We start from the raw sequence: 56,407 nt of genomic DNA on the forward strand, positions 1-56,407 counted from the left end.
CGAGGGCGCCGGTGGCGGACTCCGCAGCCAGCGCGATGGCGGCGGCGACATCCTCGGCTTGGCGCGTCAGGTGCTCGATCGTGCTGCGCAGGGTCGCGTCGAGGGACTGGGCGCGGGTCGCCACAGCGTGGCCGGCCTCCTCGGCGGCGCGGGCGAAGGCGGCAGCCGCCTCCTCGGTGTGCTCGCCGACATGGCCGGTGGCCGCCTCCGCAGCGGCGCGGAACCTGTCGGCCAGGGCGGCGGCGCGGGCGTCGAGATCGGCCCCGATCTCGTCCGCGGTGCGGCGCAGGCCCTCGCCGGCGTCGGCGGTGCGGGCCTCGAAGCCGCCCTGCAGGGCATCGGCCGCGAGGGCCAGTGCGGCTTGCGTCTCCTGCGTGCGCCGGTCGAAGCCCTCGGCGAGGTCGCGGCTCCGGATCTCGAAGGCGGTGGCCAGCCCATCGAGGGCCTGGCCGATCCGGCCCTCGGCCTCCCCCGTGCGCTCGGCCACCAGGGCGGCGACGCGCTCTCCGGTCTGGTCCAGGCTGCGCTCCAGGCTGCCGCCATGGCCGACCAGCACCTCCTCGACGCGCCCGATCGTCTCCTCGAGACGGGCGGCAAGGTCGGCCCCGCGCACGCCGAGGGCCTGGGCGGCGTCCTCGACCAGGGTCGAGAGATCGTCGCGCACCCGCGTGGCGCGGTCGCCGAAGGCGGTGATGACGCCGTCGCTGGCGCGGGCGAGCCCGGCCTCGGCCGCCGCCGCCCGGGCCTCGATCGCCGCCGCGACGCCGTCGCCGGCCTGCTCGATCTCCTCGCGCAGCGCGATGCCGCGGTCCGAGATATGGGCCGCGATGGCGCTTCCGGAGGCGGCGAAGCGCTCGGTGATGGACGCGCCTGTCTCGGCGAACCGCTCGGTGAGGTCGCCGCCGCGGGCGAGGAAGCGCTCCTCCAGCCCCTGCGCCGAGCGCTCGAAGGTGTCGCGGACCTGGGCGCCCTCGCGGTTGAGGGCCTCGATCACCTCGGCGCCGGTCTCCGCCAGGGTGCGGGCGACGGTGCCGGCATTCTCGGCGAGCGTGCGGGTGAGGAGGCCGCCGGTGCGCTCGAACGCCTCCGTGACCTCGACCGCCCGGCTCTCGAGCGCGCGGCTCAACGAGTCGCCGACGGTGCCGAGATCGGACTTCACCCCCTCGCTGGTGGCGACGAGGCGCTGCACCAGGTCGTCGCCGCGGCCCGCCACCGCCTCGACCACCCGGTCGCCGGTGGCTGCCAAGGCGGCCGTAACCGCCTCGCCGCGATCGCCGATCGCCGCCGTGATCGCCTCGCCGCGGGCGCCGAGCGCGGCGGTGACCCGCTCGCCGGCACCGTCGACGGCCGTGACGATGCGCTCGGCGGCGGTGTCGAGCTCCTGGGTCAGGTTCTGGTGCGAGCCCTGGATCGCGCCGCGCACCCGCTCGGCATTGGCGACGATCGACTCGCGCTGCGCCACCAGCTCCTCGACGAGGGAGCGGATGCGGATCTCGTTGTCCGAATAGGCGCGCTCCAGGGTCGAGATCTCGCCGCGCACCAGGGTCTCGAGCTCGCCGGCGCGGGCGAGCGCCCGCTCGACGCCGTCGCCGACCGCCGCGACCTCGCGGCGGACCGCCTGCGACATGGTCAGGACCGCGTCGGTGGAGAACCCCTCGGGCTCGGCGAGCCGGATCGCCACCTCGCCGACCGCGCGAGCGACGTGACGCATCTCCTGGGCGCGCACCGCCAGCATGGCGGCGATGAAGAACAGCATAACCGGGGCGAGCACCGCCGCCGCGCCGATCGCACCCTGGAGGCCGCTGAGCCCTGAGGCGAAGCCGCGCAGGTCGCCGCCGGACTGGCTCCAGGCGAGGGCCGCGAAGCCGGCGAGCCAGACGAGGGCGGCGAGGCTCGCGACGACGTAGGGCGCGCGCGAAGGCTCGATCCGCAGGGTCTGCTGCAGGGCCCCGACGCTGCGGCGGTCGTCGTTGGCGACGAGGGAGCGGTCGGGCGGCAGGAGCCCACCCTCGCGGCGGCCGTCGCGGGACGCGGGAAGGGAACTGCCGTCGAAGCCGGGCTCGCGGACGGCGCCGGGATTCGAAAGGGGATCGGACAAGGGGTCGGAATCGTGCACGTCGGGCAGGCGGGGCTCGACCCGGCTGCCGTCGGCAACGTCCGTCGATCGGGCGTCGGGCGATCGGGCGTCGGGCCCCGCCGGATGGTCCAGGTTCAGGGCCTGCTCAATCGCCGACAGCGCCGCTTCCGCCGGATCCTTGAGCTTCTTTTCCGTCGCCATCGAACGCCTCGTTACGCCGTGAACGCCGCCGGGCGGCCCGTGAGGGTCGCCGCGCCGCATCATCCCGAGATCCCGCGAAACCCGCGCCGTGCCGCCAGCCGGCGCGATCTCAGCGGTTTACCACGAGAACCTTAGACGCAAGGAGTACCAGCCGGATACCCGGACCGCGCCAACCCTCCCAAAAAGCTTAACGGAATGGTTACCATGTGTCCGGCGCGCCGCGCCCGATCCCGCTATCCTGCCGCAGAGTCTCGGCTTTGCCGGCCGGAGGACGGGACCGGGCGAGCCGCGATCGCGCTGTGGACAGACTTCCACCGGATCCGCCGGAACCTCTCCGCCCACAGCCGCGCGTGCTTCGGGACCTTGCATCCGGCCAAGGCCTGCGGGATCTGGCCTGGTCCCTCCCGACGATCCCCTCCGACAGGCTCACGCGAGAGGCCCCGATGGAACCGCTCCTCGACCGCGCGCATCTCGACCGGCAGACCTTCGGCGACGCCGACCTCGCCCGCGAGGTGCTGGCGCTGTTCGCAGGCCAGTGCGACCGGCTGGTGCCCGGGCTGTCCGATCTGGACCTGGCGCCCGACGCCCGGGCGGACCTCGCCCATACCCTGAAAGGGTCCGCCCTCGGCATCGGTGCCGCCCGCGTGGCGGCACTGGCCGGGCGGCTCGAAGCAGCCCTGCGGGCCGGCGACGGAGAGACGGCGCGCGCCCTCGCGCCGGCCCTGGCCGGGACGGTGCAGGAGACGCTGGCGCTTCTCTGAGCCCTCAGGCTCCAGGCCTCGCGCTCCACGCCGCGAGCCATGCTGCGACGCGTATGCCGCGCGACGCACGGCGCGCTTGCATTCCGGGGCGGCAGCCGCCAATCAGACCCCGCCGCGTCCTTACGTCCGACCCGCGGCCGCGCTCGAGGCTTCCGGAGTCCCAGATGGTCCAGATCACCTACGTCGATGCCGCCGGCACGCCCCGCACCGTGAAGGGCGAGGTCGGCTCGACCGTGATGGAGACCGCGATCCGCAACAACGTTCCGGGCATCGATGCGGAATGCGGCGGCGCCTGCGCCTGCGCGACCTGCCACGTCTATGTCGGCGAGGACTGGGCGGAGGCGGTCGGCCCGGCCGAGCCGATGGAGCAGGACATGCTCGACTTCGCCTCGGACGTGCGGCCGAGTTCCCGCCTGTCGTGCCAGATCCGGCTCAAGCCCGAGCTCGACGGCCTCACCGTTACCACCCCGGCCCGCCAGGGCTGAGGCGGGCCCGGACTGGTTCTCAGCATTCCGTAGAGGAATGGCGATGCCTCAGCTACGGTTGGGCCGGTTGCGAGCCGCGCGTAGTCCCGCCCTCAGGGCCATACCCCGCGACGGGACTGAACAGGCCAGCGGCCTCGACCGCCTCGGCCACGCAATTCCTTAAGCATCGGCGTTCGAGGATCACGGCCGACATCCGGGGACGACCCGGAGGAGGAGGGGCGCCGTGATGAACCAGGCCCGAAGGGTGGGCGACGATCGTGCCGGGGAGGGGTGCGCCCTGTCGGACATCGCGGCCGCGGCGACGACCCTGCGCCAGGCCGCGCACGACAAGACGCAGCGCATCCGCCAGATCACCAGCCAGGTGAAGATGCTGGCCCTCAACGCCCGCATCGAGAGCAGCCGGGTCGGCGAACACGGGCGCGGCTTCACGGTGGTGGCCAACGAGGTCGGTGCCGTCGGCGAGGCGATCGCCGGTCTCGCCCAGGAGCTGGAAGCCGACGTCGATGGGCGCATCGTCGGGCTGCAGGAGCAGGTCTCCTGGCTGGTGACCCGGGCGCAGGGCGAGCGCCTGGTCGACCTCGCCCTCAACGCGGTGGAGCTGATCGACCGCAATCTCTACGAGCGGACCTGCGACGTGCGCTGGTGGGCGACCGACGCCGCGGTCGTGGCCTGCGCGGCGGAGCCGAGCACGGCGGCGGCGGCCTTCGCCGAGAAGCGGCTCGGCGTGATCCTGTCCGCCTACACGGTCTATCTCGATCTCTGGCTGTGCGACCTCGACGGCCGCATCCTCGCCACCGGTCGGCCCGACCGTTTCCCCGGCCTGCGCGGCCAGAGCGTGGCGCAGGAGCCCTGGTTCCGGCAGGCCGCCACGCTCGCCTCGGGCGACGAGTACACGGCGGCCGACATCCGGACGGAGCCGCGCCTCGGCAGCGCCCAGGTGGCGACCTACTGCGCCAGCGTGCGCCAGGACGGCGAGGCCGCGGGTCGCCCCGTCGGCGTGCTGGCGATCCATTTCGACTGGGAGCCGCAGGCGCAGGCGATCGTCCAGGGCGTGCGTGTGGTGCCGGAGGACCGCTCCCGCACGCGCGTGCTGCTCGTCGATGCGGCGCACCGCGTGATCGCCGCGAGCGACGGCACCGGACTCCTGAGCGAGCGGCTGCGGCTCGAACTCGACGATCCGGTCAGCGGCGCCCGGCCGACGAAAGACCGCAAGGGCCTCGTCGCCTATCACCGCACGCCCGGCTACGAGACCTACCGGGGTCTCGGCTGGTACGGGGTGATCGTGCAGGGGGCGGGGTGAAGCCTCAACGGAGCAGGGCCCGCGTGGCCTGGTCGATGCCGTCGAGGGTCAGCGGGTACATCCGGTCGGAGACGATCTGGCGGATCATCGCGTTCGACTGCGAGTAGCCCCACTGCGCCTGCGGCACGGGGTTGAGCCAGGCCACTTTCGGGAAATGGGCCAGCACCCGCTCGAGCCACACCCGGCCGGACTCCTCGTTCCAGTGCTCGACCGAGCCGCCCGCCATCGCGATCTCGTAGGGCGACATCGCCGCGTCGCCGACGAAAACCACCCGGTAGTCGGACGGGTAGGTGCGGATCACGTCGAGGAGCGGCGTCGCCTCGGTATGGCGCCTGCGGTTGTCCTTCCAGACTTTCTCGTAGAGGCAGTTGTGGAAGTAGAAGTGCTCGAAGTGCTTGAACTCGGAGCGGGCGGCGGAGAAGAGCTGCTCGGCCAGCTCGACGTGCCAGTCCATCGATCCGCCGACATCGAGGAACAGCAGCACCTTGACGGCGTTGCGCCGCTCCGGCCGCAGGCGGAGATCGAGCATGCCGTGGCGGGCAGTCTCGCGGATTGTGCCGTCGAGGTCGAGCTCGTCCGCCGCGCCGGTGCGGGCGAAGCGGCGCAGGCGCCGCAGGGCCAGCCGGATGGTGCGCGAGCCGAGTTCCGCCGAATCATCCAGGTCCTTGAAGGTACGCTGGTCCCAGACCTTCACGGCCCGGAAGTTGCGATTGCCGTCCTGGCCGATGCGGATGCCTTCCGGGTTGTAGCCGTAGGCGCCGAAGGGCGAGGTGCCCCCGGTCCCGATCCATTTCGAGCCGCCCTGGTGGCGCCCCTTCTGCTCGGCCAGCCGCTCCTTCAGGGTCTCGAACAGCCTGTCCCAGCCCAGCGCCTGGATCTGCGCCCGCTCCTCCTCGGTGAGGTATTTCTCGGCCAGCTTGCGCAGCCATTCCTCTGGAATGGCTTGCGGCTCCACCGCCTCCCCGACCGTGACCACACCCTTGAAGACGCGGCCGAACACCCGATCGAACTTGTCGAGGTTGCGCTCGTCCTTCACCAGGGCGGTGCGGGAGAGATAGTAGAAGTCCTCGACCCGCTGGTCGGCGAGGTCGCGATCGAGGGCCTCGAGCAGGGTCAGGTACTCGCGCAGCGAGACCGGGACCTTGGCGGCGCGCAGCTCGGTGAAGAAGGTCAGCAGCATGGCACCGATCAACGCGCCGCGGCGCGTGTCGGTCAAGCCCTCTTGCGGGTCTCCCCGGGCAGAGGCACCGGGTCCCGTCGCCGCGCCTCCGCCGCGAGGTTCCAGACGATGCCGCCGACGATCAGCCCGGCGCCGAGGAATAGCCATGGGTCGAGGGGTTCGCCGTAGAGGCGCCATCCGAGCACCGCGATGAGCGGGATTCGCAGGAAATCGAGCGGCATGACCAGGATGGCGTCGCCGCGCCGGTAGGCGCTGGTCAGGCACCAGTGCGAGGTGAGCCCGGCGATGCAGAGAAGCGCCAGCGCCAGCCCGTGACGGCCCTCGAAGGCCTGGACCGGCACGGCCGGGAAGAGCCGGCCGGCCGCGAGGTTGAGGGGCAGCTGGATCAGGTTCATCCAGAACAGGATCGACAGCACGCTCTCGGTCCGGGTCAGCGCCTTGGTGGCGACCGCGGTCAGGGCGAACATCACCGCCGCGCCCAGCACGACCAGGCTCGCCGGCTGCAATGCAGCCAGACCTGGCCGCAGCACCACCAGCACGCCGAGGAAGCCGAGGGCCACCGCCGCGACCCGGCTCGCGGTCAGCCGCTCGCGCAGGATCAGCACCGCCAGCAGCGTGACCCAGGCCGGCGTGGTGAACTCCAGGGCGAACACCACCGCGAGAGGCAGCAGCGTGACACCGAGAGACCAGGCGTAGTTGCCGCCCCAATGGACGAGGTTGCGGGCAAGGTGCAGCGGCATCCGTCGCGCCGGGAGCGGCCGGCGGCGCAACAGCGCGACCGCGCCGACGATCGCCACCCCGGCCCCCGCCCGGGCCGCCAGGATGTCGAACAGGCCGAGCGCCGGCGCCAGCTCGCGCACGGCGATCGCGGTCGCCGAGAACGACAGCAGGGCGCCGGCCATCCAGAGGACGACGGCGGCGAGGTCGGGGAGGGGTTTCACCGCGGGTCGTTTACGGCCAGCGCACCGTCGGCGGCATTGAGGACAGGATCGACGCGACGTTGCCGCCGGTCTTCAGGCCGAAGATCGTGCCGCGGTCGTAGAGCAGGTTGAACTCGACGTAGCGGCCGCGGCGCACCTGCTGCTCGTGGCGGTCGGCCTCGGTCCAGGGGGTGGCGAGGTTGCGCCGCACGATCTCGGGATAGATCCGCAGGAAGGCCTCGCCCACCTCGCGGGTGAAGGCGAGGTCCGCCGCCGGTTCGCCGGTCCAGTGATAGTCGTAGAAGATGCCGCCGATGCCGCGCGGCTCGTTGCGGTGCTTGAGGTGGAAGTACTCGTCGCACCAGGCCTTGTAGCGGGCGTAATCCGCGGCCGGGTGCTTGCCGCAGGCCTCCTCGAACGCGGCATGGAACGCGACCGTGTCCGGATCCTCCTGGTTTCGGCGCCGGTCGAGGACCGGGGTCAGGTCCGCCCCGCCGCCGAACCACGGCTTCGTCGTCACCACGAAGCGGGTGTTCATGTGCACGGTCGGCACGTGCGGGTTCCACGGATGGGCGATCAGCGAGAGGCCGGTGGCGAAGAAGCGCGGATCCTCCGCGGCGCCCGGGATCTGCCCGCGGAACTCGGGGGCGAACTCGCCGTGCACCGCCGAGACGTGCACGCCGCACTTCTCGAACACCCGGCCGCGCAGCATCGCCATGGTGCCGCCGCCGCCCGGCGCGCCGGAATGGTCCTGGCGCTCCCAGGGCGTGCGCTCGAACCGCCCCGGCCTGCCGGCTTCGGGGGCGAACGGCCCCGTCGCCTCCTCCTCCAGGCGCTCGAAGGCGGTGCAGATCCGGTCGCGCAGGGTGGAGAACCAGGTGGTCGCCTCGGTCTTGAGCGCGGCGATGTCGGGAGCGGCTTCGGTCATGGATGTCTCATCCCATACCGGCGGGCGCGGGCCAAGGCGTCTGACGGCCGAGGCATCAGACGGCGCCGAGCTGGCGCAGGCCCTCGCCCAGGATCATCCCGGCCGCCACCGCCACGTTGAGCGAGCGCATCCCGGCCTGCATCGGGATCGCCACCCGGGCCTCGGCATCGGCGTGGACCGCCTCCGGCACCCCGGCCGATTCGCGCCCGACCATCAGGCAGTCGCCGTCCCGGAAGGCGTGCGCCGTGTAGGGCACCGAGCCGGTGGTGGTGGCGAGCACCAGGCGAGTCCCGGCCTCCCGGCGCCAGGCATCGAAGGCGGCGTAGGAGCGGTGACGGGTGATCGCGACGTGGTCGAGGTAGTCGAGGCCGGAGCGGCGCAGGTGGCGGTCCGAGACGTCGAACCCCGCCGGCTCGATGATCTCGACGGCGACGCCGAGGCAGGCGGCGAGGCGCAGCATCGTGCCGGTGTTCTGCGGGATGTCGGGCTGGTAGAGGGCGAGGCGCAGCATGGTTCCGGGAATGTCAGGTCCGATGCCCCGTCATATGCCGGTCAGCGGCCTGCGGCATCACCCCCCGGTTGGCGTCGGGCCGCCGCCGCATAGCTGAGACACCCGTCACCCTGGGTACCCCGCATGTTCCTCGACTGGCTCGAGCGCCGCATCGATCCCTTCGCCCCCTTCGATGAGGCGCGCCGCCCGCCTGACACGGTGGCGGGCTTCGCCTGGTTCTACCTGCGGCCGGTGCGCGAACCCCTGGCGGTGCTGTTCGTGGCGGCGCTCGCCGCCGGCAGCGTCGAGGCCTCGCTCTACCTGCTGATGGGCTGGTTCGTCGACATCCTGGCCCGGTCCGGCCCGGAAAACCTGTGGCGCGACCACGGCACCGGGTTGATGCTGGCCGCCGGCCTGATCCTGGTAGTGCGGCCGCTCCTCGCCTGGCTGCACGAGGTGCTGTCGAACCAGCTCGTGGTGCCGCAGACCACCGGCCTGATCCGGTGGCGCACCCATCTCTACACCCTCGGCCATGCCCTGTCGTACTTCCAGGCCGATTTCGCCGGGCGGCTCGCCAACCGGGTGACGCAGGTCGGGGTGGCGGTGCGCGAGCTCGCCATCGTGGTCATCGACACCCTGCTCTACGTCGCGATCTTCGCGGTCACGGCGGTCAGCCTGTTCGGGTCGATCAGCCCGTGGCTGATGCTGCCGGTCGTCGTCTGGATCCTGGCCTATGCGGGGCTGACCACCTACTTCGTGCCCCGCGCCCGGGCGCGCTCGCTCACGGTCGCCGATACCCGCTCGGTCCTCATCGGGCGCATCGTCGACAGCTACACCAACATCCTGACCGTCAAGCTGTTCGCCCGCGATCGCGAGGAGCGCTCGGCGGTGCGCGCGGCCACGATCGAGCACACCGACGCCTACCTGCATTCCTTCCGTCTCGTCACGGCGGTGACCGGCACGCTCTCGCTCCTCAACAGCGGCCTGATCGTCGCGACCGCCGGGGTGGTGCTGGCCCTGTGGTCGCGCGGGCAGATGACGACCGGGGAGGGCGCGGCGGGCCTCGCCCTGGTGCTGCGGCTGATCGCGATGTCGGGCTGGGTGATGCAGACCGTGCGCGGGCTGTTCGAGCATATCGGCGTGGTGCAGGAGAGCATGCAGACCATCGCCCGCCCGCACGCGCTCACCGACCGGCCGGATGCCCGCGACCTCGCGGTGACGGGCGGCGAGGTGCGCTTCGAGGGCGTCAGCTTCCATTACGGCCGGGAGGAGGCCGGGATCATCAAGGATCTGACCTTGCGGATCGCTGCCGGCGAGAAGGTCGGCCTCGTCGGCCCGAGCGGGGCGGGCAAGACCACGCTGACCTCGCTGCTTCTGCGCCTGCACGACCTCGAGGGCGGCCGCATCCTGATCGACGGGCAGGACATCGCGGAGGTGACGCAAGCCTCGCTGCGCCGGCAGATCGCCGTGGTGACGCAGGACACCTCGCTGCTCCACCGCTCGATCCGCGACAACATCGCGTATGGCCGCGAGGACGCGACCGAGGCGGGGATCACCGAGGCGGCCAAGGCGGCGCATGCCGACGCCTTCATCCGCGATCTCACCGACCACAAGGGCCGCGGCGGCTACGACGCCCAGGTCGGCGAGCGCGGCGTCAAGCTGTCGGGCGGCCAGCGCCAGCGCATCGCCATCGCCCGGGTGATCCTGAAGGACGCGCCGATCCTGATCCTCGACGAGGCGACCTCGGCCCTCGATTCGGAGGTCGAGGCGGCGATCCAGAGCTCCCTCGATCGGCTGATGCAGGGCAAGACCGTGCTCGCCATCGCGCACCGCCTCTCGACCATCGCGGCCCTCGACCGGCTGGTGGTGCTGGATCGCGGCCGGATCGTCGAGGAGGGGCGGCACGCCGACCTGGTCAAGGCCGGTGGGCTCTACGCGCGCTTGTGGGCGCGGCAATCCGGCGGGTTCCTGGGAGAGGACGAGGAGCGGGCGGCAGCGGAGTAGGCGGGGCGACGTTCGCGCCTTGAGACCGGAATCGGAGAAGATCTCACTGCCAGATATCAGTGAGATCTTCTTCGACCACGCGGCAGGATTTTCACTCTCCGCGTCATCCCGAGGCCGCGCAGCGGAACCGATGACGATGTAGCAGTGGTAAGCAACTCGTAAGATAAAACCAAGGATGGTTTGACTTAATTTGTCGACGTCATCTCACCCGCGATCTCATCCTGAGATCGTGGTGAGATGACGTCGACGCTTGCGACGCTGCTTACATCAAGCAAACAGAGTCCCGGCGCGATCACTGCTGCGCAAAAAACTTCGGATCGAGCGCCGACAGTGCGATCAGCGGCGCCGGCATCACCACCCCGGCCCGTCGGATCGACTGCGCCGCCGCCCGGCAGGCCTGGATGTCGTTGGCCGCGGCCGCCGCGTCGGCCTGCGCGACCTGCTCCGGGGTCGGCTTCTTCTGCGCCGGAGCCCCGGCCGGGGCGGGGGCGGCCTGGGATTGGGCCTGAGCCTGGCCCTGCGGGCCGGAAGCGCCGGGCCCGGTCTGGGCCACCGGCCCGCTCAGGCCCGATTTCTGCTGCGTCTCGCCGGCGCCGCTGCTCGGCTGCTGCGCCTCGCCGCGGTCGGGCGCCTGCACGGCCGCCGCCGCGGGCTGCGCGGCGCTCGCGGGAGGCGTATCCGGCGCCTTCGGATGAACGAAGGCGAGGAGCTCCTGGCACAGATTCGCCGGCGGCCCGGCGGCCTGGGCGGCGCTCAGGCTGGCGGCGAGGCCGGCAGCGGCGAGGATGATGCTGATGCGGCTCACGAGCCCGCCTCCGCCTTGTGGCCGGCCGGCTTGTGGCCTGCTCCGCCCGGATCCTTGATGTCGCCGGTCCAACGCGGACCGACGAGGTTGGTGCCAGGGTCCGAGACCCGGGCGCCGGAGGTGGCGAAGGCCTGGTAGGCGAAGCGCTGGTTCTCGGCGAGCAGGAAGCTCGCTGCGGTCGCCAGCACCACCGCCATCGCCACCGCGACCAGGAAGGCTTTCATCGCTCTCTCCGCACCCGCTTGTTCGGCCGGGACATCATTCGGCAGGAACCTGGCCGCGGCCGAGCTGCGGCCCGCTCGCGGTCTTGGCCTGCTGTTCCTTGACCCAGAGGTCGTGGTGCACCTTGGCCCAGGCCAGGTCCACCTCGCCGCTGCCCATGGCGTCGTAGGCGCCCTCCATGCCCAGCGACCCGATATAGATGTGGGCCAGGATGCCGGCGATGAACACAACGCCGATCAGCGAGTGGATCACCTGCATGATCTGCATCCCGTTGATGTCGGTCGCCGCGAACGGGAAGATCATCATGATGCCGGTGGCGCCCATGGCCAGCCCGAAGCCGACCACCATCCAGAACACCATCTTCTGGCCGGCATTGAAGCGGCCGGCGCTCGGATGCGCGTCGCCCAGAAGGCCGCCGCCCTGCTTGAGCCAGATCCAGTCGATCTTGCCCGGGATGTTGTCCTTGATCCAGAGCACGAGCATGAACAGCACGCCGAGCATGAACGGCCAGGCGAGGTAGATATGCGCGTACTTGCCGTATTGGGCCAGGGTCGCGAACGCCTCCGGCCCGATCAGCGGCATCAGCAGGCGCTTGCCGAAGATGTAGTTCAGGCCTGAGAGCGACAGGATGATGAAGCAGGTCGCCGTCATCCAGTGCGAGAAACGCTCGAAGCTGTTGAAGCGCAGGATCTTCTTGCCCGACTCCTCGCTGTGCTCGAGGCGGATGCGGCCGCGGGTGAAGTAGAACAGGCCGAGCGCGGCGAGCATGCCGAGCACCACCAGCCCCCCGATCCAGGGAAGCCAGGATTCGCGGAACTCGCGCCACTCCCGCCCTTGCGGCTGGATCAGGTTGGCGGCGGTGGCGTTCGGGATCGAGATCCGGCCGTGGATCTTCGGGTCCTGCTTGAACAGCATCTCCTCGTTGACCGAGGAGGCGGTCGGGTTGGGGGCGCCGTCCGGGGCGCGCACCTGGGCGACGGCGGGGACCGTCAGCGCCAGGGTCGCCGCCAGGAGGGCGATGGAGGTCAGCCTGCGCATCGGCGTCGTTCCCTCAGATCGCGATCGTCTCGCGGTAGGCCGTCTTCCAGCCCCAGGCGCCCGAGCCGTAGCCGCGCTTGATCACCCGCTCCTTGTAGATCTGGGCGATCATCTCGCCGTCACCGGCGAGCAGCGACTTGGTCGAGCACATCTCGGCGCAGAGCGGCAGCTTGCCCTCCGCGAGGCGGTTCGAGCCGTACTTCTCGTACTCGGCGACCGAGAGGTCGACCTCCGGACCGCCCGAGCAGTAGGTGCACTTGTCCATCTTGCCGCGGGAGCCGAAATTCCCGACCCGCGGGTATTGCGGCGCCCCGAACGGGCAGGCGTAGAAGCAGTAGCCGCAGCCGATGCACAGGTCCTTGGAGTGCAGCACCACGGCGTCGGCCGTGGTGTAGAAGCAATTCACCGGGCACACCGCCGCGCAGGGCGCGTCGGTGCAGTGCATGCAGGCCATCGAGACCGAGCGCTCGCCGGGCTTGCCGTCGTTGAGGGTGATGACCCGGCGACGGTTGATGCCCCACGGCACCTCGTGCTCGTTCTTGCAGGCGGTGACGCAGGCGTTGCACTCGATGCAGCGGTCCGCGTCGCAGAGGAACTTCATTCGCGCCATGAGGATCCCCTCCCTTTACGCCGCGCTGATCTGACAGAGGGTCACCTTGGTCTCCTGCATGCCCGTCACCGGGTCGAAGCCGTAGGTGGTCACGGTGTTCACGCTCTCGCCCAGCACCACCGGGTCGGCGCCCTTCGGGTAGAATTCCCGCATGTCCTTGCCCTGGTACCAGCCCGAGAAGTGGAACGGCATCCAGGCCACGCCCTTGGCGACGCGGTCGGTGACGAGCGCCTTCACCTTGGCCTTCGAGGTATTCTCCGGGCCGTAGACCCAGACGAACTGGCCGTCCTTGATGCCGCGCTCGGCCGCATCCTGGGTGTTGACCTCGACGAACATGTCCTGCTGCAGCTCGGCGAGCCAGGGGTTCGAGCGGGTCTCCTCGCCACCGCCCTCGTACTCGACGAGTCGGCCGGACGACAGGATGATCGGGAACTGCTTCGACACCCCGCGATCGACCGCCGCCTTCTGCACCGAGAAGCCGACATTCGGCATGCGGAACTGCCGCTCGTCCGGCCGGGTCGGGTACTTGGCGACGAGGTCGGGCCGGGGCGAGTAGACCGGCTCGCGGTGAACCGGCACCGGGTCGGGCAGGTTCCAGGCGTTCGCCCGGGCCTTGCCGTTGCCGAACGGGATCACGCCGTGATCGAGGCAGACCCGCTGGATGCCGCCCGACAGGTCGGTCGCCCAGCTGACCGCGTCCGGGTTGTTGCCGCCGATCCGCTGGATCGTCGCCAGCTCGTCCCCCGTCAGGTCCTTGTCCCAGCCGAGCTTGCGGAACACCCCGAAGGTGAATTCCGGGTAGCCGTCGGTCAGGTCCGAGCCCTGCGAGAAGGAGTCTTCGGCCAGCAGCGTCTGGCCGTTGCGCTCGGTGCCGAACCGGGCCCGGAAGGTGCCGCCGCCCTCCTTCACGTGGAGCGCGGTGTTGTAGAGGATGTGGGTGCCCGGGTGGCGGATCTCCGGCTTGCCCCAGCACGGCCACGGCAGGCCGTAATAATCGCCGCCGACCTCAGGATCGTCCTTCGGTGCCCTCAAGGTCACGAGGTCGAACTTGTGCTGGTTCTTCATGTGCGCCTTCAGGCGCTCGGGGCTCTGGCCGCAATAGCCCGTCGACCAGCCGCCGCGGTTGATCTCCCGCAGCAGGTCCTCGGCATCCGGAATGCCGTTGACGATCTTGATGTTCTTGAACAGCGAATCGGCGAAGCCGAGCTTCAACGCCATCCGGTAGATCACCTCGTAGTCGTTCTTCGACTCGAAGGCCGGCGTCACGACCTGCTCGCCCCACTGGATCGAGCGGTTCGAGGCGGTGCGCGACCCGTCCATCTCGAGCGAGGTGCAGATCGGCAGGAGGTAGGTGTTGTCCTTGCGGGCATCCATCGCCGCGAAGGTGGTCGGGTGCGGGTCGGCCACGACGAGCAGTTCCAGCTCCGCCATGCCCTTCACCGCCTCGGGCATCCGGGTCACGGTGTTGCCGCCGTGGCCGAACACCATCATGGCCTTGAGCGGCGTGCGCTGGTCGACCTGGTCGGCGGGCAGGCTGACGGCATCGAACCACCGGGTCGAGGTGAGCCCGGGGGTCTCCATGTTCTCCTTGCGCGAGCGGGCCTTGCGGCCGGCGCTGGCGGGAACCTCGTCGAAGCGCGACTGCAGCCAGTCGTACTCGATCTCCCAGACCCGGGCCCAGTGCTTCCACCCGCCCTCGACGAGGCCGTAATAGAGCGGCAGCGTCGTCACATCGAGGCCGAGATCGGTGGCGCCCTGGACGTTGGTGTGGCCGCGGAAGATGTTGGCGCCGGTGCCCGGCTTGCCCACATTGCCGGTAGCGAGGCACAGGATGCACAGCGCCCGCACGTTGGCGGTGCCGACCGTGTGCTGCGTCGCGCCCATGCACCAGATCAGGGTGGCGGGTTTTTCCTTGGCGAACAATTCGGCGACGCGCTTGAGCTGCTCGCCCGGCACGCCGGAGACCCGCTCGACCTCGTCGGGCGTCCACTTCGCGACTTCCTTGCGGACGTCGTCCATCGCGTAGACGCGCTGGTTGATGAAGTCCTTGTCCTCCCAGCCGTTCTGGAAGATGTGCCAGAGGATGCCCCAGATCACCGGGATGTCGGTGCCCGAGCGGATGCGGACGTATTCGGTCGCGTGCGCCGCCGTGCGGGTGAAGCGCGGATCGATGACGATCATGTTGGCGCGGTTGATCTCCTTGCCCGACAGCACGTGCTGCATGGAGATCGGGTGCGCCTCGGCTGGGTTGCCGCCGAGGATGATCATCGTTTTGGCGTTGCGGATGTCGTTGTAGGAATTCGTCTGGGCGCCGTAGCCCCAGGTGTTGGCGACGCCCGCCACCGTCGTCGAGTGGCAGATGCGGGCCTGGTGGTCGACGTTGTTGGTGCCCCAATACGCCGCGAACTTGCGGAACAGGTACGAGGCCTCGTTGGTGAACTTGGCCGAGCCGAGCCAGTAGACCGAATCCGCACCGGACTTGGCGCGGATCGCCTGGAGCTTGTCGGTGATCTCGGTGATCGCCTGGTCCCAGGAGACCCGTTGCCACTCGCCGTTCACGATCTTCATCGGGTAGCGCAGGCGACGGTCGCTGTGGACGAGCTCGCGGATCGCCGCGCCCTTGGCGCAATGCGCCCCGCGGTTGATCGGGCTCGCCCAGGACGGCTCCTGGCCGACCCAGACGCCGTTGACGACCTCGGCCGTGACGGTGCAGCCGACCGAGCAATGGGTGCAGATGTTCTTGCGGATCACGGCTTGAGCCGGATCGGCCGAGGAGCCGGCGGCCTGGGCCTGCCGCACCGCGCCGAGCCGCACCGTGCCGAGGGCCGCGAGCCCGCCGGCGGCCAGCCCCGATTTCCGCAGGAAGCCGCGGCGGTCGAGGGTGTGGGCGGTCAGGCCCGCGGCGAGGGCCTGGTGGCTGCCGCGGCCCGCAATGCCGCTCCTGCGCTTGGTCAGCATGCCGGTCTCACTTCTTCAGCGTCTCGTAGCCGTTGGTGCGATAGAAGGCCTTGACGTGGTCGGTCTCGCGGTAGCGCGACCGGGTCTCGGCGCTGCCCGGGTCGTAGGCCTGGGCCTCGGTGGTGCCGAGGGGCACGGAAGCGACCGCGGCCGCCGCCGCGGCAGTGCCGCCGCCGAGGGTGCGGAAGAACTGCCGCCGTCCGAGTCCCGTCCCGTCCTTCCGGGTGTCGTCGTCCTGCCGCATCGCGGCTCTCCTCTGTGTGACCGTGCCGTCCACCTCACGCCTCCATGGCGAAGGCTTCGGCCTCGACCGTCGTGAACACCTCGCCGAGTTCGCCGACCGCACGGTAGAACGGGGTTCCGGCCTGCGCCGCAACGTCGGTGAAGAAACGCCCGATCCACGGCTTCAGATGCCGTTCGAAGAAGCGGTGATCCGCCCCAGCCTCCGCGGGCAGTCGCTGCGCGGCGAGGGCCGCCATCACCTCGAGCAGGGTGGCGGCGTGATCCTCCGGCTCGCTCGATGCCGGGTCCCGCTCGAGCCCGAGCGTTGCGAAGTCCTGGCGCACCCGGGCGAGCGGCCGCTCGTTGAGGAAGCCGGTGAGGTAGTAGGAGGCATAGGGCATGATCAGCCCGCGCCCGACACCGATGAACAGGGCGAAGTAGTCGCGGCCGACCGCGCGCATCTCCGCCTCCCGGGCGGCGCGGCCGAGGGCGGCATGGGCCTGGCCGATCGGCGTCGCGTCACCGTCCAGGTTCTGCAGCGTCGTGAGCAAGTCTTGACTCGGCGCACGTCCGAGCAAGGCGGCCAGGAGGTCGTATTCCTGCGCGCGCAGAGCGTCGATCTCGTCGACCGGATCGGGCTCCTGGTTCACCATCACCTCGCGCAACGTAATGTCAGCCCCTCGGCGGCTGCGGGTTTTCATCCGCCTCCATCATTTGGAGGATGCGGCACCCTGTGGCCGGCACCATAGCCGGAAATCAGTGGGGCGCAATTCGACTTTCTAATGCTTCAAATCGGCAGCGCCCCGCCATGACGTCGCAGGCGGGGCGGGGCGGGGGAACCGGGAGCTTTTTCGCGGTGGTCCAGCGAGTTCCGCGAGGGCTCCTCTCCCGTTTGGGACGGCCGCATCACGGCGAAACTCCTGTCATCCCCAGCCGGTCCCGGGACAGCCCGGGATCGGTCGAGCGTCTGGGGAGGAACTGGAGGTGGGAGTGGTCGCGCGTGAGGCTCGGCGGTGCCTCCTGCACCATCTGCTGTCCACAGGGAGGAGGAGAGAGGGCAAGGATCCAAAACGGGTTGTTCTTCAGGGGTGACCGGGATTCGCGCCGGCTCAACGGGAGGCGGGAGACGACCGATGCCCGCCTCGTCCCTGTCGGCCTCGGCGGGAGCGTCCTTCTCCTCCCCGCCACCCCCGAACACCCGCTCCACCATCGCCCGCACGTCCTCGGCCGGGATGAGGCCTCCGGTGCCCGGCACGCCGCCGGGGGTGTTCCAGTCATAGGCGTATTCGCGGGCCTCGCTGACGAAGTCGCGGATCGCCGGATCCACCGACCACATCCGGCGCAATGCCGCGTTGCGCAGGGCCCGGGGCACGCCGGCCCGCAGGAACGGCGCGAGGTCGGTCGCAGCGGTCAGCGCGTCGAGGGAGGGGAGCCGGGCCAGCTCCTCGGGGCTCAAGGCGCCTTCGTCCTCGACGGGCGCCGCCGCAGCAGCCTCGACCGACGGCGCGGCGTCCGGGGCGGCCGCCGGGGGAGCGGCGGGGCGGCGCGCCTCGTCGCGCTTGCGCCGCGACCAGCGGGCGAGGAAGCCGTCGCTCACGGCTCCTCCGTCCGGCGCCGCGCGCCGGCTCCCTGGCGTGCGAGCGCCTCCGGGTCGGCCCGGTCGCGCTTGCGCTTGTGAAAGACCCGCTCGACGTGGAACGCCCGGTAGAAGGCGCCGACCTCGGCCTGGATCTCGGGCGGCATCGGCACCGCCTCGACGATCTCGCCGATGCCCTCCGCCAGCGATTCGCCCTCGTAGGGGTCGGCCGTCACGGTTGCGACCGCGTAGGTCTCCGGCGCCGTCTCGCGCAGGGCCACCCAGAGCGAGGGCTGCGCCGCCGCGAGATTGTCGCCGTAATGGGCGGTCTCCGCCGGGTGCAGCTCGACCTCGTAGGAGCCGGCGTAGAAGGTCTCCTCGTCCTCCGAGGCCGAGAGCCGGGTCCAGGGCGCGGTACCGGGCTGCCCCGGCAGCACTGCGACGGGCAGCCAGGCATGGCTCGCCCAGGGGCCCTTCAGCTTGCGCTTGGCAACCACGACCCCGACGAGGATCAGCTGCGTGCTCATCAGGCTTCTCCCGTCACGACAACGGGAAGGCCCGCGATCAGGTTCTGCGGCTTCATCGTGACGATCCGGTCGCGAGTCATGGCGAGCAGCAGGTAGACCGGCCGGTCGCCGACGCGCGGGTCGGCCCGGGCGGGATCGAGGACCGTGAGCCGGAACAGGGCGATCACCCGCTCCGCCGTCGCGGCGTCGACCGGCTCGCCGCGCCACAGGGCATTGCCGATCCGCGTCCCTTCCGCGTCGAGGCCGACGAACCAGCGCCAGTCCTTGTCCTCGATCGCGGGGAGCGGCGCGACCGCCACATCCACCGCCATCAGGTGGCGCAGGAAGGCCTCGATCGCCCGCGCCAGTCCCTCGCGGCTCCTCGGATCCGCGCCGAGATTGAGCGCCATGCTGAACGCGTCGGACCGGCTCCAGTAGGTCCAGGCATTGTCGGGAGTGAGCACGTCGAGCTCGGACACCGGCTCGCGTCCGAGCATCGCCACGAGGGGCGACTGGCCCCGCGCGCCCTCCGCCTCGTCGATCAGCTCGGCATCGGCGAGGAGCAGCGACCCGTCGGTCACCGAGGCCCGCTGCGGGCGGAAGAACAGCTCGGCGGCGCGCAAGGTGTAGGGGTCGTCACAGCCGTCCAGCGCGTTGCGCAGGATCAGGTGGACGAGCTGGTTGAGGAACAGCGGCGGCGTACCGGCAGCCCCCTGCCGCACGAGGTCGAGATAGGCCGACTCGACGGAGCGCGCGGCGAGCAGCCGGTCGCGGAAGGCGAGGATGAAACCCCAGTTCTCCCGCGCATCGGCATCCGCCAGGGCCGCGATCTCCGCCGGTGTGACCGGGCGGCGGGGATCGCCGAGGAGCGCTGCGTGCAGGGCCCGCTCGGCCGGGCAGGCTTCGTCCGGCGGCACCAGCTCGGGCCGGGCGAGATAGGCCAGCAGCAATTCGTCGGTGACGGCGAGGCCGCCGCCCTCGTCGCGCCGGGTGAGGTGATGGCCGCTCGAGACCCAGAACTCGGTCATCAAGGCTTTCCATTGAGCAGGCCCGCGAGGTCGACCCGCTCCTCGGGCGCCTCGTCGGTCTCGTAGAAATCGAAGGCACGGGCATAGGCGTGGCGCCGGTCGGTGCCGGGAACGGCGCCCTCCCGCGGGCGCAAGGCCCGGAAGCGCTCGCGGATCTCGCCGTCTTCCAGGGTGCGGTGCAGCGCCAGCACCGTGCCGACCGGCGGGCCGCAGAGCGATTCCGCCACCGCGATCTCCTCGCGGGCGGCGGCCAGGGCGCTGTCCCGGTCCGGCGCGCCGAGACGGGCCTGGAACTGCCCTGCCAAGACCTCGGTCGCGGCGGCGCGCTCGGCCTCGCTCGCGTCGCTCACCACCACGAGGGTCGAGAAGCCGAAGGAGTCGATGCCGAGGAAGCCGGCCCGGAACGCCGCCCGGGCCTTGCCGGTCAGCGCCGCCGGATCCTCGTCGAGGAAGAGGAAGCTGCCGGTCACCGCCCATTCGCCGGGCGGGGCGGCGTCGGGGAAGACCAGGGTGTCGGAGGGGTCGAGCCGCAGGGTGCGGGGAAGCTTGAGGCTCACAGGCGCGGACCTCCCCGGATCGGGTCGAACCAGCCGGTCCCGTCGAGGTGCACCGTCTCCGGATCGGCGTCGAGATAATCGCGGCCCCGCGCGAGCGCCGCGGCGGGACCGTCCTCGGCCCAGAGCGAGAGCCCGCGCAGCAGGTGGCGGGCGAAGCTCTCGACGAGCGCGTCGGCACCGGCCTCGAAGCCCTCCTCCTCCAGCGAGGTCGAACCGGGGGTGTGGCCGGGATCGCCGGCCTCGCGCTTGGAGGCGATCAGCATGGCGGAGAAGACCAGCCAGTCCGGCACCGCCTCCTCGGCGCAAGCCTGCGGCCAGCCCAGGCGCCCGCCGCCGAGCCGGGCACGGTCGAAGAACAGGGTGCCGGCGGCATCCAGCGTCACCGGCTTGTCGGGCGGGGCGTGGCTGCCGACCGCCTCGGCGAGCGCCGTGAGGCCGACGAGCCCGACGCGGCGGGCGACGGACAAAGGCTCCTCGGGGGCCAGCACCACGGCGACCTCCACCGTGCCGGGCCGGGCCCCGACCACCAGGGTGCCGGCGGCCTCGTCGTCGCCCCGGGCGAGCGCGCAGGCCCGCTCGTGCGCCGTCCCGGCGGAGGCGTCCGTGAGACGCAGCGGCCGGAAGGCGGGAGGCAGCATCAGGCCGGAGGGATCCGCGAGGGTCATGAGGGGGATGGCGTTGCCTGCGCGCACGTGTCGGGTCGTTCTTTTTAACGGCTCGTATATAGCGCTGGAGCGGTGAACAAGGGGCATGACGCCCCAGGGGCGCGGCCGGCCCCGGCTCCCGGAGCCGGCGGAACCGCTGAGCCGCGTGCCCGGTCGGAGAATCCTGTGGTGTCGGATCGGATCGTGATCGCCTGTTCCTGCGAGGGCAGCATGCCCCTCAATGCGGCGGCGATCGGCAAGGCCTGCGGCGGCCAACTGGAGACGGGCGACCAGCTCTGCGGGCGCGAGCTGGAGCGGGTGCGCGCGGCCTTGGCGTCGGGCAGCCCCGTCACCGTGTCCTGTACCCTCAAGGCGCCGCTCTTCCGCGAGGTGGCCGAGGAGCTGGGCGCCGAGGACCGCGTCGCCTTCGCCAATATCCGCGAGAATGCGGGCTGGTCGTCGGAGGCGGACGCGGCGGGGCCGAAGATGGCGGCGCTGCTGGCCGCCTCCGCCGAGCCGATGCCGAGCCCGGCGAGCGTGAGCTTCGAGAGCCGGGGCGTCGCCCTGGTCTATGGCCGCGACGAGGTCGCGATCGAGGCCGGAAGGCGGCTGTCCGACCACCTCGACGTCACGGTGCTGCTCTCCCGCCCCGGCGAGGTGGCGCCGCCGCGCTCCGGCGAGATCCCGGTGCTGAAGGGAACCGTGCGGGCGGCGACCGGCCATCTCGGCGCGTTCAGCTTGCGGGTCGACGACACCGCCCTGCCGCTGCCCTCTTCGCGGCGGAGGCTGGAATTCGGGCCGCCCCGGGACGGGGCGACCTCGACCTGCGACATCGTGATCGACCTCACCGGCTTTACGCCGCTCTTCCCGGCCCACGGCTTGCGCAGCGGCTATCTGCGGGCCGATCCCCGCGACCCGGCGGCGGTCGAGCGGGTGCTGTTCGAGGCCTCCCACCTCGTCGGCACCTTCGACAAGACCCGCTTCGTCGATTTCCACGCCGAGCTCTGCGCCCATTCGCGCTCGCGCATCACCGGCTGCACCCGCTGCCTCGACGTCTGCCCGACCGGCGCCATCGCGCCCGCCGGCGACCATGTCGCCATCGATCCTCACGTCTGCGCCGGCTGCGGCTCCTGCGCCTCGGTCTGCCCGACCGGAGCGGCAGCCTACGCCCTGCCACCGGCCGACGCGCTGATGCGGCGCCTGCGAACCCTGCTCACCGCCTATCGCAAGGCGGGCGGCACCGCCCCGGTGCTGCTGATCCACGACGAGGCGCATGGGGCGCCGCTGATCGACGCGCTCGCCCGCTTCGACGATGGGCTGCCGGCCGACGTGCTGCCCTTCCCGGTCAACGAGGTGACGCAGATCGGCCCCGAGACGATCGCGGCAGCCTTCGCCTACGGCGCGGGCGCGGTGCGGTTCCTCGTTCGGGGCAAGCCGACGCACGACGTCGCAGCCCTCGCCCGCAACGCCGCCCGGTTCGACGCAGTGGCGCAGGCCCTCGGCTACGGACCGGCCTCGGGGGGAGCTGTCATCTCGCTGATCGAGACCGACGATCCGGAGGCCTTGGGAGCTGCCCTCGCGGCGGGCGCCCGCGGCACGCCCGCCCCGGTCCCGTCGGGCTTCATGCCGGACGGCGACGTCCGGAGCGTGCTGCGCTTCGCGGTCTCGGAGCTGCACCACGCTGCGCCGCAGCCCGTCGACCGAGTGCCGCTCGATGCCGGCGCGCCCTTCGGGAGCCTCGCCTTCAAGACCGAGGCCTGCACCCTCTGCCACGCCTGCGTGGGCGCCTGCCCGACGGGGGCGCTCGCCGACGATCCCGACCGCCCGCGCCTGACCTTCGCCGAGAGCGCCTGCGTGCAATGCGGCCTCTGCGCCGCGACCTGCCCGGAGGATGTGATCGGCCTCGTGCCGCAGCTCGACTTCGCCGCCTGGGCGGCGCCGCGCCGGGTCCTCAAGGAGGAGGAGCCGTTCGACTGCATCGCCTGTGCCAAGCCCTTCGGCACCCGCAGCACCATCGAGCGGGTGATCGGCCGCCTACGCGACCGGCACTGGATGTTCGCCGGGCAGGCCGGCGAGCAGCGGATCAAGGCCCTGATGATGTGCGACACCTGCCGGGTCTCGCACGTCCTCAACGAGGGCTTCGACCCGCACGCGGCGGAAAGCAACCGGCCGCGGACCTCGGAGGATTACTTCCGGGCGCGGGGGGCGTGAGGGGTCACGCCCTGATGCCGCCGGCGATCCGGGACAAGTCACCGATGACGACCGGAACGTCGATCCCGGTCGCCAGCTGCGAGCCGTGGCTGGTGCCGGTGCGTCAGCCGTAGTAACTCGTCCGGCGGTAGGCCTCAGAGGCGACGTTGAGGCGGTCGAGTACCAGTGCGGCCCGGTCTTCGAGCTTCGCCCACATGGTCTCCGGATCGTACGCGTCCCAGGCGCGGCGATCCTCCCGACGGATGCTGCGATTGTTGCGGACCGCGCTCCGGTCGAGCCCGCCTCACCGCGTCGCCTCCTCCAGGAACCGCACCAGGGCCGCCCGGTCCTCCGCCGTCGTGATCGTCTGCTCGGGCATCTTGGTGCCGGGGGTGAAGCGGGCGGGGCCGATCTCGAACAGGCGGGCGATGGTCTCAGGCGTCCACACGATGTCGAGCCGCCGGAAGGCCGGGGAGTAGGGGTAGTCCGGCACCGTCGCGATGCGGCGGCCGAACACGCCGTGGAGGGTCGGCCCGGCGCGGTTGCCGCCATCCGGGGTCAGGGTGTGGCAGGCCTCGCAGGCGCGGAACACCTCGGCGCCCCGGTCGCCTGCGAAACCTGCCAGCGCGTCCGCCGGCCGGGTCATGGCGAGGGGGCCGATCGGCTCGCCGGTGCGCAGGTCCCAGCGCCGCACCAGCCGGTCGCCGCCGCCGGTGACGAGTTCGTCGTTGCCGCGGAAGGCCAGGGACCAGACCGGCAGGCCGGGCCCGACCAGGGTGAGCCGCACCCGCGCCTCGTCCCGATCGATGACCGCCACCGCGCCGCCCACCGTCGCGGCGGCGAGCCTGCGCCCGTCGGGGGAGAGCGCCAGGGCCACCACCGGCCGGGGGCCGACCTCCAGGCGCGCGCGGATGCCGCCGTCCGGCCGCAGCAGGTACAGGCTGCCGTCGGCGCCCGCCGCCGCGATCTCGCCGTCGGCGGCGGCCGTCACGGCGTTGGCCGGGCCTTCGAGCTGCACCGTGACGGCGGGCCCCGCCTCCGGCCAGATCCGCACCGTCCCGTCGTAGCCCGCGGTGACGAGGCGCCCGTCGGGCAGGAACGCGACGCCGTTGACGTTGCCCTGGTGCCCCTCCCGCACCAGGGCGGGGCCGCCGTCGAGGGGCGTGATCCGGGCGGTGCCGTCCCAGGACGAGGAGGCGATCCGCCGCCCGTCCGGCGCCACGGCGAGGCCGGAGACCGGGCCGGCATGGGTCGCGAGGATCCGCTCGGGCCCGGAATCGTCGCGCCAGAGGGCGATCCGCCCATCCTCGCCGCCGGTGAGGAGCCCCCCATCGGGCAGGAGCGAAACGGCGTTCACCGCCCCGTCATGGATCCGCAGCACCCGCAGCGCCGCCCCGTCCTCGAGCGACCACAGGATCGCCGAGGCATCGAAGCTGCCGGAGAGCGCGCGTTGCCCGTCCGCCGTCACGGCGAGCGCCCGCACCGGTCCGCCATGGCCGCGCATCGGCGCCTCGGCGCGGGCCGTGACGGCGAGGGCCCCCAGGAACGCGGCGAGTGAGGCGGCGAGGGCGAGTCGGAGGGAGGCAGGCATGCGGTACGGTCCGGGCGGGGTGGACCGGGTCTACGCGCCCCGGTCCCGGGCCGGGAAGAGGCCGGAACGCCACGGCTCCGGCATCTCGGCAGGGAGATGGCGGGCGAGGTGGATTCGCAGACCCCTGGACGGCGATCGAACCCGGCCCGATCCGTTCCCGGCCTGAGCCCCTTCGCGCCCGGGCTCACGAATCGACTTCGCCATGTCACATCCTCGCACTCCAACCAGAGTACGCAAAGTCAATGGGATCTTCTGGAAAAATGGAGTTCGCCTATGAAATTATCTCGTCGTTGACGCCCTCGATCGAAAAACAATATTGTGGCGATGTCGCCGCGATCCGCGGCCGGATCGTCTGATAATATTTTACTTCAAGGGGCGGAGTCGGGCATGACGTCGAATGAGATCATTCCGGTGAACAAGGATCCGGTGCCCGGCTGGAAAGGTGGCTTCTCGACGTCCAACCTGGCTTTCGCCTATCCCGAGCCGGTTTTGGCGTCGCTTCCGCTGCTCGACAACATGGCGAACATCGACAAGCTGGAGCGGCAGGTCCACGTCCTCTGGCCGGAATTCAGCTGGGAGACGGTCCCGGGCGATCCGGAATCGCGTTGCTTCCAGATGTTCGCGCCCGACATCTCCCGCGCCGGCTACGACGCGACCGGGCGGATCTGGTCGATCATCTGCCCGCAGCAGGGTTCGGCCTCGCCGACCCTCGGCAGCCTGAACATCGAGGTCAGCGTCACCGGCCAGCGTGGCTGGGTCGACGAGAGCGTGACGAACCGCGAGTACGACCTGCTCGCCGCCGACATGACCGTGGCCGGCAAGGTCTGGTTCGGCCCCAGCGCGCGGGACAAGGAGGCCTACGCCGTCATCAAGGCCCTGTTCGACGAGCGGGGCCTGCCCTTCCCCCTCGACAAGGCCCACGCGATCCAGGTCACGCTCCACCAGATCGGCCAGCCGGACGTGCCGGCCATCGCGGTACGCTCGGGTCTGGCCAACGGCTTCGAGAGCCCGCCCTTCGCCCGGCACGAGAGCGAGGCCTGGGGCGTCGCCAACGTGGCGGTGGAGATCGGTCCGATCGTCCCGACCGGGCACGCACTGGTCGACGAGTTCAATGCCCTGGTCATGGACGCGTTCAACCTTGCCTCGGGCAACATCCTGCAGCCGAAGAACATCCTGACCTGGAACGTCTGGTTCGATGCCCCGACTCTCGTCGATCGGGAGGAATGGGCGAACCACGCCGCGTACTGGCGCGCATCGATCGATGCCGACCACGGCTCGCCGGACGGGCCTGGGACGACGCCGCGCTACTTCGACGGGAAGCCTTTCGTGCCGCTCGCCCGGGCCGAGGACGAGGAGGCCAGGATCGGCGCGTGGCTGAAGGAGCGTTTCGGGGTCACGCTGCCCGGCGGCGCGGCGATCACAGCCTAGAATCTCACCCGCCGAGGCGGATACCGGCTCGGCGGTAAACATGAGTGAGGAAGATGATCAGCAGAGTCGCCCTCTGCCGCTCTGCCGCCGTCTTCCACGGATGGCGCCGGCAGGGCCCCGGCGCGGCCCTGGTCCGCGCCGGGCTCGCCGATCTCGCGGCGCGCGGGGCCGGCGGCTGCGTCGTGCTGGGCGATCCCGGGTTCGACCGCCGGTCCGGCCTCGCTCAGCACCCCCCCTCGTCCTCGCGGGTGTCCCGGCAACGTATGTCCAGGCTCTGCGCGTCCGGGACGAGAGGCCGGCCGGGGCGGTACGGTCCCATCCCGCCTTCGCGCCCGGCTGAGGGCCGGTGCGGCGCGTGCCAGGCATCCACCCGGTCGCTGCTCCCGCGACATTTTCTCCGCCGGGTCCGCCGCCCGGCGCCGAAACCTTGATCCCCGCCGACGCTTGCCGCATCGGCTCACCTCCGTCCCGGGATCAGGACAACCTCATGGCCTCGCCCTCCCATCCGGGCACCCGCCGGTGACGCCGCGGGCGTCCACCGCCGCGCTGATGCCGCTCGCCGAGGCGGTGGCGGCGCTCGTCGCTCTGGCGCGTCCGGTCGCGGCCGTGACGGTGCGGGCGGCCGACGCCATGGGCGCCGTGGCGGCGGAGGACGTCGCGGTCGCGGCCGGCCGGCCGGACACGCGAACCGCCCTGCGCGACGGCTGGGCGGTGAAAGCCGCCGGGATCGTCGGCGCCTCGTCCTACGCGCCGGTACGGCTCGCCCATGCCCCCGCCTGGGTCGAGGCGGGCGCGCCGCTGCCCGCCGGCGCCGACGCCCTGCTGCCGCCCGAGGCGACCGGTCCCGATCCGCGGGACATCGAGGCCGAGGCCGCGACGGGGGAGGGCACCCGCGCGCCCGGGGCCGAGTTGCCGTCCGGCGCACGCCTTGTGGCGGCGGGCGAGCGGGTGAGTGCCTTGCAGGCCTTCGCCCTCGCCGCGGCCGGCCTCGCACAGGTCCCGGTGCGCCGGCCGCGCCTGCGGCTCCTCGCGGCCGCGCCCGACACCCTCTCGCCACTGCTCGGCGCCTGGATCGCCGCCCGCGGCGCCGCCGTCGATTCGGCGGTGCGGCCGGCGGAAGCCGGCGCTCTCGCCGACACCCTGCGGGACCCCGGTGCCGATGCCGTGGTGGTGATCGGCGGCACCGGACCCGGGCGGAGCGACGCCAGCGCCGCCGCCCTGGCGCGGGCCGGGCGGCTCCACGCCCACGGCATCGCCCTGCGGCCCGGCGAGAGCGCCGGCTTCGGCGAGGCGGCGGGGCGGCCGGTGCTGCTGCTGCCGGGCCGGCCGGACGCGGCCCTCGCCGCCTGGCTCGCGCTGGGCCGGCCGCTGCTGGCGGCCCTCGCCGGCGCCGGTCCCGACGCGACGCACACCGTGGCCCTCACCCGCAAGGTCGTCTCCGTCATCGGCCTCACGGAGGTGGTGTTCCTGCATCGGAGCGGCGCCGGCGCCGCCCCCCTCGGCGGGGCCGAGATCCCGCTCCACCGTCTGGTCCGGGCCGACGCCGCCCTGCTGGTGCCGCCGGCCCGCGAGGGCTATCCCGCCGGGACCCCCGTCGAGGTGCTGCCGCTTTGACCCTCTCCCCCGCCGACACCGTCCTCACCCGTCTCGCCGCCTCCTCGCGCCAGGAGCAGTTCCTGGCGGTGGTGAGCCGGGACGAGGCGATGGCGCGCTGGCGCGAGGCCGTGCCGCACGCGGCGCTGCCGCCCGAGACCGTGCCGTTGCCGGAGGCGCTGGGCCGGGTGCTCGCCGCCGACATCGCCTCGCCGATCGACGTGCCGCCCTTCGACCGCGCCCTGGTGGATGGCTTCGCCGTGCGGAGCGCCGACACCGAGGGGGCGAGCGAGGCGGAGCCGCGCCGCCTCGTCCTCAACCGCGAGATCCTGGCCTGCGGGGTCGCGCCCGCCCACATCGTCGGTCCCGGCACCGCGACGCCGATCGCCACCGGCGGCGTGCTGCCGCGCGGTGCCGACGCGGTGGTGATGATCGAGGCGACCGACTTCGAGGACGGGCCGGAGCCGGCGATCGCCCTGGGCCAGTCGGTGGGTCCGGGCCGGTTCGTCGGCTACGCGGGCGCCGACATGGCGCGGGGCGAGACGGTGCTCCGCCGCGGCACCCTGGTCACCGCCCGCGAGATCGGCATGCTGGCGGCCTGCGGCCTCGCCGAGGTCGCGGTGGTGTGCCGGCCCCGCGTCGCGGTTCTCTCCACCGGGGACGAGCTGGTGTCACCGGGCTCGGCCCTGGCTCCGGCTCAGCTCTACGATTCGAACGGCGCCATCGTGGCGGCGAGCGTGACCGAGAATGGCGGCCTCGCCATGCCGGGCGGCATCGTGCCGGACGACGAGGCCGCGCTCGAGAACGCCCTCCGGACCGCCCTGGCGACGGCCGATCTCGTCGTCCTGTCGGGCGGCACCTCGAAGGGGGCGGGCGACGTCTCCCACCGCATCCTGTCGCGGCTGGGCGAGCCCGGCATCCTGATCCACGGCGTGGCGCTCAAGCCCGGCAAGCCGCTCTGCCTGGCGCTGGCCGGCAGCGTTCCGGTGGTGGTGCTGCCGGGCTTCCCGACCTCGGCGATGTTCACCTTCCACGAATTCGTGGTGCCGCTGATCCGGGCGCTCGCCGGCCTGCCCGCCCGCGAGGAGGAGAGCGTGGAGGCGCACCTGCCGCAGCGCCTCGTCTCCGAGCTCGGCCGCACCGAATACGTGATGGCGGCACTCTCCCGCGGCACGGACGGGCCGGGAGAGCAAGGGTTCGTGGCCCTGCCCCTCGCCAAGGGCTCGGGCGCGGTCACGGCGTTCTCTCAGGCCGACGGGTTCTTCGCGGTGCCGGCGAACCGCGCCGGGATCGAGGCCGGCGAGACCGTCCGCGTGTCCCGGATCGGCCGGGCGGCACGGCCGCCGGACCTGATGATCGTCGGCAGCCACTGCCTCGGGCTCGACCGGCTGGTCGGGCACCTCGCCGGCCGCGGCGTCTCGGCCCGCACGCTCTGGGTCGGTTCGGCCGGGGGCCTCGCGGCGTTGCGCCGTGGGGAATGCGACCTCGCCGCCATGCACCTCCTGGACCCCGAGACCGGACGCTACAACGCGCCCTACCTGACCCCCGGCCTCGCCCTGGCGCCGGGCTGGCGCCGGCTGCAGGGCGTGGTGTTCCGGCCCGGCGATCCTCGCTTCGAGGGATGCTCCGCGCAGGACGCAGTGGCCGGGCTCCTCGCCGACGACGACGCCGTGATGGTCAACCGCAACACCGGCGCCGGCACGCGGGCGCTGGTCGAGGGGCTGCTGAACGGCGCCCGGCCCGCCGGCTACTGGAACCAGCCGCGCTCGCACAACGCCGTCGCGGCGGCGGTGGCGCAGGGCCGGGCCGATTGGGGCGTGGCGATCTCCACGGTGGCCGACGCTTACGGCCTCGGCTTCCTGCCGCTGACCGGGGAGCATTACGACTTCGCCTACCGCGAGGCCCGCCGCGACGAGCCGGCGCTGGCGACGTTCTTAGGCCTCCTGGATGATCCGGCCCTGGCCTCCGACCTCGCCGGCCTCGGCTTCGCCCGGGAGGGAGCGTGACGATGCGGGTGATCGGCCTCGCGGGCTGGTCCGGGGCGGGCAAGACGACACTGCTCGTGCGGCTGATCCCGATCCTGCGCGGTCGGGGCCTGCGGGTCGCGACGCTCAAACACGCCCACCACGCCTTCGACGTCGACCAGCCCGGCAAGGATTCCTTTCGCCACCGCGAGGCCGGCGCCTCCGAGGTGATCGTCTCGTCGAGCCGCCGCGTCGTGCAGATCCGCGAGGTCGAGGAGGAGGCGCGCCTGCCGGGGCTGCTGCGCCTCGTCTCCCCTTGCGACCTCGTGATGGTCGAGGGCTTCAAGCGCGAGGCGCATCCGAAGCTCGAGGTCTACCGCCACGCCAACGGTCGCCCGCCGCTCCACCCGGACGATCCCCGCATTGTCGCGGTGGCGAGCGATCACCCGTTTCCGGAGGCCGGCCGTCCGGTCGTGCCTCTCGACGCGGTGGAGGCGGTCGCCGATATCGTTCTGGCGCGGTCGGAGCCCCTCGCCGCGGTTCTGGAGAGGCTGATTTCTCATGGCGCAGCTGACTGACGACTGCTTCGCCTTCGGCGGCCCGCTTCTCTCGGTCGAGGAGGCCGCCGCCCTCATCGGCGAGCGGCTGCCGGTGCTCGCCGGGATCGAGACAGTGCCCCTCGTCGAGGGCGACGGGCGCATCGCCGCCTCGGACGTTCTGGCCGGCCTCGACCTGCCGCCCTTCGACAATTCCGCCGTCGACGGCTACGCCGTGCGCTTCGCCGACCTCGCGGCGGGGCCCGAGACGGTGCTGCCGGTGCGCGGCCGCATGCCCGCCGGCGCCGCGCCGGAGAGTGCCACGCCGGAGAGTGCCGGGCTCAGAGCTGGCGCGATACGGATCTTCACCGGGGCGCCGATGCCGCCGGGGGCCGATACGGTGTTCATGCAGGAGGACGTCCGGCGCGAGGGCGACACGGTCGCGCTGCCCGCCGGCCTCAAACCCGGCGCCAACCGGCGGCTCGCCGGCGAGGACGTCGTCCGCTCCAGCCTCGTGATTCCCGCCGGCCGCCGCCTGACCCCGCCGGATCTCGCGCTCGCCGCCGCCACCGGCCACGCGACGGTCGCGGTGCGCCGCCGCCTGCGGGTCGCGGTCTTCTCGACGGGCGACGAGCTGGCCGAGCCGGGCGCCCCGTTGCGGCCGGGCGCGATCCACGATTCGAACCGCGTGCTCCTGATCGCGCTCCTGCGCCGCCTCGGCACCGAGGTGAGCGACCTCGGCATCCTGCGCGACGACCCCGCTATCCTGCCCGACCGCCTCCGGGCGGCGGCGGCCGGCCACGACCTCATCCTCACCTCGGGCGGCGTCTCGACCGGCGAGGAGGACCACGTCAAGGCGGCGGTGGAGGAAGCGGGCCGGCTGGTGTTCTGGCGCCTCGCGGTCAAGCCCGGCCGGCCGGTGGCGATGGGGCTCATCGGCGACACCGCCTTCGTCGGCCTGCCGGGCAATCCGGTCGCCGTCTACGTCACGCTGCTGTTCGTGGTCCGCCCGCTGCTGGCCCGCCTCGGCGGCGCCCTCCTGGATGTGCCACCGAGCGAGCCCGCCCGCGCCGCCTTCCGCTACGCCAAGAAGGCCGGGCGGCGGGAATACGTCCGCGTCTCGCTGCGACGGGGCGCCGACGGGGTGGTGGAGGCGGTGAAGTTCCCGCGCGACGGCGCCGGCGTGCTCTCGTCCCTCACCGGCAGCGACGGGCTCGCCGAATTGCCGGAGGCGATGACGGGCGTGGAGCAGGGAAATCGTATCGAGGTTTTTCGCCACCCGCTGCTGTGGTGAGGCGGGAGGCCCATAGACCGTGTCACGTCCGTGACACGACGTCCTGGACGACCCGCATCCGCATGCTTACGCTTCCGGCGTCACAGGCGCGTCGGACGCGGAGTCGGGGTCATGGGTTTGGGTTCCCTGGGTGTGGGTTCGTTGACGGTCCGGCTGGTGACCGGTGCGACGGTGGCGCTCGCGGCGACGCAGGCCTTCGCGGCCGATGAGCCCTCGCGCCTCGACCACATCATCGAGCGCAAGGTTCTCAACGTCTGCACGACCGGCGATTACCGCCCGTTCTCGTACCGTCCCGACGGCGCCAACGACTTCGTCGGCATCGACATCGATCTCGGCCGCTCGCTGGCCAAGTCGCTCGATGCCGAGGCGGTCTTCATCCAGACCAAGTGGTCGAACCTGCTCGCCGACTTCAAGGCCAAGTGCGACGTCGCGATGAGCGGCATCTCGGTGACGCTGCCGCGGCAGCGCGAGGCGTTCTTCAGCGAGATGTATCTCGTGAACGGCAAGGCGCCGATCGTGCGCTGCGAGGACGTCGCCAAGTACCAGACGACGGAGACCATCAACCAGCCCTCGACCCGCGTCGTCGTGAATCCCGGCGGCACCAACGAGCGGTTCGCCCGCGCCAACCTCGCCAAGGCGCAGATCCAGCTCTTCCCGGACAACCGCGTCATCTGGCAGGAGATCGCGCAGGGCCGCGCCGACGTCATGGTCGCCGAATCCGTCGAGGTGAAGCTCCAGGAGACGCTGCATCCCGGCCTGTGCGCGGTGAACCCCGACCGGCCGCTCCAGTACGGCGAGATGGGCTTCCTGCTGCCGCGGGGCGACACGGTGTTCAAGGCCTATGTCGACCAGTGGCTGCACCTGGCGAAGGCCTCGGGCGAGTTCGACCGGATCTTCACCGCCAACATGAAATGATGGCCGGCTCGGGACGGGCGCCGGCATCGGTCCGGGCCCCGGGATCCCTGCGCCGGCCGCGCTCGCCCGATCGTTCCATCGCGGCTCGCGCCGCGGAACGGTCAGGCAGGACCGGAGCCGCGTCGAGAGGTCCGGAGCGTCGGCTTCCGGGCTAGGCGGCCGTCCGCAGCCTTGCCACCGCGCCGACGATCTGCCGAAGCTGAAACGGCTTCTGCAGCCGCAAAGGCCAGCCAAGGATTGCCGCGCTTCTCGAAGACCGTCCACCGGACGGTGACCATGCCGTTCGCCGCGGACAGGGCACCGTACTCAAGGCGTTGGTCGCCAGTTCGTGCAAGGCCAGCGTCAGCACCTCCGCAACTTCGGGAGACAGTACGACCTCCGGCCCGTCGAGGTCGTACTGCCCTTCATGCTGCGCCTGAACGCTCACTTCATCGCGCACGATACCGGTGATGCCCATGCTGGCATCGGCGGCGCGGGTCAAAAGCGCCTGGACGCGCGAGGGCGAGCAGGCGGCCGATCATCAGCTCGGCGTATTCGGGCACGCTCGCGGCCTGCTCGCCGGTGCGCCAGGTCGCCGAACGGATCATCGCCATGATGTTGCGCACGCGGTGCTGCAGCTCGGCCAGCAGCACGGCCGAATGCTCGGCGGCGAGCCTGGCTTCGGTCACATCCTCGGCGATGCCGCCGACGCGCGGGATGTCGCCATTGTCACGAAGGGGAAAGTCGGTGTTCGTGATCCAGCGGAATGCGCCGTCCGAGGGCCGCCGGATGCGGAACTCGTGCACGGCCGTCTCGCCCCGACGCGCGTGTTCGAGGTGTCGGAGGGCGACGTCGCGGTCCTCGGGCACGATGGAGAGCCGCCCAGCGCTGAACCTCGCCGAGGATGGCGTCGGGCGGAGTGCCATGGATCGTCTGGATGGCAGGGCTGAGATACTCCATGGCGAGCGTCGCGGCATTGCGCAGCCACAGGCCCGCGGCCGAGGCGTTGGCAAACTGCGCGAAGCGCTCCTCGCTCTCGCGCACGGCGATCTCGGCTCGCTTCCGGTCGGTGATGTCCAGCGTGGAGAGCAAGATGCCGTCGTTGGCTTGGGCGATCGTCTGCAGGAACCAGCCATCGAATTGATCATGAGCGTAGAAGTTCTCGTGGGTGATCGGGGTGCCGGTCTCCATCACCTCCAGAAATTTGCCCCAGATGCCAGACTCTACGACTGCCGGATTCTCCGTCAACGAGCGCTGGCCTGCTCTGGGTCCCCATCGATCATTCCATTGCTTGTCGGTGAGCAGCCAATCGAAATCGCCGATCGCACCGTTCGCGTCTCGCACAGCTTCGAAGAGTTGAAGAATTTGCAGCGAGCTGTCGAAGGTGGCCTGCAAAAGCTGGTTCGATCTCACTATTTCCTGCTCGGCGGCCTTGCGCTCCGTGATATCTTCGAACACGAAACCGAGCAGCGGGCTTCCCTCCGGGCCGATGCGGCTGCACTGCGTCCGATACCAGCGCTTCAGACCGTCGTTGAAGCTCTCCTTCGTCTCCGACATGCCGCTCGACGAGACCCGGTCGTAGAAGGCGAGCCATTCGTCCTCGATGTCCGGTGCGACCTCCCTCGTCCTCAGTCCGGGGTAAGGCTGGAACCCGGCCTGCTGCGCATAGGCTCGGTTCGGGCTGCAACGGTGGCTTCCCGCCCCCGGCAGTCCCTTGCCATGACCGGTCCGCCTGCACCTCACTCCTAATCGGCTCTCCGGGCGATCGCCCGTTCCGCATTCACACGCTCCGCCCAGCCCAACGCCCTGTCCTCCCCTTTGAGGCCGAGGAGCCGCGCCCCGCCGACATCGGCATTCCTGAACTCCGCTCCCGCAACGGTGGCGCCGGTCAGGTCGGCGCCGGACAGGTCCGCGCCCATCAGCACCGCACCGGTGAGGTCGGCGCCGCGCAGGTCGGCGAAGTCGAGCCGGGCACGGCCGAGATCAGCGCCCCGCAGGTTCGCCCCGGAGAGGTTCACCGACACGAACACCGTCCGCATCAATCCCATGGACTGGTTCTTGATATCGGCCCCGCCCTTCAGATCGGCGAGGATCGCGCCGCTCATGATGGCACCCCGGAAATCGCCGATCGGCACCGAGCGGCTGAGATCGGCGCCACTGAGATTGGCCTCCCGAGCGGTGATGCCGAACATCCGCGCCCCGACAAGCTTTGCCCCCGACAGGTCGGCCTTGAGGAACCAGGATTGCTCGAGATTGGCACCGCTCAGGTCGGTGCCGCGCAGGCTCGCCCGGTTCAGGCGCGCGGTGCGCAGGTTCGCCCCCCGGAGGTCCAGGCCAGAGAGATCGAGACCGGACAGGGCCTTGTTCGAGAGATCGATCGGCCGGCCCGCGGCCCCGGCGATCATCGCCTCGATATCGGCCCGGCTCACCTCGGCCCGCGTCATCGCGGGCGAGGCCATGTCGGCACCGAGCAGCATGTCCTGCTCGGCACCGGCCGGGCCCGCCGCCAGGGCGGCAAGCGCGGCGAAGAGTGCGAGATTCGAGACGAGGGCGCGCATCGTGTCACTCCCATCGGGGTGCGGCGCCGATTGATCGAGCGCCTGCCGGTTGCCCACAAGAGAGCACCACGCCGTCCCCGAGGCGAGGGGCACGAACGGCCAAAGACCGCGCGGGCCGGGAGAGCCGGCCCGCGCGAGGCCCCTCAATGCCCGTGCGCGTGCTCCCGCACCGGCTCGGGCGCCTGCACTGCCCCCGGCGCCGAATCCAGGTTCTCCTCCCGCACCCGCTTGCGCTGAAAGAACCGCATCGCGACGACGAAGAAGACCGGGACCAGGATCACCGCCAGCACAGTGGCGGAGATCATCCCGCCCATCACGCCGGTGCCGATCGCCTGCTGGCTCTTCGAGGCCGCGCCGGTCGCGATCGCGAGTGGCACGACGCCGAAGATGAAGGCGAGCGAGGTCATCACGATCGGCCGGAAGCGCAGGCGCGAGGCCTCGATCGTGGCCGGGACGAGCTTCGTGCCGGGTCTCCAGAGTTCGCGTGCGAACTCGATGATCAGGATCGCGTTCTTGGCCGAGAGGCCGATGATCGTGATGAGGCCGATCTTGAAGTACACGTCGTTGGGCATGTCCCGGATGAGGACGCCGGCGACCGAGCCGATCACGCCGAGCGGGATGACGAGCATCACCGCGAGCGGGATCGACCAGCTCTCGTAGAGCGCGGCCAGGCACAGGAACACGATCAGCACCGAGAGGGCGAGGAGCAGGGTCGCCTGAGAGCCCGCCTGTTTCTCCTGCAGCGACTGGCCGGTCCAGGCGTAGCCGAAGCCTTTCGGCAGCTGCGTCATCAGCCGCTCCATCTCGGCGATCGCCTCGCCGGAGGTGAAGCCCGCCGCCGGCTCGCCGGTGAAGCGGACCGACTGGTAGCCGTTGAAGCCGATGATCTGGGCCGGGCCGACGCTCCACTTCAGGTCGGCGAAGGACGACATCGGCACCATCGTGCCGAGATGGTTCTTGACGCTGTAGTTGAGGAGGTCGGTGGCATTGAGGCGCTGGCCGTCCTCGGCCTGGACGATCACCCGCTGCATCTTGCCCCGGTTGGGGAAGTCGTTGGTGTAGACCGAGCCGAGATTGACCTGGATCGTGTCGTTGATGTCGGCGAAGTTGACGCCGAGCGCTGCCGCCTTCTCGCGGTCGATCACCAGCTCCGCCTGCGGCGCGGGCGGCAGGCCCTCGACGTAGACGTTCTTGAGGATCGGGCTCTTGCGGGCGAGCGACAAGAGCTGCTCCTGGGCGGCCATCAGCGCCGCGTAGCCCTTCTGGGCCCGGTCCTGGAGGCGGAAGCTGAAGCCCGAGGCGTTGCCGAGGTTGTCGATCGGCGGCGGCTCCAGCGCCTGGATCACCGCGTCGCGGTAGCCCGCCATCGCCTTGTTGGTGCCGGCCACCAGCGCCGCGGCCGACTGGTCCTTGCCGCGCTCCGACCAGGGCTTGAGCGTCACGAAGGCCTGCGAGGTCATCTGGCCCTGGCCCGAGAACGAGAAGCCGTTGACGATCGTGACCGTGGCGACGCCCGGCTGGGCCATCAGGTACTCCTCGGTCTTCTTCACCGCCGCGAGCGTGCGGTTGAACGAGGAGCCCGGCGGGGTCTGGATGTCGACGGTGAAGAAGCCCTGGTCCTCGACCGGCAGGAAGCCCTCGGGCAGGCGCACGAACGCGTAGGCCACGCCCGCGACCAGGATCAGGTAGACCACCATCATCCGGCCGGCCTTGGCGACGGCCCAGGCGACGCCGCGGCCGTAGCGGGCGGTCTCACGGTCGACGATCCGGTTGAACCAGCCGAAGAAGCCGCGCTTGGCGTGGCCGTGCCCAGCCTCGACCGGCTTCAGCAGCGTGGCGCAGAGCGCCGGGGTCAGCGACAGCGCCAGGAAGGCCGAGAAGGCGATCGAGGTCACCATCGCGATCGAGAACTGGCGGTAGATGATGCCGACGGAGCCGGGGAAGAACGCCATCGGGATGAACACCGCGACGAGCACCAGCGTGATGCCGATGATCGCGCCGGTGATCTGGCCCATCGCCTTGCGGGTCGCCTCCTTCGGCGACAGGCCCTCCTCGGACATGATCCGCTCGACGTTCTCGACCACCACGATCGCGTCGTCGACCAGGATGCCGATCGCCAGCACCATGCCGAACATGGTGAGCACGTTGATCGAGAACCCGGCGAGCAGCATGATCGTGCAGGTGCCGAGCAGCGCGATCGGCACCACGATCGTCGGGATCAGGGTGTAGCGGATGTTCTGCAGGAACAGGAACATCACGATGAACACCAGCACCACCGCCTCGACGAGGGTGTGGAGCACCTTCTCGATCGAGGCCTCGACCGCCGGCGTGATGTCGTAGGGAATGTCCCACTTCACCGTGTCGGGGAAGAACTGCGACAGTTCCTCCATCTTGGCGCGGATGGCCTTGGCGGTGTCGAGCGCGTTGCCGTCGGGGGCGAGCGTCACCGAGATGCCGGCGGCCGGCCCGCCGTTGAGGCGGGTGGTGAACTTGTAGTCCTCGCCGCCGAGCTCGATGCGGGCGACGTCGCGCAGGCGCACTGTCGAACCGTCCGGGTTGGCGCGCAGCACGATCGCGCCAAACTCCTCGGGGGCCCGCATCTGGCCCTTCACGACGATCGGGAAGTTGACCTTGTGGACCTCCGGGCTCGGCTGAGCGCCGACGGCGCCGGACGCGATCTGGACGTTCTGTCGCGTGATCGCCTGCGTCACGTCGGAGGCGTTGAGCGACAGGCCGCGCAGCTTGTCGGGATCGATCCAGACGCGCAAGCTGCGCTCGGTCGAGTACAGGGTGGCGCGCCCGACGCCCGGGATGCGGCGGATCTCGTTGATGACGTTGCGGATCAGGAAGTCGCCGAGCGCGACCTCGTCCATCGATCCGTCCTTGGAGACGAGAGTGATGATGTTGAGGGTCGCGGCCGAGGCCTCCTCGACCAGGATACCCTGCTGGCGCACTTCCGCGGGCAGCCGCGCCTCGACGCGCTTGAGGCGGTTCTGCACCTCGACGCCGGCATAGCCGGGATCGGTGCCGGGCTCGAAATTGGCGGTGATCTCGATGACGCCGAACGAGTCGCTCGCCGATTCGAAGCTCTGGATGTTGGCCGCGCCGTTCAGCTCATCCTCGATGAGGCGCGTCGTGCCGGTGTAGAGATCCTCCACCGAGGCGCCCGGGAAGGCGGTCGAGAGGGCGATCGAGGGCGGCGCGATGATCGGGTATTGCGCCACCGGCAGCATCGGGATCGTCAGCACGCCCCCGAGGCAGATGAACAGCGCGACGACCCAGGCGAAGATCGGCCGGTCGATGAAGAAGCTGGCCAAGGTGCGGTCCTCCCTCAGCGCTGCTCGGTCGAGGCCGGCGCGGGATGCGCGCCCGCCGCCGCCATCGTGGTGGTCTCGAACGGCACGGCCGCGACCTTGGTGCCGGCGACGATCTTCTGGAAGCCCTCGGCGACGACGCGGTCGCCCTCCTTCAGCCCGTCGCGGATCACCCACTGGCCCTCGACCACCGGGCCGACCTCGACCGGCTGCAGCACCACCTTCTCGTCCTGACCGACGAGCCAGACCTGGGCGCGGCCGTCATTCGAGCGGTGCACCGCTTGCTGCGGCACCGCGATGGCGTCGGAATCGATGCCCTGCTTGATCCGGGCGCGGACATACATGCCGGGGAACAGCTCGCCGTGCGGGTTCGGCACCACGGCGCGCAAGGTCACCTGGCCGGTGCTCGGGTCGGCGGTCACGTCGGAGAAGAGCAGCCGGCCGGGCTCCGGATAGAGCGAGCCGTCGTCCATGATGACGCGCACGCTCGCCACGTCGGCGGCGAGGCGGTCGAGCTCGCCGCTGGCGAGGTCGCGGCGCAGCTTGTTCAGCTCGCCGACGGACTGGGTGATGTCGACGTAGATCGGGTCGAGCTGCTGGATCGTCGCCAGGTTGCTCGCGGCGCCCTGCTCGACGAGCGCACCCTCGGTGACGAGGGCTCGGCCGATGCGGCCCGAGATCGGCGCCCGCACGTCGGTGTAGCCGAGGTTGAGCTGGGCGCGGTCGCGGGCGGCCTTGGCGCCGGCGACCTCGGCCTCGGCCTGCTTCTGGGCCGCGAAGGCGGCGTCGTACTGCGCTTGGCTCGCGGTCTGGCGGGTAAGCAGGGTCTCCAGGCGCTCCGCCTGCTGGCGGGCCAGCACCAGGGCGGCCTCGGCCTTGGCCAGCGTCGCCTCGGCGCTGGCGAGGTCGGCCCGGAACGGCATCGGGTCGATCTTGTAGAGGAGGTCGCCCTCCTTGACCTGGCTGCCCTGCTCGAAGGTCCGCTTGATGACGAGGCCGGCGACCCGGGCTCGCACTTCGGCGATGCGGGTCGGCGCGGCGCGGCCGGGCAGGTCGCGCTCGTAGGGGATCGGCTGGTGCTTGACCGTGACGATCGAGACTTCCGGCGGGGCCGTCGGGGCCGCGGGGGCGGCGGCCTGCTCGGCCGGCTTGCAGGCGGCGAGCCCGAGGAAGAGGGCGGTCGCTCCGAGGAGGATGCGGCGGCGTTGGGTCACGGGTCGGTCTTTCCTGCTCGGTGGGGAAGCCACCACGGCGCAGCGCGCCGCCGGGCTTCCGGGCATGAGGGGCCAGGCATAAGTCCAGGCATGGGTCCAGGCCTGGCGGGCCCGGGCTTCGCGGTCTGGGCGAGCCGCGGTCCGCGGCTCGAGGGCAGAACGCGGCGCGGCTCGGTCGGGCGTCGTTATCGGTATCGGTCCGGCTCTCGACGTCGGACAGGCGCACGGCATCGGTCGAACCGAGGATGGTCGCCGAACGGCTCGTCCCGTCAAGAGGCTCGCAGGGTTCCGAGGCGGAGATATGACGCTACGTCCGGTTCGGCAGCGGGAGCCGGACCGGCGCCGTCAGGCGCTGCGTTTCGGCGGGCGCTCGGGCAGGGCGGCGCCGGCCTGGACGAGGGCGCCGAGGCGGCGTGGGGGCCGCAGGGCGGCGGCGCCTGCCGCCGTGTCCTCGGCCGGGCCGGCGAGGATCACGCTCGCGGCCCCGCCATCGTCTGGACGGGGATTGTCGACGCCGCTCGCCGTGAGGGTGCAGGCCGGGCTCTTCACCCAGTGCGCGTGCAGGCTCGCCATCGGCGAGGCACCTTGCGCCGCGCGCAGCACGGGCTGGGGACGGCCGCCCGCGGCATCCGCCGCCGACATCGCCAGAAGGGCGAGGCCGAGGCCGAGAAAGGCGGTCGCGCAGAAACGCGCGAGGGATGTCCAGAAACGACCGGTCACGGAACGGGACAGTGGGGGTTCCAGCCGCACCGCACAAGACGCCGCGACATTCTGTCAGGGCCCGCGCGAAGTCCGGACGGTCGGGGCCGGGGACTTGATCGAACCGGCGCACCGCCGTACCGGTTTTTCGAAAGCAATGCCGGGAGGAGACCCCATGAGCGCGCCGCGGGACGTCTACATCTGCGATTACGTGCGCACGCCGATCGGCCGCTACGGCGGCGCGCTCGCCAAGGTGCGGGCGGACGACCTCGCGGCCGTACCGCTGGCGGAACTCGTGCGGCGCAACCCGGCCCTGAAGGAGGCGGTCGAGGAGGTGTTCCTCGGCTGCGCCAACCAGGCCGGCGAGGACAATCGCAACGTCGCCCGCATGGCCCTGCTCCTCGCCGACTACCCTGAGCGGGTGCCGGGCCTGACCCTCAACCGCCTCTGTGCCTCCGGCCTCGACGCGGTCGGCGCGGCGGCGCGGGCGATCCGGGCCGGCGACCTCGACCTCGCGGTGGCGGGTGGCGTCGAGTCGATGACCCGGGCGCCGTTCGTGATGGGCAAGGCCGAGGGCGCGTTCCAGCGCCAGGCCGAGATCCACGACACCACGATCGGCTGGCGCTTCATCAACCCGGTGCTCAAGCACCAGTACGGCGTCGATTCGATGCCGGAGACCGCCGAGAACGTCGCCGAGGACTACCAGGTCGGCCGCGCGGACCAGGACGCCTTCGCGCTGCGCTCGCAAGCCCGCGCCACCCGTGCGCAAGGAGACGGGACGTTCGCCGCAGAGATCGTCGCGGTCGAGATCCCCGACCGCAAGGGCGGGCACATCAAGGTCGAGCGCGACGAGCATCCCCGGGCAGACACCACCGCGGAGGGCCTGGCGAAGCTCAAGCCCTTCGTGAGGAAGGACGGCACGGTGACCGCCGGCAACGCCTCCGGCGTCAACGACGGCGCCGCCGCCCTGGTGCTGGCGACGCGGGAGGCCGCCGAGCGCCACGGCCTCACCCCCATCGCCCGGGTGCTCGGCCTCGCCTCGGCGGGCGTGCCGCCGCGGGTGATGGGCATCGGGCCGATCCCGGCGGTGGAGAAGCTCTGCGCCCGCCTCGGCCTCAAGCCGTCCGACTTCGATGCGGTGGAGTTGAACGAGGCCTTCGCCTCGCAGGCGCTCGCCTGCCTGCGCGGCCTCGGCCTGCCCGACGATGCCGACCACGTGAACCCGAATGGCGGCGCCATCGCGCTCGGCCACCCGCTCGGGATGTCGGGCGCCCGGATCGCCGGCAGCGTCGCCCTCCAGCTCGGCCGGAGCGGTGGGCGGCTCGGCCTCGCGACGATGTGCGTCGGCGTCGGCCAGGGCGTGGCGCTGGCGGTCGAGCGCGTCGGCTGAACGGCGCGCCATCGGCGGCGGAGCGGGGCAGGGCACCCGCTCCGCCGCGGACGGAGCCGCGGCGATCCTGACGTTTCGCGGCGATCCTTCGAATTCATTCGATCGCCCTATCGTGCCGCACTGCACCATGGCGGGGCCGCGCGGCATGGGCTAAGTATGACACGCTCTCGCCCTTCCCACGGAACCGCCCGGACGATGCACCCGCCCTCGCGGGACGAGTGCCGCGGCGCAAACGATCCCATGACCCGCCACGATTTCCCAACCGGCCCCGCTCTCCCGCCACCCGGGCACATCGCCCCTCCGTCCCGGTGAGGCCTGCCATGTCCAGCAGAACCGGATCACGCCCGGACGCCGGCGAGTCGCCGAATGCCGCCGAGGCCGGCGGATCGGAGGCGGGCGATGCGGAGGCGGAGTTCCTGACGGTCCTCGGCCAGCGCGTCCGCACCATGCGGGCGGTGCGGGCGATGTCGCGCAAGATGCTGTCGCAGACCTCCGGCCTGTCCGAGCGCTACATCGCCCAGCTCGAGGGAGGGCAGGGCAACGTCTCGATCATCCTGCTGCGCCGGGTGGCGCTCGCCATGGGGGTGCGGCTCGAGGATCTGATCGCAGCGGTGGAGAGCCCGCCGGACTGGCCGGTGATGCGCGACCTCCTGGAGAAGGCAAACGCCGACCAGATCGCCAAGGCCAAGCGCATCCTCTCGGGCGCGGCGGCCCCGGGCGACGCCCCGACGCAGCGCGTGGCGCTGATCGGCCTTCGCGGTGCCGGCAAGTCGACCCTCGGGCGGATCCTGGCCGAGCGGATGGGCTGGACCTTCGTCGAGCTCAACCGCGAGATCGAGCGCGAGAACGGCCTGTCGGTCGCGGAGATCTTCGCGATCTACGGCCAGGAGACCTATCGCCGCCTGGAGCAGGGGGCACTGCGCCGGCTCGCCGAGCGGCCGGGTCCGATGGTGCTGGCGACCGGCGGCGGCATCGTCGCCGAGCCCGTCACCTTCGACCTGCTGCTGTCCTCGTTCTTCACCGTCTGGCTCAAGGCGCGGCCGGAGGAGCACATCCACCGGGTGCGCGAGCAGGCGGCCAAGGGCCTCGTCCAGGCCCGGATGCCGGACAGCGACAACGCCCTGCGGGAGATCCGGGCCGTGTTGCTGAGCCGCGAGCCGCTCTATGCCCGCGCCCGCGCGGTGATCGACACCGCCGACCATACCGTGGCCGAGACCGCCGGCGAGCTGACCGGCCTGGTCGAGGGCTATCTCGGCGCGGCGCGGCGCGGGGCCTGAGGCCCGGGCGCCACAGGCGGGCCGGGCTTCGGCGAAAATCGCCGGCGCGGCGGAGGACCGCACGTATTCTGGCCGCAAATGAGTCGGCAGGCTCGTCGGCTCAGAAGGAACGCGTCGGGGTCGAGGAGCACGATGGAGAGTTCGAACCGGGCCGAGAGCTACGAGGCGGCGCAGGGCGGCGAGACCGGGCAGGTGGTGGAGGCGGCGCATTTCTCCGCCATCCGCAGCGTCCGCACCGAGGCCGAGGCGCTCCTGACCCTCGCCCGCGCCCTCGACCACGAGCTGAAGGCCGGGTTCGGCGCCGCCGTCGCGGCGATCCACGACATTCCCGGCCGGGTGATCGTGTCCGGCATCGGCAAGAGCGGCCATATCGGGCGCAAGATCGCCTCGACGCTGGCCTCCACCGGCACGCCGGCCTCGTTCATCCACCCGAGCGAGGCCAGCCACGGCGATCTCGGGATGATCACGTCCCAGGACATCGTCATCGCGCTGTCCTGGTCCGGCGAGACGGCGGAACTCGGCGACCTCATCAGCTTCTCTCGGCGCTTTGCCGTGACGCTGATCGGCATGACCGCGAACGCGGGCAGCACGCTCGGCCAGGCCGCCGACATCCTGCTGCCGCTGCCGCTGGTGAAGGAGGCCTGCCCGCACAATCTCGCGCCGACCTCGTCCAGCGTGATCCAGCTCGCGCTCGGCGACGCGCTCGCGGTTGCGCTCCTTGAGCGCCGCGGCTTCTCGGCCAGCGACTTCAAGGTCTTCCACCCGGGCGGCAAGCTCGCGGCCCGGCTCAAGACCGTCGCCCAGCTGATGCACGCCGGCGAGGAGATGCCGCTGGTGCCCCGGGGCCTTCGGGTCTCGGAGGCCCTGATCGCCGTGATGGGCAAGCGCTTCGGCTGCGCCGGCATCGTCGACGAGGCCGGCCGGCTCGTCGGCATGATCACCGACGGCGACGTGCGCCGTCACATGAGCCGGGGCGCCGGCCACAGCGATCTCCTCGCCCGCCGGGTCGAGGAGGTCATGACCCCTGCGCCGATCACCACCACCCCCGGCACCTTCGCCAGCGCCGCCCTGGAGCTGATGAACCGCAGCCAGATCACCGCGCTGTTCGCGGTGGAGCGCGGACGGCCGGTGGGCATCCTGCACATCCACGACATCCTGCGGGCGGGGGTGGTGTGAGGGCGGCATGCCCGGTCGATCTGTGATCGATCCTGATTCCGGAGTTTCGGAAGATTCCTTCCGGAGTCAGGACCGCAAGCCCGCGCGGCACCTGAGCGGAGCCGATTTTCGCAGTGCGCAGCAGTTAACCGGACATCGCACGATACCGTCAGCGTCCGGATAAACTGGACAGCGTCCTGACCCCTACCCAGCCCCAGTAGACCCGGTGATGGGCGATGAGCCCATCGGACACGTCGATCATCTCCATCAGGTCGATCTGATCGCCCTCGGGGGTCTGGCGCGGGTACTCCCACGCCAGCTGTCGCCCATCGGAGAAGAAGACGCTCGTGCGGTACCATCGGCCCAAACCGCTCTGCGGCGAGCGGAATCCCGCCTCGAAAAAGTCCCTGATCGCGGCTTTTCCCGTCAGGAGACCCGTGCCGCCCCCCGGCAAGGCCGCCCAGACCAGCGGGCTCTCGAACACGGCATCATCGGCGTAGAGCGCCATCAATCCGTCGATGTCGCGACGGACCACGGTCTCGTGCCACTGCTCATGGATGTGGCGGATGGCGGCGTCTGCGCTCATGCTGATGCTCTCCGGTTCCGACCGATGGCCGGTACCGGACGCTAGCCCCGGATGCGCCACGGATGCTTCGGCGCCCTCCGAAGCGTGCTGCCCCGGAGCGGGCCTGGCTCAATACGGGACCCCACCCCCCCGCTTCTCCCGCAACGCCTCGGCATACCACGCCAGCTCGTCGAGGAACCGGCCGGTCTGGCGCTCCAGCCACGGCTGGAGCGGCTGCCCGTCCTCGTCCAGCGCCTTGTGCACCTCGGGTATCGGCAGGAGCGACGGGATGCTCGGCGTACCGAGTTCGCCCAGCATCGCGCGCAGCTGCATCGCCGCCCTCACGCCGCCGTAGCGGCCGGCGGAGTAGCAGACGATGGCCGAGGGCCGCCAGAAATACTCCTCCAGGAAGTGGTCGAGGGTGTTGGACAGGGCCGGCGGGATGCTGTGGTTGTACTCCGCCGAGACCACCACGAAGCCGTCCGACCGGCGGTAGAGGGCGGCCAGCCGTTCCAGTACCTCGGGCGCCTCGCCCTTCGGGTATTCCTTGTACATTCGCGTCAGCAGTGGCAGGCCGAGATCGGCGGGATCGACCAGCGGCGCCTCGTGGCCGCGGGATTCGAGGGCGTGGACCAGGTAGCGGGCAGCGCGCAACCCGTTGCGCCCCTGGCGCACCGAACCGAGGATGACCGGGATCACGAGGGCCATGGCGGGACTCCGGGAGGATGTGACACCACCCGGAGCCTACAGCGTCTCGGCAGGATCTCACATCATCCCGAGCATCCGCGGCAGCCACAGCGAGATCGCCGGGACGTAGGTCACGACGACGAGGAAGATCAGCATGGTGAGCAACCACGGCCAGACCGCGATGGTCAGCTCCGTGATGCCCATGCGGGTGATGCCCGACGCCACGTAGAGGTTGAGGCCGACCGGTGGGTGGCACATGCCGACCTCCATGTTGACCACGATCAGGATGCCGAAATGCACCGGGTCGATGCCGAGCTTGGCGGCGATCGGGAACAGGATCGGCGCCATGATCAGCACGATGGAGGACGGCTCCATCACGTTGCCGGCGAGCAGCAGCAGCAGGTTGACGATCAGCAGGAACACCACCCAGTTCAGGCCGGCCCCGGTGATCCAGCTCGCCATCGCCTGCGGGATCTGCTCGCTCGTCATCAGGAACGAGAACAGGACTGCGTTGGTGATGATGTAGAGCAGCATCGCGCTCATGTTGGCCGAGTCGAGCAGCACCCGCGGCACGTCGCGCCAGGTGAGATCGCGGTAGACGAAGAGCGCGATCACGAAGGCGTAGACCGCACTCACCGCCGCCGCCTCGGTCGGCGTGAAAGCGCCGGTATAGATGCCGCCCAGCACCAGCATGATCAGGAGCAGGCCCCAGACCGACTTGCGGAACGCGACCCAGCGCTCGCGCCAGGTCGCCTTCAGCATGCGCGGGTAGCCGAACTTGCGCGCCCGGTACCAGGTGGTGAGACCGAGCAGGGCGGCCAGCATCAGGCCCGGGATCACGCCGGCGACGAACAGCGTCGAGATCGAGGCCGAGGAGACCCGCTGGCCGTCGGGCCCGGTCACCACCGCGCCGCTCGTCGCCACCGAGTACATCACCATGACGATCGAGGGCGGGATCAGGATGCCCAGCGCCCCCGAGGTGGTGATGACGCCGGCGCCGAAGCGCTTCGGGAACCCTTGCGCCACCATGGCGGGCAGGATGATCGAGCCGATCGCCACGACGGTGGCCGGGCTCGAGCCCGAGATGGCGGCGAAGAGCGCGCAGGCCATCACGCCCGCAAGGCCGAGGCCCCCGTGCCAGTGACCGACCATCGAGGTGGCGAAGTTGATCATCCGGCGGGCGACGCCGCCATGAGTCAGGAAATTGCCCGACAGGATGAAGAACGGGATCGCCATGATCTCGAAGTTCTCGATCCCGGTGAACAGCTTGAGCGCCACCGCCTCGATCGGCACGGTGGTCATGGTGAACAGGAAGGTGAGCACCGAGAGGCCGAGCGCGATCGAGATCGGCATGCCGGTGAGCATCAGGGCGATGAGCAGCCCGAAGATGATGGCGGCGTTCATCGGGCAGGGCCTCCGGTGCGGGCTTCGGCTGCGAGGTCTTCAGCGGCGTGCGGGCTCTCGACCACGCCCTCGACGTGGCCCGGATCGTGGTGGGGCAGTTCCCCGGTGCGCCAGAAGCTCCACGCCACCTGCAGGAAGCGGAAGCACATCAGGTACGAGCCCAAGGGGATCGCCAGGTAGACGATCCAGCTCGGGATCTCGAGGTCGGGCGTGGTCTGGTCGGTATCGACGAGGCCGTAGACGAAGCGCGCGCCCATCGTGCCGACGATGACCGTGAACAGGGCGCCGCAGAGCAGGCCGAACAGCACGATCCGGTTGCGCCAGGCAGGAGGCAGCTGGTTCACCGCCACGTCGACGCCGACATGGATGCCGGTGCGCACGCCGTAGGCGGCACCGAACTTCGCCATCCAGACGAACATGTAGATGCACAGCTCCTGGGCCCAGGAGAGGTGGATCGCGGCGGTGATCGGATAGAGGACGTCGATGCCCGACGCGTAGCGGTGCACGACGGCGACGAAGATCAGCAGCGTCGCGCCGGCCATCAGGCTCGCGATCAGGATCTCCTCGAGGCGGTCGAGGATGCGCAGGGGGTGCATGGGGTCTCCCGGGGGCGGAGCGAGGCGTTCGCGATCGAGGCGGGGCGGGGTCAAGGGGCGTCGCCGTGAGGCCAGGCGAAGCGGATGGTGCGGTCGCGCAGGCCGGCCAGCACCACCTCGACGCCGCCGGACTTCACCATCCATTCAAGGCGGTGGTCGCGATATTCCCGCCGGCGCCCGCCGGTGGTGTAGAGGTCGGCGGCCTCCGCCATCCGGGCCGCCGCGGCGTCGAACTCGCGGAAGGTCTCGGCGACCGAGGGGCGCTCGCGAAGCCGCGCGTGCCAGCGCGCGAGCGGGCTGCCCGCCGCAGGCCCGAGCCCGTAATGCACCGAGCGGTTGACCATCGGGGCCACCGCCGCGTCGGCCCAGCCGAGCCGATCGCCCCCGAACCACGTCGCGTCGCCGAGGCGGCCGGTCAGCCAGTCCTGCAACACCTTCGTCTGCGCCGCCGCCTGGGCGCGCAGGTGATCGGCCAGCGCCCCGGTGGCGCGGTGGAACCACAGGATCTCGCCGAAGCCCCAGTTCACCGCCTCGTACTGGGTGTCGCAGACCTCCTCGGTCATGCGGGCGACGGCGCGGGCGGCGGGATCGGGCGGCAGCAGCGGCGGATCCGGCCAGCGTTCCTCGACGTATTCGAGGATCACGGTGGATTCGAAGATGCTCACCCCACCGTCGACCAGCACCGGTACCTCGGTACGGGGATTGGCTTGCGCGAAGGCGCCGTCGCTCCGCCCGGTCCCGAAGGTCTCCGGCAGCTCGGCGGTGAAGCCCACCCCCTTCTCGCGCAGGGCGATCTTGACCTTCTGCGCATAGGACGAGAGCGGGTGCTCGTAGAGCAGCATGGCGTTGGTTCCCCCCGGACCGTCTCGTTCGTTGGCGACAGTGTCGCACGCGGCGGCGCGCCGGGTGAACCCGACGATGGTTGGTGCCGGCAGGAAAATGCGATGCTCGCCGAGAGCGGGGCTGGCCGCCGCTATGCTTGAAGACATATAACGCGGCGTCCGATCCACCGGCCGACACGAGCCAAGGGACCACCGCCATGCGCCGCACCCGCGCCCTCTGGACCGCCTGCCTGCTCCTCCTCGCAGCCCCGGCCTCGGCGGCGGAGCCCGCGACGGTGTTCGCGGCGGCGAGCCTGAAGAACGCCCTCGACGAGGCCGGCAAGGCCTTCACGGCCGAGAGCGGCATCCCGGTGCGGTCGAGCTACGCCGCGTCCTCGGCGCTGGCTCGCCAGATCGAGCAGGGCGCGCCCGCGGACCTCTTCGCCTCGGCCGATCTCGAATGGATGGACTATCTCGCCGCCCGCAAGCTGATCCGACCCGAGACCCGGTTGAACCTGCTCGCCAACCGCCTGGTCGTGGTGGCGCCGAGGAGCGCGCAGGTCTCCGAGGCGGCGTTCACGCCTGACTGGTTCGCCCGGGCCCTCGGCCCCGACGGACGGCTCGCCACCGGCGAGGTCAGTTCGGTGCCGATCGGGAAATACGCGAAGGCGGCGTTCGAGAAGCTGGGGCTGTGGGCGCAGCTGCAGCCGCGGCTCGCCCAGGCCGACAACGTGCGGGCGGCCCTGGCCCTGGTGTCCCGCGCCGAGGCGCCCCTGGGCGTCGTCTACGAGAGCGACGCGAGGTCGGATCCGGGCGTGAAGGTGGTGGGACTCTTTCCGGCCGATAGCCACCCGCCGGTGGTCTATCCCTTCGCGGTGACGGCTGAGGCGAAGGGCGAGGGCGGCGCGCGCTTCCTCGCCTATTTGCGGAGCAAGGCCGCGCGGCGCTTCTTCGAGGCGCAAGGCTTCACGATGATCGGGGAGGGGGCGTCGCAATAGGACGCCCCCTCACGCGAGCTGGAAGCCGAAGGCGAGGGGGTCGCGCTCGTCGACCAGGATGGTGTTGTGGCCGATCACCCGGGCCCAGCCGCCGATGCTCGGGCGGATGGCGGGGCGCCCGCCCACCTCCGCGGCGCTCTCGACCCGGCCGTGGAACAGCGTGCCGATGATGCTCTCGTGCACGAAGTCGTCGCCGACCCGCAGCAGCCCCTTGGCCACCCGTTGCGCCATGCGGGCGGAGGTGCCGGTGCCGCAGGGCGAGCGGTCGATGCCCTTAGTCCCGTAGAACACGGCGTTGCGGGCATGGGCCTCGGGGTGCTTCGGGCGGTCGGCCCACATCACGTGGCTGAGGCCGTGGATGCGCGGATCCTCCGGGTGGACCGGCGCCACCGCCCGCTGCACCGCCTCGCGCACCCGCGGGCTCCAGGTCAGGATGTCGGCGGAGGTCATGCCGTCGAGGCCAGCCCAGCCCGGTTGCGGCTCGACGATGGCGTAGAAGTTGCCGCCATAGGACACGTCGACCGTGAGGGCTCCCAAGCCCGGGACCTCGACCCGCACGTCGGCGGCGTGCAGGTAGCTCGGGATGTTGTAGAGCCGAACCTCGTCGACGAAGCGCCCGTTGCGGCGATACGCGACCTCGACCTTGCCGGCCGGGACCTCGAGGGCGAGGCGTCCCTCCTGGCGCGGCACCACGAAGCCCTGCTCCAGCGCCACCGTGACGGTGCCGATCGTGCCGTGGCCGCACATCGGCAGGCAGCCCGAGACCTCGATGAACAGGACGCCGAGCTCGCAATCCTCCCGCGACGGCGGATAGAGGATCGAGCCGGACATCGCGTCGTGGCCGCGCGGCTCGAACATCAGGGCCCGGCGTACCCAGTCGTGCTCGGCGACGAAGATCTGCCGCTTCTCGCCCATCGGGACGTTGGGCAGGACCGGTGCCCCGCCGGCGACCACCCGCACCGGGTTGCCGCAGGTATGGGCGTCGACGCAGAGGAAGGTGTGCGGGTGCATGGGCGGGCGAGGCCTCCGGGATGCGGGTCCGGGCACGGACGCCCCTTCGTCGCAGAAATCGCCGCGCCGTCATAGCGCCGTGCGCCCGCGGCCCGGCCACGGTCGAGGCCCGGCCTCTCATCCCGCCCGCCACCGGGCCTGATGACGCATGGGGAGACGCACGACGTAGGGCAACCCGGCGGCACTTGCGACGTTCTGGGTACGACAGCACGGCCTTACGGGCCCGCGCCGTCGCGGCCAGCGAAAGGAGGTTGCCGATGATGGACAATATCGTACAGGGGTTCACCCAGTTCCGCGAGCAGGTCTTTCCGAGCCAGCGTTCCGTCTATCAGCGCCTCGTCCATGACGGTCAGAAGCCGAAGGCCCTGGTGATCTCCTGCGCCGATTCCCGCGTCGTGCCTGAGCTGATCACCCAGGCAGGCCCGGGCGAGTTGTTCGTCACCCGCAACGTCGGCAACATCGTCCCCCCCTTCGCCACCATGATGGGCGGCGTGACCGCGGCGGTCGAGTACGCCGTGATGGCGCTCGGCGTGCGCGACATCGTGGTCTGCGGCCACTCGGATTGCGGCGCGATGAAGGGCCTGCTCACCCCGGGTCTCGCCGAGAAGATGCCGAGCGTGGCGGCGTGGCTGCGCCACGGCGAGGCCGCCCGCAAGATCGTCTGCGACGCCTATCCGGAGGACATCGACGACAAGCGCCGCCTTCACGCCCTGGCGATGGAGAACGTGCTGGCGCAGCTCAACCACCTGCGCACCCATCCCGCGGTGGCGAGCGCGCTGGCCTCGGGTCAGCTCACCCTGCACGGCTGGCTGTTCGAGATCGAGACCGGGCACCTGCTGGTCTATGACGGCGAGGTCGGGCGCTTCGTCGTCCTGGCCGAGGAGGACGAGTTGCCGGTGGCCGAGGCCGCCGTCTCGCCCCGGCTCGCCGCCGCCGGCGTGGCGGCGTCGGAGGTACGGGCGGCCGAGTAGCGCAGCGGTGGATTGACAGGCGGGGAGCGGCGGGTGAGGACCCCCGGCATGGCCGAGACCCGACCCGACCGCTCCCGCGACGCCGCCTTCGCGTGGATTGCCGCCATCGCCACCCTGGCGACGATCCTCGTTGCCAATGTCGCGCCGGCCCGCGGGCCGGCGCCTCATCCGGTCGCCACGTCGCCGGCCGAGGATCCCGGATGCCGTGAATGGACCGATTCCTGCCGGGTCTGCACCCGCGGCGCCGACGGCGTGCATTGCTCGACCCCGGGCTTCGCCTGCCAGCGCGAGGCCCTGCGCTGCACCGGGCGCTGAGGTCGGCAGTGCGGAGGCGGGATCGGCCGTGAAGCCGGCCGAGCGCCTCCTCCTCACGCGACCGCTGCCTCCTTCCCACCGCCATCCGCCAGGGCGTAGCGGTTCCGGCCCCGGCGCTTGGCTTGGTAGAGGGCTTGGTCGGCCTCGTCGAACAAGGCGGCTCGGGCGCAGGTGTCACCCTCGGGTTTCAACGCGACGCCGACGCTGATCGTCACCACGGCGATCCCGTCGGTGCGGCCCGGATGGGCGATCCTGATGCCCTCGACGGCGCGCACCAGGCCAGCAGCGAACCGCGCCGCCTCGAGCGCCCCGACATCGCGCAGGACGAACGTGAACTCCTCGCCGCCGAAACGGGCGGCCAGCACGTCGGGTGCGGTGCCAGGACCAGGCACGAACGTCGCGAAGAGGGCCGCCACGCGGGAGAGGCAGGCATCGCCCTCCGGGTGGCCGAGAGTGTCGTTGAACAGCTTGAAATGGTCGATGTCGATCATCAACAGGGCGACGGCGCGCTCGTCGGCGAACCACGCCTCGGTGGTTTGGTCGAGGAAGCGGCGATTGGGCAGCCCGGTGAGAGCGTCGGTATGCGACAGGCCCTGGTAGCGCCGGCGCGCCTCCGCCTCCGCCTCCGAGGCGAGCCGTGCCGACAGCGTCCGCAGGTACTCGCGGGTGCGCAGGGCCTCCATGCGGTAGTTGGCGTAGAGGCTGAACGCGCAGCCGGTGGCGAATTGCAGCGGCAGGGCGACGCGCAGGGCCGGATCGAGGCCGGCCTTGGTGCCCGCAGCGAGCACCGCGAGGGCGCACGCCATCACCGTATAGGCGAGGGCGGCGCGGAAGCGAAGTGCGAGCAGCATGTTGGCGTAGACCACCACCAGGATCGCCTCGCCGAACGTGTAGGTGCCGAGCGGGGCGTCGGTCAGCCAGAAAAGCAGGAGCGGCATCACCAGCGCCCCGACCATGCCGTGGAAGGCGATTCGCTCGCGGTTCACCGGAGCGACGCGCGGGATCAGCCAGGCCAAGACCAGCGAGACCGGCGTCACGACCCCCAGTCGGGCGATGACGCTCAGCTCGAAGATGTCCGGCAGAAGCGTGATGCTGGTAAAGTTGTAGATGTTGTAGAAGATAAGCCCGATCAGGACGATCTGGCGCAAACCGGCGGCGCGCTCGGCGCCATGCTCGGCCTCGTACCGCGCGTCGACGTCGTCGTCGAAGCGCAGCAGCCAGTCAAGGCGGCTGCCGACCCCGGACGCCGAGGCCGTCACGGCCGTGTCGGATCGAATAGGGTCGGCCCCGGCTGAGGCAGCAGGATCGCCGACGGTCAAGGCTGCTCCCCTGGTGCCGCATCGTCGCCAATGACCACCTTCCATTAGGTCAGAATCGCTACCTGCCGCTTAATTTTTCTCCACAAGCTCCTCTGGGGCCGGGAGCTGCCGCTCCATCGCGCGGCGTCACGAAGAAGGGTCGGGCGCCGCGTCCGCGGTGCGGCCGCATCGCTGCCATGCCCGTGCACGCCTTGCGAGCGGCAGCGCTCTCCGGCACTGCTCGACCGCAGCCGGCGCTTCCCGCGAGCCGGCCATCCGGGATGCCCATGGCGACCAGCGCACCCATGGCGAGCAGCGCACGCAGCGAGACCACCCGGGCCGAATCGGGCTGGGCCGGGCCCGGCTTCGTCGAGTTCGTGGCCCTGATGGCCCTGATGATGGGCCTGACCGCCGTCACCATCGACAGTTTCCTGCCGGCCTTCCCGGCGATCCAGCACGATTTCGCGGTCCAGGATCCCAACCGGCTGCAGCTCCTGGTCTACGTCTACATGCTGGGCTTCGGCACCGCCCAGCTCCTCTACGGCCCGGTCTCGGACGGGATCGGGCGGCGACCGGCCCTGATCGTCGGCATCGGCATCTACCTCGCCGGCAGCGTGCTCGCCATGCTGGCGCCGAGCTTCGAGGTGCTGCTGCTCGCCCGCGCCATTCAGGGCATCGGGGGTGCGGCGGGTCGCGTGCTCGCCGTGGCGATCGTGCGCGACCGCTACGAGGGGCGCGACATGGCCCGGGTGATGTCGTTCTGCATGATGGTCTTCCTCATCGTGCCGATCCTCGCCCCCTCGATGGGCGGCGCCGTGCTCGTCGTCGGCAGCTGGCGCCTGATCTTCGGCGTGATGCTGGCGCTGGCGCTCGTCACCCTGGCCTGGTTCGGCACCCGCCTGCCCGAGACCCTGCACCCGGCCTTCCGCCGCCCCGTCTCGGCCCGGGCGATCGGATCGGGCATCGCCGTCACGGTGCGCATGCGGGCCTCCTTCGGCTACGCCACGGCACTCGGCCTCACCACCGGCTGCATCATGGGCTATGTCGGCTCGGCCCAGGCCGTGTTCGACACCGGGCTCTACCATCTCGGCCCCCTGTTCCCGGTCGCCTTCGCGCTGATCGCCGGGGCGATGGGCGTCGCGACGCTGATCAACGCGCGCCTGGTGCGCCGGCTCGGCATGCGGCGGCTGGCGCACGCGGGCACGCTCGGGCTCTTCCTCGCCGCCTGCCTCCAGCTCGCGCTGATCCTGGCCTTCGCCGGCAAGCCGCCCCTGTGGCTTCTGATCGTCACCCTCGCGGCGTGCCAGTTCCTGATGAGCTTCGCGATGCCGAACTTCAACGCCCTGGCGATGGAGCCACTTGCGGCGATCGCCGGCACCGCCTCCTCGTTCATCGGCTTCTATACCACGCTGCTCGCGGCCTTCTGCGGCCTCCTCGTCGGCCAGTCCTTCGACGGCACCGTGACCCCGCTCGCGCTCGGCTACTGTGCCTTGAGTGGCCTTGCCCTCGCGATGGTGCTGTGGACCGAGCGCGGCCGGCTGTTCGGGAGCGGGGCCCGGTAGAACCGCCTTAACCGGTCCCACGCCACCGTCCCGGCATCGACGTGAGGTGTCTCGGGATGGCTGCGCGCAACGACGGAATCCTGCTCGCCGGGCGGCTGCTCCTGGCCTCTTCCCTGCTGCCGGCGGCGATCGCGCGCGCGCTCAACCCCTCGGGCTTCGCCCTGACGCTCGCGGCCACCGGGATGCCCTATCCGAACGCCGTCGCGACCGCCTCGGTGCTGATCGGGCTGTTCGGGCCGCTGCTCCTCGCGCTCGGCCTCGTGCCGCGCCTCGTCGGGCTCGGGCTTGGATTCCACGCGGTGGTGGCGGGGCTGCTGCTGCACCGGTTCTGGGAATTCTCCGGCGCCGTCGCCCGGGTCGAGCAGGAGCTGTTCCTCGCCCAGCTCGGCCTCGCGGCCGGCTTCGTGCTCTACGCCGTCACCGGCCCCGGCAACTGGAGCTGGCAGGGATGGTGGCACGGAAGCGAGCGCGGCACGCCTCCGGCCGTCAAGGTTCCCAGCGCCAAGATCCCCGACAAGGATCCCGCCGCGAAGCCACCCCGCAAGCGCGCCGCCGCGCCCCGCGGACCGCGGCCCGCCAAGGCGGCGGCCTGAGGCGCGCGACGGCCGGCCGCGTCATGCGGCTGCCGGACCATCAGGCCAACTTCCGCCGCTCGCCAGCGAGGCGCGGGGTGACGTAGCGGCTGGAGATGTCGCAGGCGACCCCGATCAGCCGCCTGCGGCCGTCGGATGTCGTCACCAGGCTGCCGCGGGCTGAGAGCCAGCGCACCCGCCCCTCGTGGTCGACGATGCGGTACTGTGCATCGTAGGCTCCCTCGCCGCGCAGGGCCGGTTCGAGGCTGGCGAGGACGGCCGGAAGATCCTCCGGCACGATCATCGCCAGGAACTCGTCGAGCGGGCCGTTCGTCACGCCCATCAGGTTCTGGCCGAACTCCGAGCAGGTGACCTCCCGGGTCGCCGGATCGACGTCCCAGGTCATCACCTCGGCTGCCGCGACGGCGAGGCGCAGGCGCTCCTCGCTGGTCCGCAGGGCCTCCGCGGCGCGGACCTGCTCGTCGATATCGGCCATGGTGCCGACCCATTCGCGGACCGAGCCCTCGGTGCTCTCGAGCGGCACGGCGCGGCCGAGCATCCAGCGATACTGACCGTTGCGATGGCGCACGCGGTAGGTCGCGTCGAGGGGGGTGCCGCTCTGGCAGCAGGCCCGCCACTGCGCCTCGACCGCAGCGCGTTCGTCCGGATGAAGGGCGCACAACCAGCCGAAGCCCTGAAGCTCGGAGTCGCAGAGGCCTGTCCGCGCACTCAGGCCGAAGGTCTGGATCAGGCTGCCGTCCGGGCCGGAGCGCCACTCGACGGCCGCGCTCGCCTCCACCAGGGCGCGGTAGCGCTGCTCGCTCTCCTGCACGCTTCCCGTCGCCGGCGCCTGCGAACTGGACGGCGCGGGTGATCCCGCCGCGGGCGCGATCTGCCTGAAGCTCGGCTCGTAGCGGCCGAGCGGCAGATCGATGCGCACGTCGAGCCGGCAGGCGGGGTCGGCGTAGATCTGCTGCAGCACCTGCCGCAGGCGCCGGGCCTCGACCCGCACGATGGCGTCCGTCGCCGGATCGAAGCTGGTCGAGCGGCCGAGGGCGTCGGTCGCGATGGTGTAGGATTTCAGCAGGCTGCCGCGTCCGGCCAGGCTCTCTCGCACCACGTAGGCGAGGAAGGCCGAGAGCTGCGGCGACTTCTTCAACGGCGGCAGGTTCAAAAGAGCGTCCAGGGCAGCGTGGATGTTCTCGGTACCGATCGCTTCCCGATCCATCGCTCGTTCCCGTCGCGTTCCAGCCCGCGGCGGACCCGGTCGTGCCGACGACGCGGCCGTATTCCGTCTCGCCGCGCTCGAGCTTTCGACCGGTGACGCGAGCCCCCTCGCCGTCTCCACCATCGCGCCTCAAGCTGATAAGGCAGCCGCGCCCAGTGTCAAGATATGAACTCTTTTGATAGAATGACCCTAGGTCAGTATCGGTCAATCGACCCGCTGCTCCGGATCCCACGATGACAGAGGATGGGATCGAGACGGTCTGACCTGGGGCGACGAAGGCGTGGGGCGGGGGGACGGGCGCGGCAGCAACATTGGGTTTATATTTCCATGCGATCGCCGCTTGCGATTCTTTTGCTGAACCGTAACGCGACGCCCGCGTTCCGACTCAGTCGGCCAGCAGCCGCGCCCCGACGACCGCCGCCGCGGCGCGGTTCTGCACCCCGAGGCTGCGCAGGAGCGCCGCCATGTGAACCTTGACGGTGCCCTCGCCGAGCTGGAGCCGCCGGGCGATTTCCTTGTTCGAGCGCCCCTCGACCAGGAGTGCCAGCACATCGCGCTGGCGGGGCGTCAGGTCGGGGATGCGGGGCTGGCGCCCGTCCTGGCGTCCCTCGGGTCTCCAGTCCTGCCGCCCGTCCTGCCGCCCGTCGAAGACGGGAATGCGCGCCTCGAGCGCCGGCCGCGGGGCCGCGCCGTCGAGCACCGCCAGAGAGGCCGGCACGAAGATCTGGCCTTCGAGGATCATGCCCACGGCACGGGTCAGCTCGGCCGAG

At 71.2% G+C, this 56,407-nt stretch carries 52 protein-coding genes (1 of these 52 only partly in view); 19 read left to right on the forward strand and 33 right to left on the reverse strand.

Annotated elements, in window-relative coordinates:
• Positions 1–2,278: apolipoprotein A-IV repeat region-like domain-containing protein (locus tag MFF64_RS15130; RefSeq protein WP_238191380.1), on the reverse strand; the 2,278-nt coding region annotated here is incomplete at its 3' end.
• Positions 2,279–2,721: 443 nt separating this feature from the next.
• Here MFF64_RS15130 and MFF64_RS15135 point away from each other — a divergent pair.
• The 3 genes from MFF64_RS15135 to MFF64_RS37845 all read left to right on the forward strand — a co-directional run bounded on the left by MFF64_RS15135 (position 2,722) and on the right by MFF64_RS37845 (position 4,824).
• Complete coding sequence (locus MFF64_RS15135; protein WP_099900567.1) at positions 2,722–3,039, forward strand: Hpt domain-containing protein; 318 nt, start codon at positions 2,722–2,724, stop codon at positions 3,037–3,039.
• Positions 3,040–3,203: 164 nt separating this feature from the next.
• Positions 3,204–3,524, forward strand: a complete 321-nt coding sequence (locus tag MFF64_RS15140) for a 2Fe-2S iron-sulfur cluster-binding protein (protein WP_093566727.1) — start codon at positions 3,204–3,206, stop codon at positions 3,522–3,524.
• Positions 3,525–3,750: 226 nt separating this feature from the next.
• Positions 3,751–4,824, forward strand: a complete 1,074-nt coding sequence (locus MFF64_RS37845; RefSeq protein ID WP_099907636.1) for a methyl-accepting chemotaxis protein — start codon at positions 3,751–3,753, stop codon at positions 4,822–4,824.
• Between the two features lie 4 nt (positions 4,825–4,828).
• On the opposite strand, the gene MFF64_RS15150 is transcribed toward MFF64_RS37845, so the two are convergent.
• The 4 genes from MFF64_RS15150 to MFF64_RS15165 are packed head-to-tail and all read right to left on the reverse strand — an operon-like array spanning position 4,829 to position 8,363.
• A complete protein-coding gene (locus MFF64_RS15150; RefSeq protein WP_099907639.1) occupies positions 4,829–6,004 on the reverse strand; it encodes a vWA domain-containing protein in 1,176 nt (391 codons plus the stop codon).
• Between the two features lie 32 nt (positions 6,005–6,036).
• Positions 6,037–6,945 carry a DMT family transporter gene (locus MFF64_RS15155; RefSeq protein WP_099907634.1) on the reverse strand — a complete coding sequence of 303 codons (909 nt, stop codon included), beginning with the start codon at positions 6,943–6,945 and terminating at the stop codon, positions 6,037–6,039.
• Between the two features lie 10 nt (positions 6,946–6,955).
• Positions 6,956–7,852, reverse strand: a complete 897-nt coding sequence (gene hemF / locus MFF64_RS15160; RefSeq protein ID WP_099907632.1) for an oxygen-dependent coproporphyrinogen oxidase — start codon at positions 7,850–7,852, stop codon at positions 6,956–6,958.
• 55 nt (positions 7,853–7,907) lie between these two features.
• On the reverse strand, positions 7,908–8,363 hold the full coding sequence (locus MFF64_RS15165) for a tRNA (cytidine(34)-2'-O)-methyltransferase (protein ID WP_099907630.1): 456 nt from the start codon (positions 8,361–8,363) through the stop codon (positions 7,908–7,910).
• A gap of 123 nt (positions 8,364–8,486) precedes the next feature.
• On the opposite strand from MFF64_RS15165, the gene MFF64_RS15170 reads away from it, so the two are divergent.
• On the forward strand, positions 8,487–10,346 hold the full coding sequence (locus MFF64_RS15170; RefSeq protein ID WP_099907628.1) for an ABC transporter ATP-binding protein: 1,860 nt from the start codon (positions 8,487–8,489) through the stop codon (positions 10,344–10,346).
• A gap of 292 nt (positions 10,347–10,638) precedes the next feature.
• Here MFF64_RS15170 and MFF64_RS15175 read toward each other — a convergent pair whose 3' ends face one another.
• From MFF64_RS15175 to MFF64_RS15230, 12 genes are all read right to left on the reverse strand, one after another.
• Complete coding sequence (locus MFF64_RS15175; RefSeq protein ID WP_238191381.1) at positions 10,639–11,151, reverse strand: hypothetical protein; 513 nt, start codon at positions 11,149–11,151, stop codon at positions 10,639–10,641.
• Entirely contained in the window at positions 11,148–11,375 is a 228-nt protein-coding gene (locus MFF64_RS15180; protein WP_099907627.1) for a hypothetical protein, read from the reverse strand. Before MFF64_RS15180 ends, MFF64_RS15175 begins: the two co-directional genes overlap by 4 nt.
• A gap of 34 nt (positions 11,376–11,409) precedes the next feature.
• Entirely contained in the window at positions 11,410–12,411 is a 1,002-nt protein-coding gene (locus tag MFF64_RS15185; RefSeq protein ID WP_099907625.1) for a formate dehydrogenase subunit gamma, read from the reverse strand.
• Positions 12,412–12,424: 13 nt separating this feature from the next.
• Complete coding sequence (gene fdh3B, locus MFF64_RS15190) at positions 12,425–13,021, reverse strand: formate dehydrogenase FDH3 subunit beta (protein WP_048442646.1); 597 nt, start codon at positions 13,019–13,021, stop codon at positions 12,425–12,427.
• Positions 13,022–13,036: 15 nt separating this feature from the next.
• Complete coding sequence (locus MFF64_RS15195; RefSeq protein WP_238191383.1) at positions 13,037–15,979, reverse strand: formate dehydrogenase subunit alpha; 2,943 nt, start codon at positions 15,977–15,979, stop codon at positions 13,037–13,039.
• Positions 15,980–15,986: 7 nt separating this feature from the next.
• Entirely contained in the window at positions 15,987–16,223 is a 237-nt protein-coding gene (locus MFF64_RS15200; protein ID WP_238191385.1) for a formate dehydrogenase, read from the reverse strand.
• A 34-nt stretch (positions 16,224–16,257) separates the two neighbouring features.
• Complete coding sequence (locus MFF64_RS15205) at positions 16,258–16,854, reverse strand: TorD/DmsD family molecular chaperone (protein ID WP_207768127.1); 597 nt, start codon at positions 16,852–16,854, stop codon at positions 16,258–16,260.
• Positions 16,855–16,988: 134 nt separating this feature from the next.
• The gene (locus MFF64_RS15210) at positions 16,989–17,798 is read right to left on the reverse strand and encodes a DUF3306 domain-containing protein (RefSeq protein WP_238191388.1); all 810 of its coding nucleotides are present in this window, start codon (positions 17,796–17,798) and stop codon (positions 16,989–16,991) included.
• Positions 17,795–18,304, reverse strand: a complete 510-nt coding sequence (locus tag MFF64_RS15215; protein WP_099903731.1) for a DUF3305 domain-containing protein — start codon at positions 18,302–18,304, stop codon at positions 17,795–17,797. The genes MFF64_RS15210 and MFF64_RS15215 overlap by 4 nt, the downstream gene beginning before the upstream one ends.
• Positions 18,304–19,311, reverse strand: a complete 1,008-nt coding sequence (locus MFF64_RS15220) for a DUF6352 family protein (protein WP_099903733.1) — start codon at positions 19,309–19,311, stop codon at positions 18,304–18,306. The genes MFF64_RS15215 and MFF64_RS15220 overlap by 1 nt, the downstream gene beginning before the upstream one ends.
• Positions 19,311–19,868 carry a DUF6505 family protein gene (locus MFF64_RS15225; RefSeq protein WP_238191390.1) on the reverse strand — a complete coding sequence of 186 codons (558 nt, stop codon included), beginning with the start codon at positions 19,866–19,868 and terminating at the stop codon, positions 19,311–19,313. Before MFF64_RS15225 ends, MFF64_RS15220 begins: the two co-directional genes overlap by 1 nt.
• On the reverse strand, positions 19,865–20,560 hold the full coding sequence (locus MFF64_RS15230; protein ID WP_238191392.1) for a biotin/lipoate--protein ligase family protein: 696 nt from the start codon (positions 20,558–20,560) through the stop codon (positions 19,865–19,867). Before MFF64_RS15230 ends, MFF64_RS15225 begins: the two co-directional genes overlap by 4 nt.
• Before the next feature lie 183 nt (positions 20,561–20,743).
• Between MFF64_RS15230 and MFF64_RS15235 the strand changes: the two genes are divergently transcribed.
• The gene (locus MFF64_RS15235) at positions 20,744–22,723 is read left to right on the forward strand and encodes a 4Fe-4S binding protein (protein ID WP_238191479.1); all 1,980 of its coding nucleotides are present in this window, start codon (positions 20,744–20,746) and stop codon (positions 22,721–22,723) included.
• 283 nt (positions 22,724–23,006) lie between these two features.
• On the opposite strand, the gene MFF64_RS15240 is transcribed toward MFF64_RS15235, so the two are convergent.
• Entirely contained in the window at positions 23,007–24,293 is a 1,287-nt protein-coding gene (locus tag MFF64_RS15240; protein WP_099903184.1) for a c-type cytochrome, read from the reverse strand.
• A 387-nt stretch (positions 24,294–24,680) separates the two neighbouring features.
• Between MFF64_RS15240 and MFF64_RS15245 the strand changes: the two genes are divergently transcribed.
• The 6 genes from MFF64_RS15245 (at position 24,681) to MFF64_RS15270 (ending at position 32,023) form a co-directional block, all read left to right on the forward strand.
• The gene (locus MFF64_RS15245) at positions 24,681–25,721 is read left to right on the forward strand and encodes a hypothetical protein (protein ID WP_238191394.1); all 1,041 of its coding nucleotides are present in this window, start codon (positions 24,681–24,683) and stop codon (positions 25,719–25,721) included.
• Between the two features lie 519 nt (positions 25,722–26,240).
• Positions 26,241–27,335, forward strand: coding sequence for a molybdopterin-binding protein (locus MFF64_RS15250; RefSeq protein WP_099904135.1), 1,095 nt, complete (start codon positions 26,241–26,243; stop codon positions 27,333–27,335).
• The gene (locus MFF64_RS15255) at positions 27,332–29,320 is read left to right on the forward strand and encodes a molybdopterin biosynthesis protein (RefSeq protein WP_238191396.1); all 1,989 of its coding nucleotides are present in this window, start codon (positions 27,332–27,334) and stop codon (positions 29,318–29,320) included. Before MFF64_RS15250 ends, MFF64_RS15255 begins: the two co-directional genes overlap by 4 nt.
• Positions 29,321–29,322: 2 nt before the next feature.
• Positions 29,323–29,856 carry a molybdopterin-guanine dinucleotide biosynthesis protein B gene (gene mobB / locus MFF64_RS15260; RefSeq protein WP_238191481.1) on the forward strand — a complete coding sequence of 178 codons (534 nt, stop codon included), beginning with the start codon at positions 29,323–29,325 and terminating at the stop codon, positions 29,854–29,856.
• A complete protein-coding gene (locus MFF64_RS15265; protein ID WP_238191397.1) occupies positions 29,840–31,108 on the forward strand; it encodes a molybdopterin molybdotransferase MoeA in 1,269 nt (422 codons plus the stop codon). Before mobB ends, MFF64_RS15265 begins: the two co-directional genes overlap by 17 nt.
• Positions 31,109–31,219: 111 nt before the next feature.
• Entirely contained in the window at positions 31,220–32,023 is an 804-nt protein-coding gene (locus MFF64_RS15270; protein WP_238191399.1) for a transporter substrate-binding domain-containing protein, read from the forward strand.
• A gap of 151 nt (positions 32,024–32,174) precedes the next feature.
• Here MFF64_RS15270 and MFF64_RS15275 read toward each other — a convergent pair whose 3' ends face one another.
• The 6 genes from MFF64_RS15275 to MFF64_RS15305 form a co-directional block, all read right to left on the reverse strand.
• Positions 32,175–32,480: a hypothetical protein gene (locus MFF64_RS15275; RefSeq protein ID WP_238191401.1), complete on the reverse strand. Its 306-nt coding sequence runs from the start codon at positions 32,478–32,480 to the stop codon at positions 32,175–32,177.
• On the reverse strand, positions 32,452–33,150 hold the full coding sequence (locus tag MFF64_RS15280; RefSeq protein WP_309296452.1) for an HWE histidine kinase domain-containing protein: 699 nt from the start codon (positions 33,148–33,150) through the stop codon (positions 32,452–32,454). Before MFF64_RS15280 ends, MFF64_RS15275 begins: the two co-directional genes overlap by 29 nt.
• A gap of 597 nt (positions 33,151–33,747) precedes the next feature.
• On the reverse strand, positions 33,748–34,560 hold the full coding sequence (locus tag MFF64_RS15290; RefSeq protein ID WP_238191408.1) for a pentapeptide repeat-containing protein: 813 nt from the start codon (positions 34,558–34,560) through the stop codon (positions 33,748–33,750).
• A 143-nt stretch (positions 34,561–34,703) separates the two neighbouring features.
• Positions 34,704–37,877 (reverse strand): multidrug efflux RND transporter permease subunit, encoded by a 3,174-nt coding sequence (locus MFF64_RS15295; RefSeq protein WP_099908367.1) that lies wholly within the window; start codon positions 37,875–37,877, stop codon positions 34,704–34,706.
• A 14-nt stretch (positions 37,878–37,891) separates the two neighbouring features.
• The gene (locus tag MFF64_RS15300) at positions 37,892–39,088 is read right to left on the reverse strand and encodes an efflux RND transporter periplasmic adaptor subunit (protein ID WP_238191410.1); all 1,197 of its coding nucleotides are present in this window, start codon (positions 39,086–39,088) and stop codon (positions 37,892–37,894) included.
• A gap of 345 nt (positions 39,089–39,433) precedes the next feature.
• Positions 39,434–39,808, reverse strand: coding sequence for a hypothetical protein (locus MFF64_RS15305; protein ID WP_099908363.1), 375 nt, complete (start codon positions 39,806–39,808; stop codon positions 39,434–39,436).
• A gap of 154 nt (positions 39,809–39,962) precedes the next feature.
• On the opposite strand from MFF64_RS15305, the gene pcaF reads away from it, so the two are divergent.
• The 3 genes from pcaF (at position 39,963) to MFF64_RS15320 (ending at position 43,630) form a co-directional block, all read left to right on the forward strand.
• Complete coding sequence (pcaF, locus tag MFF64_RS15310) at positions 39,963–41,177, forward strand: 3-oxoadipyl-CoA thiolase (protein WP_099908361.1); 1,215 nt, start codon at positions 39,963–39,965, stop codon at positions 41,175–41,177.
• Between the two features lie 320 nt (positions 41,178–41,497).
• The gene (locus MFF64_RS15315; protein WP_099908359.1) at positions 41,498–42,454 is read left to right on the forward strand and encodes a helix-turn-helix transcriptional regulator; all 957 of its coding nucleotides are present in this window, start codon (positions 41,498–41,500) and stop codon (positions 42,452–42,454) included.
• Between the two features lie 132 nt (positions 42,455–42,586).
• Entirely contained in the window at positions 42,587–43,630 is a 1,044-nt protein-coding gene (locus tag MFF64_RS15320; protein WP_099908358.1) for a KpsF/GutQ family sugar-phosphate isomerase, read from the forward strand.
• Positions 43,631–43,778: 148 nt separating this feature from the next.
• On the opposite strand, the gene MFF64_RS15325 is transcribed toward MFF64_RS15320, so the two are convergent.
• From MFF64_RS15325 to MFF64_RS15345, 5 genes are all read right to left on the reverse strand, one after another.
• Positions 43,779–44,195 carry a nuclear transport factor 2 family protein gene (locus MFF64_RS15325; protein ID WP_099908356.1) on the reverse strand — a complete coding sequence of 139 codons (417 nt, stop codon included), beginning with the start codon at positions 44,193–44,195 and terminating at the stop codon, positions 43,779–43,781.
• A gap of 108 nt (positions 44,196–44,303) precedes the next feature.
• Positions 44,304–44,882, reverse strand: a complete 579-nt coding sequence (locus tag MFF64_RS15330; protein ID WP_099908354.1) for an NADPH-dependent FMN reductase — start codon at positions 44,880–44,882, stop codon at positions 44,304–44,306.
• A 57-nt stretch (positions 44,883–44,939) separates the two neighbouring features.
• Complete coding sequence (locus tag MFF64_RS15335; RefSeq protein WP_099908352.1) at positions 44,940–46,265, reverse strand: TRAP transporter large permease; 1,326 nt, start codon at positions 46,263–46,265, stop codon at positions 44,940–44,942.
• Positions 46,262–46,861 carry a TRAP transporter small permease gene (locus MFF64_RS15340; protein ID WP_099908350.1) on the reverse strand — a complete coding sequence of 200 codons (600 nt, stop codon included), beginning with the start codon at positions 46,859–46,861 and terminating at the stop codon, positions 46,262–46,264. Before MFF64_RS15340 ends, MFF64_RS15335 begins: the two co-directional genes overlap by 4 nt.
• A 50-nt stretch (positions 46,862–46,911) precedes the next feature.
• A complete protein-coding gene (locus tag MFF64_RS15345) occupies positions 46,912–47,703 on the reverse strand; it encodes a glutathione S-transferase family protein (protein WP_099908349.1) in 792 nt (263 codons plus the stop codon).
• 197 nt (positions 47,704–47,900) lie between these two features.
• Here MFF64_RS15345 and modA point away from each other — a divergent pair, with 197 nt between their 5' ends.
• Complete coding sequence (gene modA, locus MFF64_RS15350) at positions 47,901–48,680, forward strand: molybdate ABC transporter substrate-binding protein (RefSeq protein ID WP_238191411.1); 780 nt, start codon at positions 47,901–47,903, stop codon at positions 48,678–48,680.
• A 9-nt stretch (positions 48,681–48,689) separates the two neighbouring features.
• On the opposite strand, the gene MFF64_RS15355 is transcribed toward modA, so the two are convergent.
• A complete protein-coding gene (locus MFF64_RS15355; protein WP_099904422.1) occupies positions 48,690–49,691 on the reverse strand; it encodes a 4-hydroxyproline epimerase in 1,002 nt (333 codons plus the stop codon).
• Positions 49,692–49,951: 260 nt separating this feature from the next.
• Here MFF64_RS15355 and MFF64_RS15360 point away from each other — a divergent pair, with 260 nt between their 5' ends.
• Positions 49,952–50,662 (forward strand): carbonic anhydrase, encoded by a 711-nt coding sequence (locus MFF64_RS15360; RefSeq protein ID WP_099904428.1) that lies wholly within the window; start codon positions 49,952–49,954, stop codon positions 50,660–50,662.
• 48 nt (positions 50,663–50,710) lie between these two features.
• A complete protein-coding gene (locus MFF64_RS15365; RefSeq protein ID WP_099904424.1) occupies positions 50,711–50,977 on the forward strand; it encodes a hypothetical protein in 267 nt (88 codons plus the stop codon).
• Between the two features lie 53 nt (positions 50,978–51,030).
• On the opposite strand, the gene MFF64_RS15370 is transcribed toward MFF64_RS15365, so the two are convergent.
• Positions 51,031–52,236: a GGDEF domain-containing protein gene (locus tag MFF64_RS15370; protein WP_099904426.1), complete on the reverse strand. Its 1,206-nt coding sequence runs from the start codon at positions 52,234–52,236 to the stop codon at positions 51,031–51,033.
• Between the two features lie 344 nt (positions 52,237–52,580).
• Here MFF64_RS15370 and MFF64_RS15375 point away from each other — a divergent pair, with 344 nt between their 5' ends.
• Both MFF64_RS15375 and MFF64_RS15380 read left to right on the forward strand, forming a co-directional pair.
• A complete protein-coding gene (locus MFF64_RS15375) occupies positions 52,581–53,837 on the forward strand; it encodes a multidrug effflux MFS transporter (protein ID WP_238191414.1) in 1,257 nt (418 codons plus the stop codon).
• Positions 53,838–53,893: 56 nt separating this feature from the next.
• Complete coding sequence (locus MFF64_RS15380; RefSeq protein ID WP_238191416.1) at positions 53,894–54,430, forward strand: DoxX family protein; 537 nt, start codon at positions 53,894–53,896, stop codon at positions 54,428–54,430.
• Positions 54,431–54,470: 40 nt separating this feature from the next.
• Here MFF64_RS15380 and MFF64_RS15385 read toward each other — a convergent pair whose 3' ends face one another.
• Positions 54,471–55,637, reverse strand: a complete 1,167-nt coding sequence (locus MFF64_RS15385; protein WP_238191418.1) for a PAS domain-containing protein — start codon at positions 55,635–55,637, stop codon at positions 54,471–54,473.
• Between the two features lie 385 nt (positions 55,638–56,022).
• Positions 56,023–56,407: the 3' portion of a response regulator gene (locus tag MFF64_RS15390; RefSeq protein WP_099906462.1), read on the reverse strand. It continues 341 nt past the right edge of the window; only the last 385 of its 726 coding nucleotides appear in the window; its start codon lies beyond the right edge, outside the window — the gene reads right to left on this strand; the stop codon is at positions 56,023–56,025.

The organism is Methylobacterium frigidaeris (assembly GCF_022179185.1).
In the GTDB taxonomy this organism is placed as follows: Bacteria; Pseudomonadota; Alphaproteobacteria; order Rhizobiales; family Beijerinckiaceae; genus Methylobacterium; species Methylobacterium frigidaeris.

Bases quoted from the DNA above. Each gene is read 5' to 3' on its own strand.
- MFF64_RS15135 (WP_099900567.1), top strand. From the start codon at position 2,722: ATGGAACCGCTCCTCGACCGCGCGCATCTCGACCGGCAGACCTTCGGC.
- MFF64_RS15140 (WP_093566727.1), top strand. From the start codon at position 3,204: ATGGTCCAGATCACCTACGTCGATGCCGCCGGCACGCCCCGCACCGTG.
- MFF64_RS37845 (WP_099907636.1), top strand. From the start codon at position 3,751: ATGAACCAGGCCCGAAGGGTGGGCGACGATCGTGCCGGGGAGGGGTGC.
- MFF64_RS15150 (WP_099907639.1), bottom strand. From the start codon at position 6,004: ATGCTGCTGACCTTCTTCACCGAGCTGCGCGCCGCCAAGGTCCCGGTC.
- hemF (WP_099907632.1), bottom strand. From the start codon at position 7,852: ATGACCGAAGCCGCTCCCGACATCGCCGCGCTCAAGACCGAGGCGACC.
- MFF64_RS15165 (WP_099907630.1), bottom strand. From the start codon at position 8,363: ATGCTGCGCCTCGCCCTCTACCAGCCCGACATCCCGCAGAACACCGGC.
- MFF64_RS15170 (WP_099907628.1), top strand. From the start codon at position 8,487: ATGTTCCTCGACTGGCTCGAGCGCCGCATCGATCCCTTCGCCCCCTTC.
- MFF64_RS15180 (WP_099907627.1), bottom strand. From the start codon at position 11,375: ATGAAAGCCTTCCTGGTCGCGGTGGCGATGGCGGTGGTGCTGGCGACC.
- MFF64_RS15185 (WP_099907625.1), bottom strand. From the start codon at position 12,411: ATGCGCAGGCTGACCTCCATCGCCCTCCTGGCGGCGACCCTGGCGCTG.
- fdh3B (WP_048442646.1), bottom strand. From the start codon at position 13,021: ATGGCGCGAATGAAGTTCCTCTGCGACGCGGACCGCTGCATCGAGTGC.
- MFF64_RS15195 (WP_238191383.1), bottom strand. From the start codon at position 15,979: ATGCTGACCAAGCGCAGGAGCGGCATTGCGGGCCGCGGCAGCCACCAG.
- MFF64_RS15200 (WP_238191385.1), bottom strand. From the start codon at position 16,223: ATGCGGCAGGACGACGACACCCGGAAGGACGGGACGGGACTCGGACGG.
- MFF64_RS15205 (WP_207768127.1), bottom strand. From the start codon at position 16,854: ATGGTGAACCAGGAGCCCGATCCGGTCGACGAGATCGACGCTCTGCGC.
- MFF64_RS15215 (WP_099903731.1), bottom strand. From the start codon at position 18,304: ATGAGCACGCAGCTGATCCTCGTCGGGGTCGTGGTTGCCAAGCGCAAG.
- MFF64_RS15220 (WP_099903733.1), bottom strand. From the start codon at position 19,311: ATGACCGAGTTCTGGGTCTCGAGCGGCCATCACCTCACCCGGCGCGAC.
- MFF64_RS15235 (WP_238191479.1), top strand. From the start codon at position 20,744: ATGCCCCTCAATGCGGCGGCGATCGGCAAGGCCTGCGGCGGCCAACTG.
- MFF64_RS15240 (WP_099903184.1), bottom strand. From the start codon at position 24,293: ATGCCTGCCTCCCTCCGACTCGCCCTCGCCGCCTCACTCGCCGCGTTC.
- MFF64_RS15245 (WP_238191394.1), top strand. From the start codon at position 24,681: ATGACGTCGAATGAGATCATTCCGGTGAACAAGGATCCGGTGCCCGGC.
- mobB (WP_238191481.1), top strand. From the start codon at position 29,323: ATGCGGGTGATCGGCCTCGCGGGCTGGTCCGGGGCGGGCAAGACGACA.
- MFF64_RS15265 (WP_238191397.1), top strand. From the start codon at position 29,840: ATGGCGCAGCTGACTGACGACTGCTTCGCCTTCGGCGGCCCGCTTCTC.
- MFF64_RS15270 (WP_238191399.1), top strand. From the start codon at position 31,220: ATGGGTTTGGGTTCCCTGGGTGTGGGTTCGTTGACGGTCCGGCTGGTG.
- MFF64_RS15275 (WP_238191401.1), bottom strand. From the start codon at position 32,480: ATGGGCATCACCGGTATCGTGCGCGATGAAGTGAGCGTTCAGGCGCAG.
- MFF64_RS15280 (WP_309296452.1), bottom strand. From the start codon at position 33,150: ATGATCAATTCGATGGCTGGTTCCTGCAGACGATCGCCCAAGCCAACG.
- MFF64_RS15290 (WP_238191408.1), bottom strand. From the start codon at position 34,560: ATGCGCGCCCTCGTCTCGAATCTCGCACTCTTCGCCGCGCTTGCCGCC.
- pcaF (WP_099908361.1), top strand. From the start codon at position 39,963: ATGAGCGCGCCGCGGGACGTCTACATCTGCGATTACGTGCGCACGCCG.
- MFF64_RS15315 (WP_099908359.1), top strand. From the start codon at position 41,498: ATGTCCAGCAGAACCGGATCACGCCCGGACGCCGGCGAGTCGCCGAAT.
- MFF64_RS15320 (WP_099908358.1), top strand. From the start codon at position 42,587: ATGGAGAGTTCGAACCGGGCCGAGAGCTACGAGGCGGCGCAGGGCGGC.
- MFF64_RS15325 (WP_099908356.1), bottom strand. From the start codon at position 44,195: ATGAGCGCAGACGCCGCCATCCGCCACATCCATGAGCAGTGGCACGAG.
- MFF64_RS15330 (WP_099908354.1), bottom strand. From the start codon at position 44,882: ATGGCCCTCGTGATCCCGGTCATCCTCGGTTCGGTGCGCCAGGGGCGC.
- MFF64_RS15335 (WP_099908352.1), bottom strand. From the start codon at position 46,265: ATGAACGCCGCCATCATCTTCGGGCTGCTCATCGCCCTGATGCTCACC.
- MFF64_RS15340 (WP_099908350.1), bottom strand. From the start codon at position 46,861: ATGCACCCCCTGCGCATCCTCGACCGCCTCGAGGAGATCCTGATCGCG.
- MFF64_RS15345 (WP_099908349.1), bottom strand. From the start codon at position 47,703: ATGCTGCTCTACGAGCACCCGCTCTCGTCCTATGCGCAGAAGGTCAAG.
- modA (WP_238191411.1), top strand. From the start codon at position 47,901: ATGCGCCGCACCCGCGCCCTCTGGACCGCCTGCCTGCTCCTCCTCGCA.
- MFF64_RS15355 (WP_099904422.1), bottom strand. From the start codon at position 49,691: ATGCACCCGCACACCTTCCTCTGCGTCGACGCCCATACCTGCGGCAAC.
- MFF64_RS15360 (WP_099904428.1), top strand. From the start codon at position 49,952: ATGGACAATATCGTACAGGGGTTCACCCAGTTCCGCGAGCAGGTCTTT.
- MFF64_RS15365 (WP_099904424.1), top strand. From the start codon at position 50,711: ATGGCCGAGACCCGACCCGACCGCTCCCGCGACGCCGCCTTCGCGTGG.
- MFF64_RS15375 (WP_238191414.1), top strand. From the start codon at position 52,581: ATGGCGAGCAGCGCACGCAGCGAGACCACCCGGGCCGAATCGGGCTGG.
- MFF64_RS15380 (WP_238191416.1), top strand. From the start codon at position 53,894: ATGGCTGCGCGCAACGACGGAATCCTGCTCGCCGGGCGGCTGCTCCTG.
- MFF64_RS15385 (WP_238191418.1), bottom strand. From the start codon at position 55,637: ATGGATCGGGAAGCGATCGGTACCGAGAACATCCACGCTGCCCTGGAC.